The following is a 55877-nucleotide window of genomic DNA, read 5'->3' as shown; positions in this document are numbered from 1 at the left end:
CCCGCCCTACCGCATCACCGCCATCGGTGACATCGACCGGATGGAGCGGGGGCTCGACGCCGACCCCTCCGTCACGATCTACAAGCAGTACGTCGACGCCGTCGGTCTCGGCTACGGCCTGCACACCCTCAGCTCGATCGAGTTCCCGGCCTACTCCGGCACGGTCGACTTCCAGTACGCCTCGCCGATCCGCTGAGCGCCACCACCCCTCGACAGCCCCTCGACCGCCCCTCGAAGGCCCCTCCCGAAGGACTCGCATGACCCGCATCCTCGTCGTCGACAACTACGACAGCTTCGTCTACACGATCGTCGGCTACCTCGAGCAGCTGGGCGCCGACTGCACCGTCGTGCGCAACGACGCCGTCGAGGCCGCCGAGGTGACGGGCTACGACGGCGTGCTCGTCTCGCCGGGACCGGGGACGCCCGAGCACGCCGGCGTCTCGATGGACGTCATCCGGGAGTGTGGCCGCCTGGCCCGGCCGATGTTCGGCGTCTGCCTCGGCCACCAGGCGCTCGGCGTCGTCATGGGCGCGACCGTCGGCCGCGCGCCCGAGCTGCTCCACGGCAAGACCTCGCTCGTGCACCACGACGGGACGGGCGTGCTCGAGGGCCTGCCCAGCCCGTTCACCGCGACGCGCTACCACTCGCTGACGATCGACCCGCAGACCCTGCCGGACGAGCTCGTCGCCACCGGGCACACCGACTCGGGCCTCGTCATGGCCGTGCGGCACCGCGACCTGCCGCTGCACGGCGTGCAGTTCCACCCCGAGAGCGTGCTCACCGAGGGGGGTCACCGGATGCTCGCGAACTTCCTCGCGATGTGCGGTGACGTCCACGCCGTCGAGCGCTCCGCCGGCCTCAGCCCCCTCGTGACCGCGGCGGTCTGACCCCCCGGCGACCGGCATACGTCCAAGCACACGAGACGGCACCCGACCCGGTCGGAGCCCGCGACACGACGAAGGGCCCCTCTCGCTCGGGAGGGGCCCTTGGCCGTATGCCGTGTGCCCGTCAGGGCGTCGGCGGTGGCGTCGTCGTCGTCGTGGTCGGCGGCGCCGTCGTCGTGGTCGGGGGCGGCGTGACCGTCACCGTCGGGGTGGGCGCCCGGGCGACCTTGACCGTGATCTGGGTGCCGACCTTGACGACGTCGCCGGCGCGGTCGACCGAGAGCACCTCGTCGGGGGTCTTGGCGGAGTCGACGGTCTCCTTGCGGGGGTCGAGCCCGGCATTCTGCAGGGCCACGGCGGCCAGGGCCCAGTCCTGCCCGACGAGGTTGTCGGGCACCTTGACGTTGCCCGTGGCGTAGAAGATCTTGACCTTCGAGCCCTTGGCCACGACCGCCTGCGCGGCGGGCTCGGTCTTGGTGACCTTGTCCTTGTCCTGGGTCGAGACGTTCTCCTGCTGGAAGCCCGACACGACGAAGCCCTGCTTCTCCAGCTCTGCCCGCGCCGCGTCCTTGTCGAAGCCCGTGACGTCGGGGACGGTGAGGTTGTCGGGCCCGGTCGAGACGACGTACTTGACGATCGACTGCTCGGCGATTCGCGTGCCCGACTGGGGGTCCTGGCTGATGACGTCACCCTCGGCCACGGTCGTGCTGGCGGCGGGCGACTTCTCGCCGCGCAGGTTGTTGGTGGCCAGCGCTCGGGCCGCGGCGTCTTCCTTCATGCCCGTGAGGGTCGGGACGGTGACCATGGTCACCGCCGGCGTCTGGTTGCCGAACCACGTCACGGCGCCCCAGCCGACGAGGGCCAGCAGGGCGATGACGAGCGCGGTGATGAGGGCGGCCTTGCCCTTGCCGCCCTTCTTCTGCTCGCCGTCACCCTCGTCGTGGCCGACGGCGGGCAGACCGGCCGTGTTCTCGTAGCGCTCGCCGCGGGCGCCGACGGGGGCCTGCACGGCGGTGGGGGTGCCCGCGACGGCATACGCCTGCGGGAGGGTCTGCGTGGCCGCGGCCCCGACCGCGGCAGCCGTGCCGAGCGCGGCCGCGCTGATCTGGCGGCCGAGCCGGACGTTCTCGAGGTCGGCGCGGAAGGCGGTCGCGTTCTGGTAGCGCGCCTCGCGGTCCTTGGCCAGGGCGTGCAGCGTCACGGCGTCGAGGTCGCCGCCGACGGCGTCGTTGAAGACGCTCGGGGGCTGCGGCAGCTCGCCGACGTGCTGGTAGGCGATGGCGACGGGCGAGTCGCCGGTGAAGGGCGGTCGACCGGCGAGCAGCTCGAAGAGCAGGCAGCCGGTCGAGTAGAGGTCGGAGCGCTCGTCGACGGTCTGGCCCTGGGCCTGCTCCGGCGAGAGGTACTGCGCCGTGCCGACGACCGACTGGGTCTGGGTCATGGTGGCGGCGGTGTCGGCGATGGCCCGGGCGATGCCGAAGTCCATGACCTTGACGTGCCCGCCGCTCGTGATCATGACGTTGGCGGGCTTGATGTCGCGGTGGACGATGCCCATCCGGTGGCTGTAGGCGAGGGCGTCGAGGATGCCCTCGGTGACGCGGATCGCCTCGGCCGGGTCGAGCTGCTGGTGCTCGGTCAGCTGCTGGCGCAGGGTCTCGCCGTCGACGTACTCCATGATGATGTAGGGCAGGGTCGTCCGCGTGCCGTTGGGTCCCTCGACGGCGCTGTCGTCCTCGCCCGAGTCGAAGATCGCCACGATCGCGGGATGGTTGAGCCCGGCGGCCGACTGCGCCTCGCGCCGGAAGCGCATGAGGAAGTTCGCGTCGCGCGCGAGGTCCGAGCGCAGCATCTTGATGGCGACCTGGCGCCCGAGACGGGTGTCGTGACCGAGGTGCACGTCGGCCATCCCGCCACGTCCGATCAGCTCGCCGACCTCGTAGCGTCCGCCGAGGACACGGGGTGCGGTGCTCACGTCGTTGGCCTCTGCTCGTTCGGGTGCTGGGTCATCCTGGTCCGCTCGTCGGGCGCCTGGATCGCGCTGGTCGGGCTGGTCGGGCTGGTCGGGCTGCTCGAGCCGGTCGGTCATCTCACTTCGCCTTGCCCTTCCCGTGGCCCTTGCCGGGGTGGGCGGGCTGCTTGGCGGTCGTCGCGGCCTTGACGGCAGGGGCGGCGGCGCGCGTGGTCGGTGAGGCCGTCGCCGTGGTGGGCCGGGTGGTCGTGGGCGTGCTGCTGGGGACGGCGGTGGTGGCCGGGGCGCTCGACGCCGACGGCCGGGCGGCAGGGCTCGCGGCCGGGCCGTCGACGGTGCCGCCGAGGGCGAACGCGCCCCACACGACGAGACCGACCAGCGCGACGACGGGGACCGCCAGCCACGCGGCTCGACGACGGAGCGGCGGGCGACGCCGCTCCGTCCCGAGGACGGCGGGCCTCGCCGCGGGCAGGGGACGCGTGCCGGATCGGCCTGCGGAGGTGGACGGGCTCGCCGGCCGCAGCTCGTTCGGACCGGCGACCTGCGGCAGGAGGGCCGTCGCCTGCACCGGCGTCCCGACGGGCGCCCGCAGCGCGCCCACCGGCATACCGGCGGCCTCGGCGACGCTGCGGGCGTCGGCCGGGCGGTCGGACGCCGACTTGGCGAGGCACGCGTCGACGACCTCACGCAGGTCGAGCGGCACGGTGCCCGGCAGCTCGGGCGGGGCGTCGTTGACCTGGGCGATGGCCGTCGCGACCGGCGTGCCCATGTCGAACGGCTTGCGGCCGGTGATCATCTCGTGCGCCACGACACCGAGGGAGTAGAGGTCGCTCGAGGCTGTCGCGGGCTCGCCGAGCGCCTGCTCGGGGCTGATGTAGTCGGGGGTGCCGAGCACCTCGCCCGTGAGGGTGTGGCCCGACCCGTCGCCGAGCCGGGCGATGCCGAAGTCGGTGAGCTTGGCCTGGCCCTCGGGCGTCACGATGATGTTGGCGGGCTTGACGTCACGGTGCACGACGCCGGCCTCGTGGGCCGCCGACAGGGCCAGGGCCGCCTGGCCGAGCACCGAGCGCACCTCGTCGGCCGGCATGCCGCCGTCGCTGTCGCGGATGATGTCACCGAGCGTGCGGCCGGGCACGAGCTCCATGACGAGGTATGCCGTGCCGTGCTCCTCGCCGTAGTCGAAGACGGCCGCGATGTTGGGGTGGTGCAACGACGCGCTGCCGCGCGCCTCGTCCCGGAAGCGCTCGAGGAAGGACTCGTCGTCGGACCCCTGTGGGCGCATCACCTTGACGGCGACCGGGCGCTGCAGGACGTCGTCGGTCGCCTCCCAGACGTCGCCCATCCCGCCCGAGGCGATGGCGGCACCGAGGGTATAGCGGCCGCCGAGGGTGGCGCCGGTCCCGAGGCTCGTCGGCACGGTCATCGGCTCAGCACCGCCTGCATGACCGCGCGGGCGATGGGCGCCGCGACGCGGCCACCGCCGATCTCGCTGCCCGTGACGCCGCCGTCCTCGACGACGACGGCGACGGCGACCTTGGGGTCGACGGCGGGTGCGAAGGAGATGAACCACGCGTGCGGCGGCTTGCCCGGGTCGTGCTGGGCGGTGCCGGTCTTGCCTGCGACGTCGACCCCGCTGATGCGGGCACGGGCGCCACTGCCGTTGTTGACGACCGAGACCATCATCTTGGTCAGCGTGCTCGCGGTCTGCTCCGAGACGGCCTGCGACAGCTCGACCGGGTCGGGGGCCGACTGGATGATGTCGAGGTTGGCGCTGCGCACCGACTGGATGAGGTAGGGCGTCATGACGCTGCCCTTGTTGCCGATGCCGGCCGCGACCATCGCCATCTGCAGGGGCGTCGTGCGCACGTCGTACTGGCCGATCGCGGCCTGGGCGGCCTGCGGGGCGTTGAGGTCGGCCGGGACCGAGCTCGTCGCGACGCGCATCGGGATCTGGAGCGAGTCGCCGAAGCCGAACTTCGCGGCCTGGGCACGCAGCTTCTCGCCGCCGAGGTCGAGACCGAGCGAGCCGAAGGTCGTGTTGCACGAGATCTCGAGCGCGTGGATGAGCGTCGTCTCGTTGTTGGGACCGCAGGCGCGGCCGTCCTCGTTCGGCAGGTTGGTCGTGGTCAGCGGCAGGTCGAGCTGGGCCGGGCCGGGCACCTTCGAGTTCTCGTCGCTGACGACGCCGTCCTCGAGCGCGGCCGCGGCGGTGATGACCTTGAAAGTCGACCCGGGCGGGTAGATGCCGCTGATCGCGCGGTTGAGGTAGGGCTTGTCCTTGTCGGTCGAGAGGGACTGCCAGGCCTTGGCGGCCTTCGTCAGGTCGTGGCTCGCGAGCGGGTTCGGGTCGTAGGACGGGTGGCTGACCATGGCGAGGATCGCGCCGGTCTTGGGGTCGAGGGCGACGACCGCGCCCTTGCTGGCGCCGAGGGCCTGGTCGGCGGCCGCCTGGACCTTGGGGTCGATCGTCAGCTCGACCGTGGCCCCGGAGGTCTTGCGCCCGGTGATGAGGTCGGTGACGCGGCGCACGAACAGCTGGTCGGCGTTGCCCGAGAGCAGGTCGTCGGCGGCGTGCTCGAGACCGTAGGGAGCGCCGACGGAGTACGAGTAGAAGCCGGTCAGGTGGGCGTAGAGCTTGTCCTGGGGGTAGCTGCGCAGGAAGCGGTACTGGTCCTGCACCGGGACCGACTTGGCGACGGCCTGGCCGCCGACGATGATCGAGCCGCGCTCGCGGGCGTAGTTGTCGAGCAGGGTGCGCTTGTTGCTCGCCATCGCTCCGAGGCTCTTGGCCTGTGCGAACTGCACGATCGTCGACGCGACGAGCAGCGTGGTGAAGAGCGCCGCGATGAGGATCGACAGCCGGCGGATCGGGGTGTTCACGACAGCCTCACCACCTGGGTGACCTCGGCGGGCGACGGGTCGTCGGCGGCCACCCCCACGGGGATCTCGGGCATCGGCCGACGGGCCTGGTCGGAGATGCGCAGCAGCAGCGCCATGATGACCCAGTTCGCGAGGAGGGACGAGCCGCCGAGCGACATGAAGGGCGTCGTCAGGCCGGTCAGCGGGATGACGCGCGTGACGCCACCGATGACGATGAAGAGCTGGAAGGCGACCGAGAACGACAGGCCGATCGCGAGCAGCTTGCCGAACCCGTCACGGACGCCGAGGGCGGTGCGGATGCCGCGCTGGCAGAAGACGAGGTAGAGCAGGATGATCGCGACGGCCCCGAAGAGGCCCAGCTCCTCGCCGAGGCTGGGGAAGATGAAGTCGCTCTCGGCGAACGGGGTCAGGTAGGGCCGACCCGCGCCGAGACCGGTGCCCGTGAGGCCGCCGGAGGCCATGCCCCACAGGCCGTTGGCGAGCTGGTTGGACCGATCGAGGCTCTCGGGCGAGAACGGGTCGAGCCAGAGGTCGACGCGCTCGTGGAAGTGCGCGAAGGCCGTCAGGGCGAAGACGACCGCGGCGGCGAAGAGCAGCAGGCCGATGATGATCCACGAGACGCGCTCGGTGGCGACGTAGAGGACGGCGACGAACAGCCCGAAGTAGAGCAGGGACGTGCCGAGGTCGTTCTGGAAGACGAGCACGACGACGCACAGGGCCCAGGCGACGACGATCGGGCCGAGGTCGCGGCCGCGGGGGAAGGTGAAGCCGAGGATCTTCTTGCCGGCGAGGGAGAGCACGTCGCGCGTCTGCACGAGGTAGCCGGCGAAGAAGATCGCGAGGGCGATCTTGGCGAACTCGCCCGGCTGGAAGTTGAACGGGCCGAGGCTGATCCAGATCTGCGAGCCGTTGATGGAGCGGCCGAGGCCCGGAGCGAGCGGGAGCAGGAGCAGAACGAACGCGGCCGCCATGCTGACGAAGGTGTAGCGGCGCAGCAGCCGGTGGTCGCGCAGCACGATCAGCACGGCGATGGCCAGGACGACGGCCAGGGTGGTCCAGATCAGCTGGCGGTAGGCGTCGCCGTCGGTGCCGAGCTTGCCCCGAGCGAGGTCGAGCCGGTGGATCATCACCAGGCCCAGACCGTTGAGCACGGTGGTGACGGGCAGCAGGACGGGGTCGGCGTAGGCCGCCTTCCACCGCAGCACGAGGTGCACGGCGAGCACGAGGACGGTGAAGCCACCCGCGACGGGGAGGATGTTGGGCGGCACCGTGCCGTTGCGGTTGAGGTCGGTGGTCACCCACGCGAGCAGCACGATGCCGATGGCGAAGAGCAGCAGGAGCAGCTCGGCGCCGCGGCGGGTGCGCGGCGTCAGGGCCTCGACGGTCGTCGTCACGCGGCCACCCCCGCGATCCGGTCGGCCACGGGACGCTCACCGGCGGCGCTCGCCTTGGGCGTCGACGTGCTCGGCGAGGGCGTCGGCGACGTGGGGGCCGGTGAGGTGGGGGACGTCGGAGGCGTGGTCGGCAGGGGCGTCGGTGCCGGGCTCGTGCCGCACGGCGTGCCCGTGGCAGCCAGGTGCTGGCAGCGCAGGGCCTCGCCGCGCAGGGCCGCGATCTTGACCTCGGCGTCGGCGAGGTCGCGGGCAGGGATGGTGTTCTGCACCGAGGCCTGCACGTCGGTCGGCAGGTCGGAGACGAGCACGTCGGACATCGTCTCGACGTGGGAGAGCCGGATCGGGCCGAGGTCCTGCGAGACCCCGCGGAACAGGGCGATGTGGCCGCTGTCGGCCGCGACGAAGAACTGCCGCTGCGACCACGCCCACGCGCCGTAGCCCCCGCCGCCGAGGATGGCGGCCACGACGAGGACGGCGATGGTGCGCAGCAGGATCTTGGACCGGCGCGAGCGCTTGCCGTCCTCCGCGAGCTCGAGCGCGTCGTCCTCGGGCTCGGCACGGCCGGTGGCCTCGCGGGAGAGCGCCGCGGCCTTCTCGGCAGGGCTCGTCGGGATCGCACGGGTGCGGCCGCGCATGCGCTTGCCGGCGGCCCCCACGACCTGCGGCACCGTCGTGGGCAGGTCGTCCCCGTCGGCGTCGACGACCTCCGCGACGATGACGGTGACGTTGTCGCGGGTGCTGGCCTTGAGGGCGATCTCGATGCAGCGGTCGGCGGCCTCGTCGGGGGTGCGCGCCTCGCGGACGATCTCCTCGATGACGTCGGCGCCGACGAAGTCGGACAGCCCGTCGGAGCACAGCAGGAAGCGGTCGCCGATCTTCGCCTCGCGCAGCGAGGTGTCGGGCTCGTCGTCGGGCTGGCCCGTCATGACCCGCGTCACGACGGAGCGCTGCGGGTGGTGGCCGGCGTCCTCCTTGGAGATGCGGCCCTCGTCGATGAGCTGCTGGACGAAGGAGTGGTCCTTCGTGATCTGCGAGAACGTGTCGCCGCGGAGCATGAAGGCCCGCGAGTCGCCGATGTGCGCCATGGCGAGCTTGTTGCCCGTGCGGAGCATGACGATGGTCGTGCTGCCCATGCCGGCGAGCTCGGAGTTCTCGTGCATCGCCTTGGTGAGCTTGGCGTTCGCGGCGTGCAGCGCCTCCTCGAGCAGCGGGATCGCCTGGTCGGCGGTCACGTCCTCCTCGTCGAGCGGCGCGAGCTCACCGACGATCATCGAGCTCGCCACGTCGCCCGCGGCGTGCCCACCCATCCCGTCGGCGAGGACGAGCAGGTTGGGACCGGCATACCCCGAGTCCTCGTTGCGGGACTTCGGTCCCAGCCCGAGGTCGGAGCGCGCGGCATAGCGCAGGGCGATCGCCATCGGGTCAGCCTCGCAGTTCGAGGACGGTCTTGCCGATCCTCAGGGTGGTGCCGACCTCGACGGGCCGCGACCCGGTGAGGCGGTCACGACCGATGAAGGTGCCGTTGGTGGAGCCGAGGTCCTCGACGGCCCAGCCGTCGCGCCCCGACGGGTCGGGATAGATGCGGCAGTGCCGGCCCGAGGCGTAGTCGTCGTCGAGGACGAGCGCGCACTCGGGGTTGCGACCGATGAGGACGCCGCCGCTGCGCAGCGGGAGGGACGTGCCGGCCAGAGGGCCCTCGGTGACGACGAGCGTCGTCGGGACACCCTTGCCGCGGGTCTTGCGACCGGGAGCCTTGCGACCCGAGCCCTGCGCGGCGGCGACGCCGGCCGCGCCTGCCGCGGCACCCGCCCCGGCCGCCGCCGGAACGGGCGTGCGGGCAGGCCCGCGCTGCTGGTTCTGGGCCTCCTTGGCCGCCTTGCGCTTGCCGCGGCGGGTCACCGCCGTGCCGTAGATGTCGGTGCGGAGCACGCCGACGACGCTGAAGATGAAGAGCCACAGCAGCGCCAGCAGACCCAGCCGCAGCAGGGTCAGGGTGAGTTCACTCATGCGTCACCCGATGTCGTCGCCGGAGGAAGGGGCCCGCAGGTCACCGGGCTCGTGCTGGTCAGGCTGCTCATCGCGCTCACCGGCGCCCGGCACGGAACGTCGCGGACGTGCGGCCGATCGTCAGTCGGTCGCCGTCCTGGAGGCGCTGGCTCGAGATGCGGTCGCCGTTGACGAACGTGCCGTTGGTCGAGTTGAGGTCGCGGATCGAGGTGACGAGGTGCGGACCGTCGGTCGTGACCCGGATCTCGCTGTGCCGGCGGGACACGCCTGGGTCGTCGACGACGATGTCGGCGGTCTCGTCGCGGCCGAGCGTCGTGATGCTGCCGAGCAGGGGGTAGCGGTCCCCGGAGATGTCGAGCCACGGGCGGGCCGAGGGGTTCGAGCGCGGCGCGGGTCGCTGGACCGGGGCCTCGTCGATGACCGTGCCGGCGCTGGTCTGGGGCCGGGGGGCGGCCGGGGCCTGCTCGCGGGCGGGCTCGCGCCCTGCCTGCTTGGCCGTGGCGGGACGCACGCGGAAGACGCCGGTCTCGAGCCCCTCACCCTCGACGAGCTGCACCTCGAGCGGACCGCCGGGCTGGTAGCCCTGCGAGTCGGCGTGCTCCTGCGCCGCGGCGACGAGGTCGTCGGACAGGTCCTCCTCGTAGTCGCCGAGCCGGTCGTAGTCGGTCTGGCTGAGCTCGATCGTGTAGAGGTTGGGGACCATGGCGCGTCCGTGGCCGAGCAGGGCGGCGCGGTCGTCCATGGCGCGGCGGATCGCGGAGGCGATCTCGACGGGCTGGACCTCCGACTTGAAGGCCTTGGCGAAGGCACCGTGGACAGCCTTGGCGAGACCGTGCTCGACACGGTTGATGATTCCCACGCCGTCTCCTCCTCCGTGTTGAGCGCTCTGCTGGGCGCTTCATCGTAACCGGGTCACCCCCTACAGCCCCCAACCGACAGTCGGGGGCGACCTGTGGAAATGCCCCGTTCTGGCCGCTCCGGAGGCGGTCGGCGGGTTTGATGTGTGGCGCAGTCGTGGGACGATCACACGGATCCCGCAGCAGGATCCAGCACGTGATCACCCACGTGATCCCGCCGCGTCAGGCCAGCAAGGAGTGCTCGATGAGCAACAACGAGACCGGTAGCACCGAGAACCAGGGCATCCCTGGCTTCTCGGCGAACAACAGCATCCCGGGTGGTTTCGCTCTTCCCATCCCCGTGGCGGGCGCCGGTGCCGGCGAGCCCGAGCAGCCTCCGGCCGACCCGTGGAGCTCGACGTGGGACGACACGTCGTGGCAGTCCGGTGAGACGTCGGTCTCCGACGAGACCACCTCCTACAGCCTGTCCGAGCTGAACGGGCTGAACCGGCACGACGGGCTCAACGGCCACGACGACCACGTCGCGCTGAACGGCCACGACGGGCACGACACCGACCTGTCCTCGTCCTCCGGCTCGGCGAACACCTGGACCGAATGGCAGCCCTCCGACCCGGGCACGAGCGACTGGTCGGCGACCACCGACACCGAGGACGAGCCGTCCTACTCCGGCTGGACGCCGGCCGGCAGCACCGACGAGCACCGCTCCGACGGCGCCGCGGCGGCCGCCTCCCTGTCCACCGACCACAGCGCCGCCCAGCAGGCGTATGCCGCCCGCCCGGCCGTCGACCCCGACGTGGCCGCCGCGGCGGCCGAGGGTGGCTACGACCCCGAGCCCTCGGCATACGACCTCACCCCGGCCCCGCGCACCGGCAACTCCGACCGCCCGAGCGCCGAGGACCTCATCACCGCGCGCTCCAAGGGTGAGCGCCAGAAGGTCAAGGCCAACTCCGGCCTGCGCAAGGCCTTCGGCCTGGGCCCGAGCGTCAAGGAGATGCTCGAGCGCGACCGCATCGACCGCATCGCGCGGCCGCTCGGCGGGCGCAAGACGATCATGGTCATCAACACCAAGGGTGGTGGCGGCAAGACGCTCGTCACCCTCATGCTGGCCAGCTACCTCGGCCGCTACCGCTCGGGCTCGGTCCTCGCGTGGGACAACAACGAGACCGAGGGCACGCTCGGCATGCGCGCCCCGTCGCAGAGCCACCACCGCACGGTCGTCGACCTGCTCGGTGCCCTGCCGACGATCGCGGGCGACCCCAACGCCGGCACCTCCGAGCTCGAGCACTGGGTGCGCGAGCAGCGGGGCCTGTCCTTCGACGTGCTGGCCTCGGCCGACGACGACGAGGCGATGCGCATCATCGGCGAGCAGGAGTTCGAGGACCTCCACACCCAGCTGTCGCGCTTCTACCGGATGATCGTCGTCGACACCGGCAACAACCGCCTGTCGCCGAACTGGCTCGCCGCCGCGGCCCGCGCCGACATGCTCGTCTTCGCGACCTCGCTCAAGGACGACACCTCGGTCGTGGCCGCCAAGAACCTCGACGCGCTCGTCGCGATGGGCCGGGGCGACCTCGTGCGCAACGCCGTCTGCGTCATCTCGCACACCTCCGCCAAGGGCAACGACGTCGGTGCCGGCGTGCACACGCGCGAGCACTTCGAGCAGTGGGTGCGCGCGGTCGTCGACATCCCCTACGACCCGATGCTCGCGCCGGGCCTGCACCTCGACCCCCTGAAGATCAGCCGCAAGACCCACGAGTCGTGCATGGAGATGGCCGCCGTCGTCGTCGACGGCCTCTGACACCACGGCCCGAGGCGACGCGTCCCGCCCGGACCGGTATACCGCAGCCATGGCACTCATCGCGCTGACCGGGGCGTCCGGACGCATCGCCACGGCCCTGCGGCCCCGGCTGCGGGCAGCCGGGCACCGGCTCGTGCTCTGCGACGCGCCGGACGCCGTGGGAGACGCGCTGCGTGACGTCGACCCGGCGACCGAGCGGGTCGTCGAGGCCGACCTGCGCGACATCGACGCGCACGCCTCGGCCTTCGCGGGGGCCGACCTCGTCGTGCACCTCGGCGCCCACTCCGACGAGCGCCCCTGGGACGAGATCCTGGCGGTCAACATCGACGGCACCCGCGCGGTGTGCGAGGCGGCCCGGCTCGCCGGCGTCGGGCGGATGCTGCTCGCGAGCTCGGTCCACGCCGCGGGCTACGTGCCCGTGGACTCGCCGCGCGCCCGCGAGGGCATGCCGCTGCCGGCGCCCGACACGTACTACGGCGTCAGCAAGGCGGCGCTCGAGGCCATCGGGGGGTTGTATGCCGGCCGCTTCGCCATGACGGTGGTCAGCGCCCGCATCATGACCTTCGACGACCGGCCCGGCGGCCCGCGCTCGCTGCAGTCGTGGCTGTCGCCAGACGACATGACGCGGCTCGTGCTCGCCGCCCTGACCACCGGGGTGCCGGGGCACCACGTCGTCTGGGGCGTCTCACGCAACACGCGCCGGGTCGTCGACCTCGCTCCGGGGCTCGCCATCGGCTTCGACCCGCAGGACGATGCCGAGGCGCACGCGTCGGAGGTGGAGCGTCGTGACCCCAGCCGACCGCCCGGGGTGCTCGGGGGCAGCTTCGCCGACACGGCATACGTGCTCGGTGAGCCGCACGGCGGCACCCGGCCCGGCCCCTGACCGAGGGCAGGCGCCCCACGGCGGTCAGTCGTCGGTGGCGAACCGGTGGTAGACCTCGGTCGCGGCCTGCAGGTAGCGGTGGATCGCCTCACGCTCGGCGTCGGTGAACTCGCCGGTCAGGGCGTCGAGCCGGTCGAGGAGGCTGCGCAGCTGGCCGCGCACCTCGGTCGCGGCCGACTCGGTGGGCACAAGTCTCACCCGGCGCCGGTCGGTGGTGTCGCGCTCTCGCAGCAGGTGCCCGGCAGCCTCGAGGCGGTCGACGACGTCGGTCATCGCCGCGGGCGTGATGCCGAGGCGGGTGCTCAGCTCGCGCGGACCGAGCCGGCCGTCGGACGCAGCGACGTGGCTCATCGCCGACAGCTCCGTCGGGTGCATCCGCATGCGGCGGGCCAGGGCGCCGGACGCCTCGGCCGTGGCAGCCCCGAGCGCGCGCAGGGCCCAGGTCTCCGGCTCGTGGGCGCGGGGTGGGGTGCCGTCCGGGGCTGGGATTGCCATGCAGCGATGCCACTGCTTCCACATGTTCAGGGGATCTAAACATCTTGGAGGAACCATGGGTCAAGCAGCGGCTCAGGATGCCACCGTCGAGTCCGCCGCCCGAGGCGGCGACCGGCGACGGTGGTTCGGGCTCGTCGCGATCAGCGTCGCGGTCGCGCTCATCATCGTCGACTCGACCATCGTCAACGTCGCGGTGCCCTACATCGTCGACGACCTGGGGCTCACCTCGTCGCAGGTGCAGTGGGTGCAGGAGTCGTACACCCTCGTCTTCGCCGCGACCCTGCTCATCTGGGGCACCGTCGCCGACCGCATCGGCCGACGCCGCATGCTGCTCGTCGGGGTCGTCGTCTTCGTCGCCGCCTCGGTGCACGCGGCGGTCGTCGGGTCGGGCGAGGCGCTCATCGGGGCCCGGATCATCCAGGGCTTCGGCGGGGCGATGATCCTGCCGACGACGCTCTCGCTCATCAACGCCGGCTTCACCGGCCGGGAGCGCGGCATCGCCTTCGCCGTCTGGGGCTCGACCATCGGCGGCATGGTCGCCGTCGGCCCGCTCCTCGGCGGCTGGCTCACCACGTCGTTCTCGTGGCGCTGGGCCTTCGGGATCAACCTGCCCATCGGGCTGCTCATCGTCGCCGGCGTCCTGCTCTTCGTCGACGAGTCCCGCTCGCCGCGGGCCGGGCGCATCGACGTCGTCGGCGCGCTGCTGTCGGCCGTCACCTTCGCGACGCTCGCCTTCGGCCTCATCGAGGGCCGCACCTACGGCTGGTGGAGCGTGACGAAGCCCTTCCAGCTCGGCCCGTGGACGTGGTCGAGCGGGCTGTCGCCGGTCGCGGTGGCCTTCGCGGTGACGCTGTTGGCCGGCACGGTCTTCGTCGTGCGGACGCTGCGACGGACCGCGGCCGGTCGACCGACGCTCTTCCGCTTCGACCTCTTCGGGATCCGGTCGTTCCGCAACGGCAACATCGCCGCGATGATCGTCAGCCTCGGCGAGTTCGGCATCGTGCTGTCCCTGCCGCTCTGGCTGCAGAACGTCCTGGGCTACACCGCCTTCCAGACGGGCCTCGTGCTGCTGGCGCTCGCCATCGGCTCGTTCACGGCCAGCGGGCTCGTCACGGTGCTGAGCGCCCGGCTCACCGCTGCCGCGATCGTCCGGATCGGCATCGTCGCCGAGATCGTCGGTGTCGCCGGTCTCGGGCTCGTCATCGGGCCGTCGACGTCGTGGGCGGCCGTCGCCCCGTGCCTGTTCGTCTACGGCTTCGGCGTCGGGCTCGCGACGGCCCAGCTGACCGGGGTCGTGCTCGTCGACGTGCCGGTCGAGCGCAGCGGCGAGGGCTCCGGCCTGCAGTCGACCGCACGCCAGGTCGGCTCGGCCCTCGGCATCGCCATCCTCGGCACCGTCCTCTTCACCACCGCCGGCGCCCGGCTCGACTCGGGGCTGGCTGACCTCGGCGTGCCCGCGGCCGCCCGCACCGGCATCGTCTCCGCCGTCGTCGAGAGCGCCGGCGGTGCGATCCCAGGGCTGTCCAAGGACCCGCCCACCGCGGCCGCCGCGCCCGTCGCCGAGCAGGCCTTCTCCGACGCGACGCGGTATGCCGCGTTCACCGCTGCCGGCTTCCTCGTGCTCGGCCTGCTCGCCACCCTCTCGCTCGGCGACCCCCGCCGCGACGGGCAGGGCCCGGGCGGACGTCGTCGCGGTCGTCACCGCGAGGGGTATGCCGGGAGCCGCGACCCGTCGGACGGCCGCGGTGACGCGGTGGCCGAGGACGTCCCCGGGACCGACGCGCCGGCGGTCCCGTAGCCCGCCACGCGGCACACGCCATCGGTCCGGTGGCCCCGGTTTGGCGATACCGGGCCTGATACAGCACACTGTCTGCTTGTCACGCGCGAGTGGCGGAACGGCAGACGCGCTGGCTTCAGGTGCCAGTGTCCGAAAGGGCGTGGGGGTTCAAATCCCCCCTCGCGCACGCGATGACGAAGGGCCCCGGTTCTCAGGAACCGGGGCCCTTTCGCATGCCTCCCGGCAGGCGCGGTCAGGGCTGCTGTCGGACGGGGGCGGCGTCGGTGAGGACCGACAGGACGTTCTTCCACCCGTCGGCGCCCTGCTCGAGCACGCCGCCGTGGGCCTCCCAGAAGCGGAGCTCGTGCCCGTCGGCGGCGTCGTCGCCGGTGAGCCGCTCGACGCGGTCGAGGTCGGCGGGGTCCGCCCCGTGCCCGATGTCGGGCAGCGGCTGGACGGGCAGCCCCTGGACCAGACGGATGGGGTCGTGGACGGAGGTGATGGCGTAGCGGCGCGTGTCGCAGCGTGCGGGGCGCAGGTCGTCGACGTTCGCGACGTCGTGCCCCGCGCCGGCCGACTCGAGGTGCACGACGTTGTCGGCGTCGAGGCCGTACTGCTCGCTCGTGCCGACGACGGCGCCGCCGTAGGAGTGGCCGATGACCGTGAGGGCCGGACCGACCCGGTCGCCGTCCGCACCGTGGACCCGGGTGCCCGCGGCAGCCGAGTGGTCGATCTCCTGGCGCAGGTCGTGGCTGAAGGAGGCCAGGGCGGGTGCGAGGCGGTCGGCGTAGTCGCGGAAGGGCGCGTCGGTGGGGATGTCGTCGGGCAGGTCGCCACCCATCCACGTCACCATCGCGACGCTGCCCTGCGCGGCGTCCACCCACGACTGCGACCGCCGGGCGTTGGTGTCGTGGCCGCCGAGCTCGGCCGTCGTGCCGGGCACTAAGACGCCGACCCCGACCGTCCGGGCGGTGAGCCGGCCGTGCAGCTCCACGACCGACCCGTCGTCGGCGTTGTCGAACCACACGATCTGGCGGGTCGGGTCCGCGGCGAGCCGCTGCAGCTGCGACAGGTGCTTCTCGTTGTTGCCCACCTCGGTCCAGTCGGCGCCGGACCCGGTGCCCGACTGCTCGCCGACGGCGGCGGCGTCGAGGAGGTCGCGCGTCAGGGCGGCGTTGCGTCGCCGCTGCTCGTCCACGGCCGCCACGACGCGCACGTGGTTCGCCGTCGCCCGGGCGGTGAAGGGTGCGCCGGACAGGTTGCCCACCACGCCCGGCCAGAGCAGCGCCGCCAGCTGCTGCTCGGACGGCGAGAGCGCCTCGAACGCGTCCCGGACGGCGATCCGGCGTGGCCAGCCGGGGTCGCCGACGGAGGTGAGCGTCGGCTGGGGCGCCGGCCCGAGCGTCGCGAGGAACGTCTCGAGGGACACCAGCGGCGCCACCGTGCCACCCGACACGACGGACGCCCCGGTGACGAACGGGTCGACGAGGGCCCCGGTGTCCGCGCCCGCGACGGGGCGGCGCGCGACGAGCCGCGCGGCGAGCTCCGGGTGGGCCTGGACGTAGGTCGCGAAGGCCGCCGCGTCCCACCCGGCCGCCTCGGCGGGCAGCACGCCCGAGCCGACGAGCCGGGCGACCTGCGGGGCCAGCCGCCCCTGCGCCCGCGCACCCGCGGCCAGCAGCCCCAGCTCGGTGCGCAGTCGCGACACCCCGCTGCGACCCGCGCCCGTCCCCGGGACCGGCGCCGACCCCTGGGCCGTGAGGCGGTCCAGCCGACGGGCCACGTCGGAGACCTGCTCGCGGACGTGCCGTTCCAGGCGGGCGTATGCCGTGTCGACCGACGCCGTGTCCGGGTGACCCGTGCGGGCGCGAACCAGGGCGAGCTGCCGCTCCGCCTGCACGATGCGCGCGCGGGAGTGCGGGTCGCCGAGGTCGGCCCGGACCGCGGCGGCCAGCTCGAGCTCCGCCCGGTGGAGCAGCTGCCACGCCTCCTCGAGCTCGACGACCTGACGTCTCCACCGCTCCAGCGGGTCGACGAGACCGGTGAGGATCCCCGCCGCGAGCCCGTGCGCGTGGGCCACTTCGGCGGTCGCGTCGGCGCACCGCCTCGCCTCGGCCAGGGCGGCCGCGCCGGCACCACCCTCGGGCCAGGCTGCTGCCACCGCGGAGACCTGTGCCTCGACCTCGCGCGCCACACCGTCCATCCGGCGCGCGACGCGGAGCCACGCCCCCGCCCGGTCCGCGACCGCCCGGGGGTCGTCACCGACGAGCGCGAACCGCACGGTCACGCCTCGCCCCTCCCGACACCGGGGGCGTGCGACAGCAGCCGGGCCGTCACCCGTTCGAGGTCCTGCCGCGCCCACGCCGCCCGATGCAGGTTCGAGGCCAGCAGCCCGAGCTCCGCGCGCACGGCGAGCAGCCCGTCGCCCCACACCTCGTCGAACCGCGCCACCTGGGCGCCGACCGAGCACTCGCCCCCTCGGGGCGACAGGGCTGCGCCGCCTCCCGGCCCGGACGGGGTCGACGGGACCGCGTCCCCGGCCAGACGCAGGCGGGAAGCGGCCGCGGCGACGGCTCCGACGTCCACCACCTCGCGGCTCACCTCGGCCACCCCGGCCACCCGGCGCCTGCCGCGCGCGCAGGGCCGACGGTCCACCCGGCATACGCGGCACGTCGAGCACCCACTGCGTGCACGGCGTGCGCGCAACTTCGGCCCGACGTGCCGTCTCCCCTGTCCATGGGCCGACGCTAGAACGGGGACGAGACCGGCGTCGGTCGTCGTCCACAGGCTCGCTCCAGCGCACCCCGCGCGGCCCGACGGCGGGCGACAACTGGGTCGAAATCGGCTGTTCGAGGCGGTCGAGGGAGGGGTATGTAGGCGGGAGCCGTGAACGCGGGGGACGGTTCAGCAGAGACCAGAAGCGTGAATTCTCAATCTTCGCGCCCTCCCGTAACATGACCGCTGACGAAGGCCCCTAGAGATGTCAACTGACGCGCACCTTCAGTCCGAAAGCCGCAGGTGCCCCTGACATGAACCGTCTGGAAGAAGGGTTCGTGCTGGGCGAGCGCTACCGCCTGGACCGCCGCATCGCCTCCGGCGGGATGGCTGACGTCTGGGCCGGCACCGACTCGGTGCTCCAGCGTGAGGTCGCCGTCAAGATCATGCGCCCGGACGCCGACCACGAGCGGCTCTTCGCCCTGCGCTTCCGCGACGAGGCCGTGCACTCGGCGGCGCTGCTGCACACCAACATCGCCACGGTCTTCGACTACGGCGAGGACCAGGGCCTCGCCTTCCTCGTCATGGAGCTCGTGTCCGGCGAGCCGCTCTCCGCGGTGCTCAGGGAGCGCGGGCCGCTCCCGCCGAGCGAGGTCCGCTCGATCATGGGTCAGGCGGCGCTCGCCCTCGGCGTGGCGCACGAGGCCCGGGTCGTGCACCGCGACATCAAGCCGGCCAACATCATGGTCCGCGACGACGGCCTCGTGAAGCTCACCGACTTCGGCATCGCCCGCGCCCTCGACGCCTCGGGCCACACGCAGCACGGCGAGATGCTCGGCACCCCCAACTACATCAGCCCGGAGCAGGCCCTCGGGCACGCGGCCACCGGCGCGAGCGACCTCTACGCTCTCGGCGTCGTGGCGCACGAGATGCTCGTCGGACAGCGCCCGTTCGACCGGGGCACCCCCATCGCGACGGCGCTCAGCCACGTCAACGAGCCGCCCCCGCCGCTGCCCGACGACATCCCCGAGGACCTGCGCGACCTCATCGCCGAGTGCCTCGAGAAGGACCCCGAGAAGCGGCCCGTCAACGCGGCCGCGGTCGCGGTCCGGCTCGGCCTCGGCGACCAGGAGCTGCGCGGTCTCGCCCTCGGGCTGGCGACCGCCATCAACGGCTCGCCGGCCGAGATGCTCGACGAGGTCGAGGAGCTGCACGGCGAGGTCCGCGAGGGTTCGATCACCGGCTCGCGTCCCGCGGTCGTCGACCCCGACGAGCTCGGCGCGACGCAGGCCATGCCGTCCGGCGTGCCCGACTGACGGCACCCCACTGACGGCGCTCCACTGACCGCTCGGCCGACCTCTCGACGGACTTCTCGACGGGCGGGGCCGAGGTTGGACGGCGTCACTGGCGCATCGGCCGATCCGACCTAGTCTGGACGCATGGCGACCTTGCCACTCTTCCCGCTCGGCACCGTGCTCATGCCCGGTGCGCGACTGCCGCTGCAGATCTTCGAGCCGCGCTACGTCCAGCTCCTGAGGGACCTGCTCGACGGCCAGGACGAGCGCTCGCCCGTCTTCGGCGTCGTGGCGATCCGTGAGGGCTTCGAGGTCGGCGAGGACGGCGTGCGCGCGCTGCACCCGGTGGGCTGCGGCGCCCTGCTGACGCAGGCGGCCGCCCTGGAGGGCGAGCGCTTCCTCGTGGTGTCGGAGGGCACCGACCGCTTCCGGCTCGACGACATCGACGAGTCTGCCGGCACGCCCTACACGACGGCCCGCATCACCTGGCTCACCGAGCCCGACGGCGACGCCACCACCGTCGTCGAGCTGGCCGCGCGGCTGCGCGCCGAGCTCTCCGCCTTCGCCGCCGCGACCGGGGGCGAGGCCGAGATCCCCATCGACGACCGCCTGCTCGCGTATGCCGTGCCGGAGACCGTGAGCCTCGACGTGGCCGACCGCCAGCGCCTCCTCTCGAGCAGCGACACGGAGTCACGCCTGCGGCTGGCGCTCCAGCTCGTCCGGCGCGAGCGGGAGTTCGCGGACGCCCTAGGTGCGGTCGGCAGCGCCCCGCTCCCGCCCTTCAGCCCCAACTGACGCCCGGCCGACCAGGACCCGGGCCGGGCACGTCTGACGCCCCGGACGGGGCGCTGGTTCTCCGCCGGTCCGACCTGCGCGGAGGCCCGCTGACGCGGAGCCCGTTCCGGCGGGCCGGTGCGACGCTGCCGTCGTAGGGTCGGGCCTGTGTTCTCCACGCCCCAGGTCAACATCTACGCCCGTGACGTCGAGACCTCGCTCGGCTTCTGGTCGGCGCTGGGTTTCACCGAGACGTTCCGCACGCCCGCCGACGGGCCGCCCGACCACGTCGAGCTGACGCTGCAGGGCCTCAAGATCGGCATGGGCTCGGCCGAGCTCGGGGTCACCGAGCACGGTCTCGACATCCACCTCGACGAGCGCGGACGCGGCATGGAGGTCGTGCTGTGGACCGACGACGTGGACGCCGCGCACGCGCTGGCGACCGGCCGAGGGGCGCGCAGCCTGCAGGAGCCGCACGACGTCCGGGCGCTGCGGGTGGCCTACGTGCTCGACCCCGACGACAACCCCGTCGAGTTCGTCGCGCACCGCGACGACGCCGGTTAGTCCACCGGGCCGGCGTCGGGCGCCCGAACCCGACGGCACGCCCTGTCAGTCCCCTGCGTGTCGTCGGGCCTGGTCCCGCCCGTGCGGCCGGGACCTCCCTCGAGGTGCGTGGGTGGCTCCCCCTAACGAACCACCCGGGGCTCGCTTACCCATCCGGCGGCGGGTTGCACACGAGCGCCCGGGCCGTGGGCACGGGCCACGACCCGGCATACGCGGTCAGGCGGGTGGGGCCCGGCCTACGGGTCGGCGGGGGGACGACCCGCGTGCGCGGTCGGTCAGCGCAGCGTGGCCACGACCTCGGCCCCCACGACCCACGTCGAGAGGGCGCACACAACGGCGAAGGAGAGGTTCCACAGGGCACGGGGCACCGGCGTCAGCGACGCGAGCACCCCCGGGTCGCTGCCGCGGCTGCGGTCACGCAGCACGGCGGACAGGTGGCGCCACGCGCCGACGAGCAGCACGACCCCGAAACCGACGAGCACCTGCGTCTGCAGCGCGTCGTCGCGCCACCACCACAGGGCGGCCGAGGCGGCGATGGAGACGACCATGACGACGACCGTCAGTGCCGACCGGACCCGGACGAGGGCGAAGAGCAGCACGGCGAGCCCGGCGGTGATGACCGGAGCGGCCCACCCACGTCCGGCGGTCCAGACGAGCGCGGCCCCGAGGAGCGCCGGCATGGGGTAGCCCGCCCACGTGGAGGCGACCCGACCGGGGCCCCGCACCGGGCCTCGGGTGACGGCGTGGCCGGACATGTCGCCGCGGAGCACGAACCCGGTGAACTGGCGCCCGACGAGGACGCCGACGACGGCGTGCCCGAGCTCGTGCACGAGGGTGACGGCGAGGCGCACGACGCGCCAGAGCGGCTCGACCGCGACGAGCACCAGGGCGACGCCCAGGACGATGAGCAGCCGCGGCGCCGTCAGCGCGACGTCGGTGGTGGCCGGGACCACCCGGTCGCGTACCGCCTCGATCCAGGTCACGGACGCAGAACCTAGCCGACGTCCTTGTGGACGCGTGCGCGCACCTGCGGGTCAGGGTCGGGCACGAGCCGGGCCAGCACCCGGAGGGTCGCGGCGGGTGCACCGTCGGCCGCGGCGGGTATGACGGGACGTGGTCCCGCACGAGGCGACGGCCTCGATGCGACAGGACGGACGGATCACGGCACGATGCTGAGCATGCGTCAGGGGACCAGCGCGCGTCTGCCCGGCCGGCACCGAGCGGCAGCCGGGGATGACTCGGAGGCCACGGAGGCCAGCGGGCATCGCCCGTCCGGGGTGGCGGGCGCGGTCGCGACGACGCGGAGGCTGTGGTCACAGCTCCGCCTTCCCCACGGCGTCCGGTCCGCCGTGGCCCTCCTGCTCGTGGCGGTGACGCTCGGCGTCTGGCTGTGGCAGGTGCGGCCCTTCGACTCGAGGCACGGCTTCGGCGTCGACGCCCCGTCGGCCGGCATCGGCGCGGCCCGTGCGCCGCTCGGCGCTCCCCCGTCGATGCCCGGTGGGCAGGGCGGCTACACGTTCATGCGGATGCAGGGCAACGGCGCCGACCCTGTGGCCTACGACCCGTGCCGGCCGATCCACTTCGTGACGAGCAGCGTCGGGCTCCCGGACGGAGGCGACGCGCTCGTGCGCGAGGCCGTCGCGGCGATGTCGGAGGCGAGTGGCCTGCGCTTCGTCGACGACGGGCTCACCGACGAGGCGCCGACGCCCGAGCGCGACCCGTTCCAGCCGGACCGCTACGGCGACCGGTGGGCGCCGGTCTACATCGCCTTCGCGACGCCGCAGCAGATCCCGCGGCTCGCCGGTGCCACCGTCGGGCTGGGTGGGAGCACGCCGCGAGCGGCCGCCGACGGCGTCCTCGTCTACGTCACCGGGTCGGTCTGGCTCGACGTCGCCGCGATGGACGACCTGCTCGCTGCAGGGCGCCGGGACTCCGCCCGCGCCGTCGTCGAGCACGAGATCGGGCACGTGCTGGGTCTCGACCACGTGTCCGACGCGACGCAGCTGATGTCCGAGACGGGCGGCTCGGGCGCCGGCCCGGCCGACGGTGACCGTCGCGGGCTCGCGATCCTCGGCCGCGGGGTGTGCCGGCCCGACCTCTGACCGACGCGTCGACGCGGAGGTGGCGTCACGGCATACGCCCCCTGACGGGCCTCAGCCGATGACGGAGCCCGGGTGCCGCGCGGTGAGCACCTCGAGGAGGAGCCGGTGCAGCGGGACGTCCACGTCCGACCCGCTCGCCAGGCGAACCACGGCGCCCGTCCACGCGTCGAGCTCGGACGGCCGGCCCTCGAGCAGGTCCCGCTGGAGGGTCGTCGTGCCGTCGGCGGGCTGGTCGTCGACGAACGCCATCGTGCCCGCGACGACGCGGTCAGGCAGGCGTATGCCGCGTGCCCGGGCGAGCGCCTCCACCTCGCGCATCGCGTCCTCGAGCAGCGCACGGCGGGGCGGCTGCGTGCGCAGCTCGCCGATCGTGGCGTCGAGGGCCGCGCCGAGGCTGCCGAACGGGACGACGAAGAGCATCTTGGACCACAGCTCGGCCCAGATGTCCTCGGGCGCCGGCGACGCGGCGCCGGAGTCGACGAGTGCCTGGCGCAACCGGGTGACCCGCTCGGAGGGGACCCCCGGCGTGGCCGACCACTCGTCGACGACGAGCGAACCGGGCCCGCCTACGTGGGTGATGCGGCCGGGGGCCTCGATGTGGACGAACAGCTTGGCGATGCCGGGCAGCACGGCCGCGCGCCCGACCGCGGCGGCGACCTGGTCGGGCGCCTCGACGCCGTTCTGCGTCGTGACCACCGCCGTGTCGGGGCCGACGAGGGTGGGCAGCGCCGCCAGCACCGGCGGGAGCTGCCACGTCTTGACGGCGAGCAGCACGACGTCGACCGGTCCGATCGAGCCGATGTCGTCGGTGGCCTGCGCCGGCTGCACCGTGAAGTCGCCGGCGACGCTCGTGACGACGAGCCCGTGCTCGCGGATGGCCTCGAGGTGGGCGCCCCGCGCCAGGAAGGTGACGTCGTGCCCCGCCATCGCGAGCCGGCCGCCGAAGTAGCCGCCGATCCCACCCGTGCCCAGCACCGCGATGCGCATGACCGTCTCCTCGTGTCGAAGCTCTAGCCCTCGACACCATCATCGCGCCCGAGGTGCTCACGGAGGTAGCGTCGGTGAGCACCGTCTCGTCGAGACCCAGACGCAGCCGCAGGAGACCTCATGGAGCTCACCACCACGGTCAACGACGAGACGCGCGTCGTCGAGGTCGACGGCACGGCGTCGGCGGTGGAGCTCGTCCGCGACGGGCTCGGCCTGACCGGCACCAAGCTCGTCTGCGGCAGCGGCGTCTGCGGGGCCTGCACGATGCTCGTCGACGGCGAGCCGGTGCTCGGCTGCCTGACGCCGGCGACGCGGCTGCGCGACGCACGCGTGACGACGGTCGAGGGCATCGCCGGTCGTGGCGGCAGTGCTGCCGGTGAGGTCGGCGGGGACGACGACCTGCACCCGGTGCAGCGAGCCTTCGCCCACCACGACGGGCTCCAGTGCGGCTACTGCACCCCCGGGTTCGTCGTCAGCGCCGTCGCCTTCCACGACCGGTGGCGTGCCGAGCACGGCACGGACACCCCGGACCGTGAGGCCATCGCCGAGGCGCTCGCCGGGCACCTGTGCCGGTGCGGCTCCTACGAAGGCGTCTACCGCGCGGTCACGGCTGCGTGCCGCGGGGAGCACGACGCCGGCGGGGGCACGGTCGAGCGTGTCGAGGCACCGGCGAAGGTGACGGGCGCCGCCGTCTACACGACCGACGTCACGCTGCCCGGCATGCTGCACGCCGTCATCCGCCGGTCCGACCACGCGGCCGGGTTCGTCGGCCCGATCGCCTTCCCCGACGGCGTCGTCGGGATCGAGGTCCTGGACGAGGACCGCCGCGTGCGCTGGGCCGGTCAGCCGATCGCCGTCGTCGCGGCGGAGTCCCTCGCCGCCGCCCGTCGCGCGGCCGCCGGGCTGGCGGTGCCGTTCACGCCGCAGCCGTTCGTCATCGACCCTGCCGAGGCGGTGCGTCCCGGGGCCCCGCTGGTCTACGCGACGCGCGCCGACCGCAAGGAGGCGCCCACGGCCGGCGAGGGCGGTGCGATGCCGGCGCCCTGGGACGGCAACAGCCACGGTCCGTCGCGGGCGCCCTACCTCGGCACGGTCGCCAAGCGCCGCATCCGGTCGGCCCGCGCCGACGGGCGCCGGGGTCTCGTCGACCTCGAGTTCCACACGGCCTCCCAGCTGCACACCGCCTTCGAGCCGCATGCCTGCGTCGCCGACTGGAGCGACCCGCAGTACCTCCGGGTGTGGCTGAGCACGCAGGGCGTCGGGGCGATGCGCCTCGAGATCGCCGACCACTTCGACCTCGACCCGACCCACGTCGAGGTCGTCGCCGAGCACGTCGGCGGCGGGTTCGGCGCCAAGCTCGGCCTGACGGTGGAGGCCGTCGCCGCGATCGAGCTGAGCCGGCTCAGCCGCCGCCCGGTGCGCCTCGTGCTCGACCGGCACGAGGAGCTGACCGGCACCGGCAACCGGCCCGGCAGCCGCTCGCGCGTCGCCCTGCTCCTCGACGACGAGACGCAGGCCGTCCGCGCCCTCACGGTCGACACCGACAGCCACGCCGGCATCGCCGTCGGCAACAGCGTCGCGGCGCTCGCCATGCTCGTCTACGACCGCACGCCCCGGCTGGCCCGCGACGTCGACGTCGTCACGAACGCCCCGCCCGGTGCGCCGTTCCGCGGTCCGGGTGGGCCGACGATCGCCTGGGCCCTCGAGCAGACCGTCGACGAGGCGGCCCACCGCTTCGGCCGCGACCCGATCGACCTGCGGGCCCAGTGGGACGGCAACCCGAAGCGCCAGGCGCTCTACCGCTGGGCGGCGGACCTCCCGACGTGGCAGGGGCGCCCGGCGACCGGGAGCCAGACGGGCCGCTTCCGGCGCGGCGTCGGTGTGGCCGCTGCGAACTGGATGTACTTCGTCGACCCCGACTGCGATGTCGTCGTCCGGGTCGAGGCCGGACGCCTTGTCGTCTCGACCGCCGTGCAGGACATGGGGACCGGCAGCCGCACCGTGCTGGCCCGTGCCGTCGCCGGTGTCTTCGGCGTCGACCCGACCACCGTGGACGTCCGCCTGGGGCACGCCCACAGCGGAGCCACGCACGGCCCGGCCTCCGGCGGCAGCCGCACGACGGTGTCGCTGTGGTCGACCGCCGTCGAGGCGGCCACGAGCCTGCGCGCCCGCGTCGGCAACGACCTCGCCGGTGCCCCCGACGGGGTCTCGGCGACGGCCAAGCGTGGCGGCGACCGCGGCATGCGCGCCGTGCCCGTCACCATGGGCGGCATCCAGGTCGGTCGCGGCTTCTCGGCGGCCGTGCACGTCAGCGAGGTCGAGGTCGACACCCGCACCGGCAGGACGCGGGTGCTCCGCGTCCACGGCGGCATCGCCGTCGGCCGCATCCACGCCCCGGTCCTCGCCAGGAGCCAGTGCGAGGGATCGGTCATCCAGGGCATCGGCCTCGCGCTCTACGAGAACCAGGTGCTCGACCCGCACACCGGGCTCACCCTGACGGCGAACCTCGAGGACTACCGCATCCCCCAGCTCGGCGACACCCCCGAGATCGACATCCACTTCCACGAGGAGGGCTGGGACCGGGTGCCCGGCGGCGGCGTCGGCCTCGGCGAGGTCGCGACGATCAGCCCCGCCGCCTCGGTCGGCAACGCGATCTTCAACGCCACCGGCTGGAGACCACTGACGCTGCCCGTCAGACCGGACCGCCTGCTCTCGGGGCTGTCGCGACGCCGCGTTGAGGTCACCCGATGAGCGTCACGATCCTGACGGCATACGACGAGCGCCCCGAGGGGACAGGCGACTTCGTCTACCGTGCTGGCGGCACCGACCTGCAGGAGCGGCTGCGCACGACCGGGGCGACCCCCCACGTCCTCGACCTGACCGGCGTGCCCGGCTTCGCGGCGATCGAGCGCACCGACGCCGGCACGACCCTCGGCGCGGGCGTGACCGTGGCCGCCGTCGCGCGCGAGCTGGCCGACGACTACCCGGCGCTCGCGCTGACCGCGGCCGGGCTCGCCACGCCGCAGGTGCGCACGACCGCGACCGTCGGCGGCAACCTGCTCCAGCGCACGCGCTGCTGGTACTTCCGCCACCCGCACACGTCGTGCCTCAAGTCCGGCGGCGACGGCTGTCCAGCCCGCGACGGGCGCCACCTCTACGGCGTCGCCTTCGACACCGCGCCGTGCGTCCACCCGCACCCGTCGTCCCTCGCCATGGCCCTGCTGACGTATGCCGCCACCGTCGACACGACGCGACGCTCGGGTCTCTCGGTGGGTGACGTCCTCGGCGACGGGTCCGACCCCACCCGGGACCACCTGCTCGCCGACGACGAGGTGCTGACCCGCATCACGCTGCCGGCCTCGGCGACGGGCGAGCGGGCGGCCTACTTCCGCTCGATCAGCCGCTTCGAGGCGGAGTGGCCGCTCGTCGAGGCGGTCGTCCGCGTGGTCCGGGACGGTGCCGGCACCGTGACGTCGTGCGGGCTCGCGATCGGCGGAGTCGCGCCGGTTCCATTGCGGCTCGGCGCGGTCGAGACCCTGCTCACCGGGTCGACGCTCGACGACGACACCGTGGCGGCGGCCGCCGAGGCCGCGACGGAGGGTGCCCGACCGCTCCCCGAGACCGGCTACAAGGTGCAGCTCGTCGAGGCCACCGTGCGCGAGGTCCTGGAGCGCGTGCGGTCGTGAGGGTGCTCGTGCTCTCCGACACCCACGCGCCCCGGCACTGGAAGGCCTGCCCGCCGGCCCTGCTGCCACATCTCGACGCGGCCGACGTGATCCTGCACGCCGGCGACGTGTGCACCCCCGACGTGCTCGACCTGCTCGCCGGCTTCGCGCCGGTGCACGTGGTCATGGGCAACAACGACGTGCCCGAGGTCGCCGCCTGGGGCGCCCCCGAGACGCTCGAGGTCGAGCTCGAGGGGGTGCGCATCGGCATGGTCCACGACAGCGGGCCGAAGCAGGGCCGCACCGGCCGGCTGAGGCGCCGTTTCCCGACCGCAGACCTCGTCGTCTTCGGGCACTCGCACATCCCGCTCGACGAGAGCGGCGACGGCCTGCGCATCGTCAACCCCGGCTCGCCCACCGACAGGCGGCGTCAGCCGGTCGGCACGGTCGCGGTGCTGGACCTCCGGGACGGCGAGCTCGTCGAGGCGCGCCTGGAGCCGGTGCCGCGCTGACGGCTCGCCGCCGGCCACGGTCGCTCAGGACCGACGCGGTGGCGCCGTCACCAGCCCCAGGAGCCGGGGATGCCCTTGAACGGCCCGACCACCCGGTCGGTGATCCACCCTCCGTAGAAGCCGCCGTCCTGCGCCCGCACGCGCTCGCCGTCGACGAAGCAGGCGTCCACGAGCCCGGGCATGACGGCGACGTGACCGGCCAGGACGGCATACGTGGGCACGGGCTCTGGATACGTCCACGCGGCCCGCGCCGCGCGACGGCCACCGCCGACGACGTCGAAGTAGGCGGCGCGACCCTTCCACTCGCAGACGGTGCTGCCCTCGACGGGCACGAGCGCGCCGTCGACGAAGGCGTCGACTGGCAGGTAGTAGGTCGGCGGGTGGCTCGTCTCGAGCACCCGCAGCGACGCGCGGGTGCGGGCCACGACCTCGCCACCGAGGTGGACCTCGACGAGCTCGCCGCTCGGGTCGACGGCCGGCGGCCGGGGGTAGTCCCAGACGGACTCCTGGCCGGGACCCGCGGGCAGCGGCACCGGGCGGCTCACCGGGCGCCCCCACAGATCTGCTCGAGGCCGGTCACGAGACGGTCGACGTCGTCGGCGTTCGTGTAGGGCGCCAGCCCCATCCGCAGGCCGCCGGTGGCGCCGAGCCCGAGGTGGTGGCTGCACTCCCACGCGTAGAAGTGGCCGGCGGGCGCGTTGACGCCGCGCTCGGCCAGGCCCGCGCGCAGGTCCTGCGGGTCGCGGCCCTCGACGGTGACGAGCAGCGTCGGCGTGCGGCGCTTCGCGTTGCTGTATGCCGTGAGGCCGGGGATCGCGCGCAGCCGCTCCTCCAGCGTGGCGAGGAGCGAGTCCTCGTGCTCCTCGAGCGCCGCGAAGGAGCTGACCAGCCGGTCGCGACGCGAGTGGGACGGGTCGGTCAGGGCGAGGTCGGCGAGGAAGTCGACGGCGGCCGTCGTGCCGGCGAGCAGCTCGTAGGGCAGCGTGCCGAGCTCGAAGCGCTCGGGCACCGCGTCGGACGACGGCAGCAGCTTGGCGGGGTGCAGCGTCTCGAGCAGCTCGGGGGCGGCTGCGAGCACGCCGTGGTGCGGGCCGAGGAACTTGTAGGGCGAGCAGACCCAGAAGTCGGCGCCGCTCGCCGGAGCGTCGGTGAGCACGTGGGCGGTGGCGTGCACGCCGTCGACCCAGAGCCGGGCCCCCACGGCGTGGGCCACGTCGGCGATGGCCGGGATGTCGGGTCGGGTGCCGATGAGGTTGGACGCGGCGGTCACCGCGACGAGCCGCGTGCGGTCGCCGACGACGGCCTCGACGGCCTCCGCGGGCAGCTCTCCGGTGGCCGGGTCGAAGTCGGCCCAGCGCACCGTGGCACCGGCCGACTCGGCGGCGATGACCCAGGGCCGGATGTTGGCGTCGTGGTCGAGGCGGCTGACGACGACCTCGTCGCCGGGGCCCCAGCCCTGCGCCAGGGTGCGGGCGAGGTGGAAGGTCAGCTCGGTCGCGGACCGCCCGAAGACGACGCCGCGCGGGTCGACCGCGAGCAGGTCGCCCATCGCCTCACGGGCCTCGACGACGATCCGGTCGGCGCGGCGCTCGGCCGGCGTCACCGTGCCGCGGTTGGAGATGGCCGCCGTGAGCGTCTCGACGACCGCCGTCGCGACGGTGTCGGGCACCTGGGACCCGCCGGGCCCGTCGAAGTGTGCGGCGCCCTCGCGCAGGGCCGGGAAGTGCCACCGGATCCGGTCGACGTCGTAGCCGGGATGTGTCATGCCCTGATTCTCACCCACGCCTGCGGGTGGAGGTGATCCCGGCACCGTCGTCGGTGCCGGGACCACCTCGAACCGTGGTGTGCCGGGTCAGGCGGTGACCTTGCCGTCCTCGAAGAGACGGGGCACGCGGTGGTTGGCGACGAACCGGTCGTCCGGGTCGTAGGCCGACCGGATCCCCTTGAGCTGCAACCACGCCGACTCGGTGTAGCCCGTGCGGGCGTCCACCTCGTTCTCGGCGAAGTTGAGGTAGCTGCGGCCCGTCGACCACGGCTCGAGCGCCGACGTCAGCTGGGTCGCGTCGAGCTGCCCCTGCATCGCCATCTCCGGGGTGGTCGCGATCGCGACGGCGAACGCTGCGTATGCCGCGTCTATCGTCGCGAGGGCACCGTGGCCCTCGGGGGCCCGGCGGAGCGCACCGCCGAGCTGCCGGAGCTCGGCCGCCAGCAGGGACGAGGTGGACCCCGGTCCGACCTGCTCGAGGATCGTGTCGATCGTCGGGTCGCCGAGCTCACCTAGGAGGGTCCCGTCCGACACGGCGGGCGACGGGCCCTCGGGGTCCATGTGCAGGCGGGTCAGCGACCGTGCCGGCACGCGGCCGAAGGTGTCGATCTCGGGGTCGAGCCCGCGCAGCAGCCGGAGCATCGAGCAGGCCTCGTCGTCGGAGCCGAGCACGGCACCGTCGATGACGACGAGAGAGCGCCCGCGCAGGGGCTCCGGGATCATCGGCAGCGGCGGCAGGTTGAGGAAGCGGAACGACGTCGTGACGGCGTCGGGCGCCTCGGGTGCCCAGTCGGCCCAGCGACGCAGCACGCGCTCGGCCTCGTCGCGGTCCCAGACGAGCATGCCGGCATACGCCGTCTCGATGGGGTGGAGGCGGAGCTCGAGCGCCGTGACGACGCCGAAGTTGCCGCCGCCTCCGCGCAGGGCCCAGAAGAGCTCGACGTTCTGCGTCGCGTCGGCGCGCACGTGCTCGCCGTCGGCCGTGACGAGCTCGACGGCGGTGAGGCTGTTGGAGGCGAGCCCGAGCTGCCTGGCGTACCAGCCGATCCCGCCGCCGAGGCTGTAGCCGGCGATGCCGACGTCGGGCGAGCTGCCGTGCAGCGCGGCGAGCCCGTGGTCGGCGGCCGGCTCGGTCGCGTCGATTCACAGGGCGCCGCCCTCGACGCGGGCGATGCGGCGGGTCGGGTCGATGGTGACGCCCCGCATCCGCTCGGTGCGCACGAGGACGACGTCGTCGAGGCCCTGCGCGACGAGCGGGCCGGCGTTGTGGCCGGTGCTCTGCGGCGCGATGCGCAGGCCCGCAGCGGCCGCGGCGCGCACGACGGCCTGCACGTCCGCGACGGTGCGCGGCAGGGCGACGGCGGCGGGGCGCTGGTCGATGGCGACGTTCCACGGCAGGCGCGTCGCGTCGTAGCCGTCGTCGCCGGGGAGGTGGACCGCACCGTCGCAGAGTCCGGCGAGGCTCGTGGCCCGTCGGGCGGTGGGGGTGAGGTTGAGGGTCATGCGTCTCTCCTGTGTCTGGGCACCCTGCGTCGTTGCGTGTGTGGTGGGCGCGGCGGTCAGAGGCGGGGAGGTGCTCCCAGATACGTCGGGGGCGAAAGGTCCGGTTCGTCCGGCTGGTCTGCGGTGCAAGGGCTTCCGCACGACGGGCGGGGACGGGTCGGCCGCTCCCGCCCGTCTCGGGCGCCGCTCGGGTGCATGCTGGGTAGGTGGACGACATGACGACGACCGACACCGCCCGTGACCTCCTGCTCGACGGCTTCGGCCGCATCCGCGACGGCGTCCCGGAGGTCGTCGACGGGCTCTCCGTCGACGAGCTGCTGTGGCGGCCGGACGCCGAGGCGAACCACATCGCGTGGCTCGTCTGGCACCTGGCCCGCCAGCAGGACGACCAGGTGGCGCACCTCGTCGGCGAGCAGTCGGCGTGGCTCGGCGACGGCTGGGTCGACCGCTTCGGCCTGCCCTACCCGCCGGACGCGCACGGCTGGAGCATGACCTCCGCTGACGTCGGGAAGTTCACCGTCGCCGACCCGGGCCTCTTCGGCGACTACCACGCCGCCGTCCACGACCGCACGGCCGCGCTCGTCCAGGGGCTCGACGCCGAGGGCTACGAGCGGGTCGTCGACGCGCACTGGGACCCGCCCGTGACGGTGGCCGTCCGGATCGTGTCGGTGCTCGACGACGCGGCCAAGCACCTCGGTCAGGCGGAGTACGTCAAGGGGCTCGTCGAGCGTCGCCGCTGACGTCTGGGGCGGCTGTGGCGGGCGGGGTGAACGTGGTCACGCCGCCGCCGGAGCATAGGTGCTCCACAGGAAGACCTGCGAAAATGGAGGGGATGAGCATCCCCGTCCTGCGCCCCGCTGCCGCCGTCGAGTCCACGCCCGACGGCGTCGCCACGTCCCTGCCGGGCCGGGCGCACGACGCTCGAATCGAGGCTCGACACGACGCTCGACACGACGCAGCGCACGACCGCGTACGCCGTCACCGCCTCGCGCTCATCGCCCGCGGCCGACGTGCCCGCCTGGCCGCCACGGTCGCCGTCGTCTTCGCCCTCGTCGGGCTCAACGTCGCCGACCACGTGCTCGAGTGGGACACCATGTGGCTCGGCCCGCTCGGCGCCGTCGCGCTGCTCGCCTTCGCTCGCTGGCAGGGCCTGACCTGGCACCAGCTGGGGCTCGCCCGCCACACCCACGCCCGCGGCATCCGCTGGGGCCTGGGCGTCATCGCCGTCGTCGGCGCCGTCTACCTCGTCGGGATCCTGCTGCCCTCGACCCGCACCGCGTTCCTCGACGTGCGCTACCACCTGCCCCCGGCGGGTGCGCTGCTCACGGCGTTCGTCATGATCCCGGTCGGCACGATCCTGCTCGAGGAGGTCGCCTTCCGCTCGGTGCTGTGGGGGTTCCTCTCGCGGCACGCACGGATGTGGCAGGTCGTGCTCGGCTCGTCGCTGCTCTTCGGCCTGTGGCACGTCCTGCCCGCCATGGCGTCGGCCACGGGCAACGCCGCGATCGGCTCCGCGGTCGCCGGGCTGGGCCCGTTCGCCAAGGTCGCCGTCGTCGGTGGCACCGTGATCTTCACGGCCCTCGGTGGCGTCCTCGCCGGCGAGCTGCGCCGCCGCAGCGGCAGCCTGTTCGCCAGCGTCGGCATGCACTGGGCGACCAACGCCCTCGGCGTGCTCTTCGGCGTCCTCGCCTGGCGCCTCGCGGCCTGACGCGCTCTGCCTGGCGCCCTCACCCGCCCGGCGTCCCTCTGGCTGGAGCCGCCTCACCGCTCTGCCGCCTTGGGACGGCTCGAGACCGGCCGACGCGCGGTTGCCTACGGCCCGCTGGTCGAGGACGCCGTCTCGACGACGTCCTGGACGACCTCGTTGCGGCGCAGGAACCACGGCATGAAGGGCGGGTCGAAGCGGGCCCAGCGAGGCGCGCCCACCGGGGTCAGGCCCGCCGCGCGGACCGCCGCCTCCAGCGCCCGCCGGTGCTCCTCGAACGAGGACTCGGTCCACCGGCCGCGGTAGCGCCGCGCCGCCCCCAGGGCCGCGGGGCGCTCGTGCAGCCGGACCTCGGGACTCGTCGGCGTGGGGGCGTCCGCGAGGGTGACCGACGAGGGCAGGACGAACGCCACGGCATACGACCCCTCACCGGTGGGTGTCTGCTCGACGGGCTCGGTCATCGGCAACCTCGTCGACCCGCTCTGGATGACGGGGGCGGTCATGGCGACCTTGCTCGCCGAGCGGTTCTGCCCGGAGATGTAGCCCAGGAGCGTGCGGAAGGCCCGGTTGCCGGCGTCCTCGAAGGGCGCGTCCACGACGACCTGCGCCACGACGTGCGGGGCGTAGCGGCGCAGCTCGAACTCCGGGTAGCGCCGGACGACCTCATAGGCCTGCTGCTCGGTCACCCCACCGACGCTACGCCGTCCGCGCGAGCCCAGCGACCTTGCTCAGGCCTGCTCAAGACGACTCCGACGGGGTCAGACGGCGACGGCCTCGCGGCTGCCCTGCAGGTGAGCCGCGTGGGCCGGGTGGCGGATCTCGTCACCGCAGTGCGAGCAGCACCAGCCGGTGGCGTCCTTGAGGTAGTGGTGCCCGGCCGACCGGCAGGTGCGGCTCAGGCCGGCATCCGCCCGCGTCACGGTGGTGGCCGGCCGGCCGGCCCGGACGAAGGCCGTCCCGACGAGCGAGCCGATGACGAGCGCGAGGAGCACGAGAGGCCAGGCCGCCACCAGGGCGGCTGCGTCGAACGTCGTCGAGTTCATGTCCTCGACTGTGCAGTGTCCCGCTCAAGAGATCGTGTCGCGAAACGGCAAGAACTCCGCAAGAACCGCACAAGCCGCAAACCCACCCCGGACCCCCGATCGCGCGCGAACCGCCACCAACCGTCCGTGGAAAGCCCGTGGACGCGGGCGTGGCCACCCAGCGAGGTGCTGGGTGGCCACGCCACGGCACACGTCCTGTCAGTGGACCAGCTGGCCCACCAGGCCCGACACGTCCGGCGAACCGAGCCCCGTCGGGTCGTCGTAGCCGGCCTTGGCGTCGAGGCCCGGGCCGTGCCAGGCGTTGTTGCCCGACGTCACGTCGTGGAAGGCCAGCGCGTGCGTCGAACCGGCACCGATCGCGTAGAGCGCCGGGTTGAGCGTGCCCAGACGGTGCCCGGCCTGCTGGTCGGCGAGGGCGCCGATCGCGGCCCACTGCGGCGAGCCCGAGCTCGTGCCGCCGTAGAAGTAGAAGCCGTTGTCGGCCGGGTTGGCGTTGAAGCCGACGTAGACGAAGACCGAGGTGTAGACCGACGCGTTGTAGGACACGTCCGACGTCGTGCGCATCGGGTTGCCGTTGACGGCCGCCTGGTAGGAGGGCGCGGCGAAGATGGTGCTCGGGGCGCCGCCAGTCGCACCGATCGGGCCGAGCCTGCACCCGAAGGGCTGGTGCACCGCGCACGAGGCCTGGTCACCCCACACCGTCTCGCCCTCGTAGGCGCCGGTGTCGCTCGTGAAGAGGTTCGTGCCGCCGACCGCCGTCACGAGCGGGTCGGACGCCGGGTAGCCGGCCGCGAGGGCCGGGCCGCCGTTCGAGGCGCCGTCGTCACCGGAGGAGGCGAAGAGCGAGATGCCCTTGGCCGCCGCCGCGACGAAGTTCTCGTGCGACTGCTTGAGCTGCAGGTTGTTGCCCTTGCCCTTGATCGCGGCCTCGTCGGAGCCGTAGCTCATCGACAGGACGTCGCCGAGGTCGTGGTCGACGGCGTAGCGCACCGCGCCGTTGAGCGCGTTGCCGTAGTTGTTCGGGGCGACGACGAGGTTGATGGTGGCGTCCGGGGCGATGGCGTGGGCCCACTGGACGTCGAGGCTGGTCTCGCCGGCCCAGCCGAGCGGCTGGCCCTTGTGGGCCGTGCTCGTCTGGGGCGCGCCGCCGGGGTAGTAGACGTTGAGGTCGGCCTTGGGCAGGCCGAAGGTCTGGCTGAAGACGTCGAGGTCCTGGCGCACCGTCGGGCTGCCGTAGGCGTCGACGACGACGATCCGCTGCCCCTTGCCCGTCCAGCCGTCCGGGATGTCGTAGGCCTTGCGGATGAGCGCCGGCGTGTAGCAGGCGAGCCCGATGCGGGCCACGCACTGCGACGGCGTCGGCAGCGCGCCCGGCCGGGTGCCCGTCGAGAACTGCTTCGTCAGTGGGTGCACGGTGTAGACGATGTCGCCGTCCGAGCCCGCCGCCGTCGCAGCGGATCCCGCCGCGAAGCTCGTCCCGAGCGCGAGGGCCGTCGCGGCGAGCCCCACCCCTGCATATGTCCGCCTGCGCCTGTTGTGGGTGCGCATGGTGCCCCTCTCCCTGTTCGCCCCGAGATGGCCCGCTCGGGCCGTTTCGGAACGTAGGTGCGATTTCTGCGAGCCCGCTGGGTGGAGTCTGCCGACTCCATGGGAAGGACCCCGGGTGGGTCGCCGGGTCCGCACGGCCTGTCGGGTGCGCCCGGCTCGGCGGCTGCGCGGGTCTGTTCAGGGTGCGGCTGCGAACCTGGCGCGCATGGACGGCTTCACGATCCGCGCGGTGCGCCCCGAGGACCACGAGCGGCTCGGTGAGCTGACGGCCGCCGCCTACCTCGACGACGGCCTGCTCGACTTCGGTGCCGAGGACCCCTACCTCGAGGTGCTGCGCGACGTCGCCCACCGGGCCGAGCACGCCGAGGTGCTCGTCGCCGTGGACCCCGACGGGCTCGTGCTCGGCGGGGTCGCGTTCGTCGGGGCGCCGGGACCGTTCGCGGACGTCGCCCGCGAGGGTGAGGCGGAGTTCCGGACCCTGGCCGTCGCACCCGCCGGTCGGGGCCGCGGCGTCGGCACGGCGCTCGTGCGCGAGTGCATCGACCGGGCCCGGGGCCTCGGTCGCCGCCGCGTCGTGCTGTCGACCCAGCCGACGATGCACGCGGCCCACCGTGTCTACGAGCGGTTCGGCTTCACCCGCGCCCCCGAGCGCGACTGGTCGCCCATCGACACGCTCACGCTGCTCGTCTACGAGCTCGAGCTGCCCCCCGCCGGGGAAGGCCGTGACGCCGGTGCCTCCGACTCGACAGCCCCCGACTCGGCTGCTCCCGACTCGCCTGCGAGCGACTCGGTAGCGCGGGACTGAGCACCGGTGGCCGCGCGGCCGATGAGGTCGCGCACCGCTGCCACGATCGTCGGGTCGAGCTCGACGTGCTCCTCGAGCAGGGCCAGCAGGGTGGCCGCCGCGTGCGCGTTGCGCTCGTAGCCCGGCACGAGGTCGGCCAGCGGCAGCAGCTCCGGTCCGAACCGCCGCTCGACGCCGCGGTCGACGACGAAGACGTCCTGTCGGTCCCCCCGGCCGAGGCCCAGGTTGCCGAGGATCGTGACCCAGCGGTCCACGGCATACCCCTGGATGAAACGGGAGGCCGTGAGGCGCTCGCCGCGCAGGTCGCGGTGCAGCCCGACGTAGAGGTTCGTGATCGCCTCGCCCACCTCGTGTGCGAGCGAGGGCGGCTGCGGCACAGGCACTTTCGGCTCGTCCAGTCCCGCGGGTGCATCGGCGCGGCTCCAGTGGAGCCGGCCCGGCGGGTAGCCCGCGGTGTCCATCTCGGCGAGGGTGAAGACGGCGTACTCCGCGAAGAGGTCGCCCTCGAGCAGCGCCTTGCGGCCGGCGTCGCTGTTCTCGAACGACCACACGACCGGCTGCGCGGCCTCGAGCCAGTCGATGTCGGCGAGGTAGCGGTCGCGCGCCGCCGTGTCGTCGACGACGACGAAGAAGTCCGCGTCGGAGTGCTCGTCGAGGCGGTGCAGGTCGCGACCGACCGAGCCGAGGCCGAGCAGCGCGACGGCGTCGCCGCGACGGTCGAGCTCGGCGCCGAGGCGGTCGAGGAAGGCGAGCAGGCGCTGAGGGACGGTGGACTGGGACGGTGCGGACGGCATACGTCGTCTCCTTCGATGAAGGTCGACGTGTCATCCCGCCCAGCCTGCTGCCGTCGGGGTCGCGACACCGGGAGCGTATGCCGGGTGGCCCCGTTCGTGGAAGGGGTGACCTCAGGTGCCTTGGTCGCCTCGGATCCAGAGGTATCGCACGGTGTGTCGGCAGCGCCCGCGTGGCAGGGTGGAGGGGTGCCCGTGACCATCGAGGACGTGCGGCGCGTGGCCGAGCAGCTGCCCCGCTCCTACGAGGTGCTCGTGCGTGACCGCGTCAAGTTCCGCGTCGGCAAGATCGTGTGGCTCGCGTTCTCGGCGGACGAGACGCAGATGGGCTTCGCGTTCCCCAAGGAGGAGCGTGACGTGCTCGTCGCGAGCGAGCCCGAGGTCTTCCTCCTGCCCCGGCGGTCGGACCTGCGGTTCAACTGGGTCGAGGTGCGCCTCGACGCGATCGACGTGGCGCGCATGCGCGAGATCGTCGTCGACGCCTGGCGGCTCGTCGTGCCCAGGAGCGTGGCCCTGGCGCAGGGCGACTGAGGCGCTCGCCGGATTTCGTCGCGTCTGACTGGGGTGGGGTCAGGGGCCCGACAGCCGCACGTGCCGCGCCGTCACGTGCCGATGCGGTAGGCGCGTGAGGGCCGGGGGCCCGTCTCGGTGGCGCCGCGTTCGATGCAGAACTCGTTGCCCTCGGGGTCGGCCATGGTGACCCAGCCGGTGCCCTCGGGCGTGCGGTGGTCGCCGACGAGTGTGGCGCCGAGGCCGAGTGCGCGCTCGACCCACTCGTCGCGGGTGCCCTCGTCGGGGGCGAGGTCGAGGTGCTGGCGGTTCTTGGCCGTCTTGCCCTCGGGGACGGGGATGAAGAGCAGCCCGAGGCCGGAGCTCGGGAACGACGCCGCGACGACGACCTCGGGGTCGTCGTCGTAGTAGACGTTCCAGCCGAGCAGCGCGGCCCGGAAGGTGCCGAGGGCGCGGGCGTCGGCGCAGTCGAAGGTCACGTTGTGGATGTGCATCGTCATGCTCGCAAGCGTGCTGGCGCGTCTCCTTGCGGGGCAAGCGGATTCCGGGACCTCTGACGTCCACACCTCTGCCTGGGACTCCGGGATGTGTGCAGAGTGTGGGGGCAGGACCCCGACATCTGCACACGCGGCGGGCGTCGCGGTCCTGGCGCGGCGGGCTAGATTCGGGCCTCGACGACCGGACGGCGACACGGGGGTGGCGTGGACACGGCGCAAGCCATCGCGCGACGAGGCGGCATCACGTTCCTGGCGGCCACGGTGACGCTCGTCGTGTCTTCCGTCGCCTGGCCGGCGGTTCTCGTCCTCGGCGAGGACGTGACCAGCGCCGGCGACGCCGCCGTGGTCCTCTTCTGGGGCGGCGTGGCCCTGCTGGTCCTCGGCCGCGTGCTCGGCCGCGTCCACCGCCGGCCGACCCCCGGCCGGCGACTGACCGTGGGGCTGCTCGTCGTCGGCGCCGGCGCCGCGACCGCCTTCTCTTGGGCCTTCGACAGCGGCTCGACCTCTGTGGTGGACCCGTCGAGCGCCGGTGGGTGCCGGGTCGTGGTGCAGGAGCAGTCGTTCCTCATGGGCGGCAGCGGCGCCGTCTTCGTCCTGCCCGCCCACGGGGTCGTGGCGCGACGCGTGAGCCGGTACAGCACGGACGACGGATATCGGCCCGTCGAGGCCGGGTCCTCCGCCCTGACCTGGACCGGTGAACGGGGTCACCTCGAGGTTCTTGGGTCCGGGGCCGACCCGGTATGGCCGAGGAACCACGAGGTGGACTGCCCCGGCAGCTGAACCCTCTGGCCGCGCCATGCCAGCGATGCATGCCGTCGTCATCGGGTGGGCACAGCGAGCCCACAGTGGCGCTCGCGACGGTGGAGCCATCACCACCGAAGGAGTCCCCATGAGCACCGTCCCCCGCGCCCTGCGCCGAGCCCGACTCTGGACCGCCGGTCTCATGACCGCCGCCACCGTCCTCGTGGGCGCCGTCGGCATCCACCTCGCCGACGCCCAGAACCAGACCGTCGCGACCCAGACGACGAGCCAGACCTCGAGCCAGACGACGAGCCAGAACTCGTCGGACGACTCCAGCTCGTCCACCTCGTCCGGGTCGTCCGACGACTCGGCCTCCACCTCCGGCTTCAGCGCCGTGGCCCCCGTGAGCGGGAGCAACGCCCAGGCGCAGACGAACTCGGGCGGTTCGTGATGGACATCCTGTCAGGGCCGCGAGTCGCGAAGAGCACCTTCGAGGCCATCGGCACGACGAACTCGGTCCTCGTCACCCGCCCCGAGGTGCTGCCCGAGGCGGTCGAGATCGCCCGGCGCCACCTGCGCGAGGTGGACCGTGCCGTCAGCCGCTTCCGGCCCGACTCGGAGGTGAGTCTCCTTGCGGCGCGGGCTCGCCGGGCACCCGCCGAGGCGTTCGTGTCACCGACCTTCGCGGCATACCTCCAGGCGGCGCTGCGCGTCGCCCGGCTCACGGGCGGCCTCGTCGACCCGACCGTGGGGTCGGTGCTCGTGGCCGAGGGCTACGACGCCGACCTCGACGTCGTGCGCGCCCGGCCCGGCTTCCACCAGGTGCGCGTCGCCGGGGTGCCGCAGTGGCACACAGTCCACCTCAACGTCTCGGGTCGCCGGGTCGCTGTCGCGCCCGGCACCCTGCTCGACCTCGGCGCCTCCGCGAAGGCGTATGCCGCGGACTGCATCGCCGCGCTGCTCGCCGAGTCGCTGCCGGGCGGGTTCGCCGTCAACCTCGGCGGTGACGTCGCGGTGTCGGGCGACCTCCCGCCGCAGGGGTGGTCGGTCGGCATCGAGTCCGCGTCCGGCTCGGTCCGGCAGGTCGTGACGAGCACGGGACAGGCCATCGCGACGTCGTCGACGCAGCTGCGGGTCTGGGACACCGACGACGGCCCACGGCACCACATCGTCGACCCCCGGACGGGCCACACCGCGCTGGCCGTCTGGGCGCAGGTGTCGTGTGCCGCCGCGTCGTGCCTCAAGGCCAACGCCGCGTCGACGGCCGCGGTCGTGCTCGGTGCCGACGCACCCGAGTGGCTCACCGACCACGGCATCCCGGCGCGTCTCGAGCACCGCGACGGACGGGTGCTGACGACGCCGGGCTGGCCCGACGGGGCGGGCAGGGCCGCCTGATGAACGAGCTGCTCTGGTACGTCTCTCGCGCCACGGGTGTCGTCAGCATCGTGCTGCTCACGGTCGTCGTCGTGCTCGGGCTCGTGACGAGCGGGCGGCGCCGGCCCACCGGCGACTCCGCGACCATCGTCATGGCCGTGCACCGGTGGCTGTCCCTCGGCACGAGCGTCTTCCTGCTGGCCCACATCGCGACGGCCGTCGCCGAGACCTACGTGTCGATCGACCTCATGTCGGCGGTCCTGCCGTTCACCTCGGGCTACGAGACGCTGTGGGTGGGCCTCGGGACGCTCGCCTTCGACGTGCTCCTCGCCGTCGTCGTCACCTCGCTCCTGCGCCACCGCCTCGCCGAGCGCACCTGGCGCCGGGTGCACCTGCTCTCCCACGCGCTGTGGCCGATGGCGATCGTCCACGGGCTCGCGCTCGGCACGAGCGGCGAGCTGCTGCTGCGCGGCACGACCATCGCCTGCGCGGTCGTCGGTGTCGGCGCCATTGCCTGGCGCTACACCTCCACCCACCTCGACCGAGAGCGACGCGTCGCCGTCGCAGCCCAGGAGTGGTCATGACCATCGTGTCCCTGCTCGCCGAGGCCGGGCTGACCGGTCGCGGCGGCGCCGCCTTCAGCACCGCGACCAAGGTCGCCGCCGCGCACGCCCACGACGCGCAGCTCGTCGTCAACGCCTGCGACGGCGAGCTGGGCGCCACGAAGGACGCCTGGGTCGTCGCCAACCGGCTCGGCGAGCTCATCGACGGTGCGAGCGAGATCGCCGACGGGGCCAAGGTCACGTATGCCGCCCACCGCGGCTCCGAGACCGCGCACCTGCTGCACGCGGCCGGGCTGCGACTGCTCGCGGTGCCTCCGCGCTACGTCTCCTCGGAGGAGTCGTCGATCATCTCCCTCGCCCAGGGCGGCCTGGCCCGTCCCATGACGAAGCGGCAGCCGTTCGTGCGGGGTGGCCGCGACTCCGAGGGTCGGCGGATCCGCCCGATGGTCGTGCTCAACGCCGAGACCGTCTGGCGCGCCGCGCAGATCTCCCGGCACGGCGCCTCCTGGTTCCGGTCGTACGGCACCCCGGACCAGCCCGGCCCGCGGCTCGTCTCGGTCAGCACCCCGACCGCGCGCGCCGTGGTGCTCGAGACGGCTGCCGGCGCGCGGGTCACCGACCTGCTCGACCTCGCCGGAGGCCTGCCCGAGGCATCGTCGGCGGTCCTCGTCGGCGGCCTCGGCGGCACCTTCGTCCGTGCCGCCGACGTGCCCGGTCTGCACTGGTCCGATGCCGACCTCTCGCGGGTCGGCGCCCGCACCGGCCCCGGAGTGCTCGAGGTCCTCGACCCGCGCGACTGCCCGCTCGGCTTCGTCGACCGCTGCCTCACCTGGGCCGCGGGCGAGTCCGCCGGCCAGTGCGGACCGTGCATGTTCGGTCTACCCACCCTCGCCGCCGACTGGCGAGCCCTGGTCTCGGGAGGCGACGACACGGCATACGACCGCGTGCGATCACGGGTCGCGCTCCTGCCGGGGCGCGGCGCGTGCCGCTTCCCCGACGGCGTGGCCGGCTTCGCGTGGTCCGCGCTGCGCGTCTTCGCCGACCACCTGGAGCAGCACCGCACCGGCCTCTGCGCCGCGGCGGAGCTCCGCACGACACCGAGGAGGAGCGATGTCCACGCCCACTGACCGGAACGGGTCCCGCCCGCGGCGTCCCGCCGACGAGACCCGGCGCCGGGTCGGGCTCGCCCACGACCCGCGCGTCGCCGTCGACCGCGTCGCCTGCACGGGACACGGCGTGTGCGCCCAGCTGCTCGCCGGGGTCACCCTCGACGAGTGGGGCTATCCCGTCGTCGGCGACGACACGGTCGTCGGCGAGGACGGGCGCGAGCTCGCCGAGACGGCGGTGCGGCTCTGCCCGGCGCGCGCGCTCTACCTGCGCTGACGACGGCTCCCCGCGCGGTTGGGCGCGTCTGGTGGCAGGCTTGGCGCAGCAGGATGAGGTGCCTGTCCGAATGTGATTGATCGGGTGTTCAACCGTGCACGATTGCTCATAGACTGCGCAGCGTGATGCGCGAAGCAGTGGTCGGGATCGACGTCGGGGGCACCCGGATCAAGTCGGCCCTCGTGACCCCCGACGGCCAGGTGCTCGCCGAGACGGTGCGCCCGACCCCCGACCGGGTCGGCGACCAGCTCGGCGAGGTCGCCGCCAAGGCCGTCGTCGAGCTGACTGCGCAGGCAGGTGACGGCGTCGAGCTGCTCGCCGTCGGCGTCGTGGTGCCGGGCCTCGTCGACGACGTCGCCGGCATCGGCGTCTGGTCGGCCAACCTCGGCTGGCGTGACCTCGACCTGCGCGGGGGCGTCGCCTCCCACGTCGACGTCCCGGTCGCCGTCGGTCACGACGTCCGCTCGGGACTGCTCGCCGAGCACCGCCTCGGCGCCGCGCGCGAGGCCGACAACGTGCTCTTCGTGCCGCTCGGCACGGGCCTGGCCAGCGCGATCCTCTGCCGCGGGCAGCTCGTCACCGGGTCGCTGTGGACCGGCGAGATCGGCCACATCGTCGTCGTGCCCGACGGGCCGCTCTGCGGCTGCGGGCAGCGCGGCTGCCTCGAGGCGCTGTCGAGCGCCGGCGCCATCGGCCGTCGCTGGTCCGAGGCGACCGGTCTCGTCGGCGACGCCGAGGAGGTGGCCCGCCGCGCCGAGGCCGGTGAGGCCGAGGCGAGCCGCATCTGGCAGGAGGCCATCGACGCGCTCGCGATCATGGTCGCCCCCGTCGTGGCCGCCGCTGGCACCGAGCTCGTCCTCATCGGGGGCGGTCTCGTGCATGCCGGCGACACCCTGCTCGAGCCGCTGCGCACCGCACTCCGGGCGCGCCTCGGTGGACGCGACGACGTCGTCGTCGAGGCCGCTGCGCTCGGCTCGCGCGCTGGCTCGCTCGGCGCCGCGACGATCGCGCTGGACCTCGTCGGTCGATGATCGTCACCGTCACCCCCAACCCCGCGCTCGACATCACGTATGCCGTGCCCGTCGTCGCCCTCGGGGAGTCCCACCGCGTCGCCTCGGTGAGCGAGCGCGCCGGCGGCAAGGGCCTCAACGTCGCGGCGGTGCTGACCGCGATGCGGCACCAGGCCGTGGCCGTGGCGCCGGCCGGCGAGACCGACATCGACCTCTTCCGCTCCGACCTGTCCGCGCGCCGGGTGCCGCACCGGCTCGTGCCCTCGCCGTGCCCGACGCGGCGGTCGGTGGCGGTCGTCGAGGCGGGCGGCCGGGCAACGCTCTTCAACGAGCCGGGCGTCGGCCAGTCGCAGCGGGTCTGGGACCGCGTCGTCGACGAGGTGTCGGCGCTCGCGCCGCAGGCCTCGGTGCTGACCGTGTCGGGCAGCTTCCCTCCGGGCACCGATGCCGAGCTCGTCCGCCGCCTGGTGCGGCTGGCGCAGGACGCAGACCTGCGGGTCGTGCTCGACGTCAGCGGTGTCCACCTCTCGCGCGTGCTCGGGCTCGGCCCCGACCTCGTCAAGCCCAACCGTGTCGAGGCCGCGCAGACCGTGACCGGCCTCGGCCGGGGCGAGGTGCCGTCGGTGCCCGTGGCGGCGCGAGCGCTCGTCGCCGCGGGCGCCCGTGCGGCGCTCATCAGCGACGGCACCAACGGCCTCGTCCTGGCGCACGAGGACGTCCTGCTGCGCGCCTACCTGCCCCGCCCGCTCTCCGGCAACCCGACGGGTGCCGGTGACGCGTTGACGGCGGCGCTGGCCGCGGACCTGGACGGTATCGGTGACCTGCCGCAGGGCGTCGACGCGTGGTCGGCTGTGCTGCGGCGCGGTGTCGCGTGGTCGGCTGCGGCGGTGCTGCAGCCGGTCGCGGGGGCCGTCGACCCGGCCGACGTCGACCGCCTGCTCGCCGCCGTCGAGATCGAGGAGCTCCGCCCGTGACCCGTTCCGCACTGACGCCCGTGCTCGCCGAGGCGTCGGCTGCCGGCCGCGGCGTCGCGGCCTTCAACGTCATCCAGCTCGAGCACGCCGAGGCGTATGCCGCGGCAGCCGAGCGCGTGAGTCTGCCTGTCGTCATGCAGATCTCGGAGAACTGCGTGCGCTACCACGGGTCCCTCGCGCCGATCGCGGCCGCGACGCTCGCCATCGCCGACGCGTGCAGGCAGCCGGTGGTCGTGCACCTCGACCACGCCGAGGACGTCGCCCTCGTCGAGCAGGCGGTGCGGCTGGGGCTGACGTCGGTGATGTTCGACGGGTCGACGCTGCCCGACGACGAGAACCGCGCGGTGACGAGGCGGGTCGTCGAGCTGTGCCGTGCTGCGGGGGTCTCGGTCGAGGCCGAGCTGGGCGAGGTCGGCGGCAAGGACGGCGTGCACGCCCCCGGGGTGCGCACCGACCCGGCCGACGCGGCACGCTTCGTGGCCGACACGGGCGTGGACGCGTTGGCCGTTGCGGTCGGGAGCAGCCATGCGATGACAGACCGCACGGCCGAGCTCGACACGGATCTCATTGCGGCACTGAGGGACTCGGTGCCGGTGCCCCTGGTGCTGCACGGCTCGTCCGGCGTGCCTGATGCGGGGCTCGTCGCCGCCGTGCGGGCCGGGATGACCAAGGTCAACATCGCGACCCATCTCAACCAGGTGTTCACGCGCGCGATGACGGCCCGGCTCGAGGCGTCGCCGACCGTCGACACGAGGAAGTACCTCGGCGCCGCCCGCGACGCCGTCACCGACGAGGCCGCCCGCCTGATGCGCCTCCTCGCCCACCCCTGAACCGTCGAAAGGCCAAAGTTCGCGGGTCTCCCACCGTCGAAAGGCCAAAGTTCGCGAGTGTCCCAACGTCGAGGGGCCACGTCTGGCCCCCAGGTGATCGTCGAGAGGCCAGGAGTTGCCCGGCCATTCGTGGCCTTTCGACGTTCCGGGGTGGGCCGAACGTGGCCTTTCGACGGTTCAGGACCCGCGAACTCAGGCCTCTCGACTGGGGCACACCCGCAGGGTTTGGCCTTTCGACGGTTGGGTTGAGTTGAGCGGGGTGGAGTGGTGTGGGTGGGGTGGGTCAGGTGAGGACGATGCTTCTCGTCAGGTTGCGGGGGGCGTCGGGGTCGAGACCCGCCGCGTCGGCCTTGCCGAGGCAGAGCCGGTGCAGCCGGACGAGGTCGGCGAGCGGGTCGATGTCGCGGTGCTCGAACCGCGCTCCCGTCGCCTCCACCTGCTCGCGCAGCCCCTCCGGCACCTCGCCGAACGCCCACACGGCGCGCCCCGGCGCGGCGATGCTGATCGGGCCGTGGCGGTACTCCATCGCCGGGTAGGACTCGGACCAGAACTGCGCCGACTCGCGCAGCTTGAGCGCGGCCTCGTTCGCGATGCCGTTGGTCCACCCGCGCCCGAGGAAGGTCACCTGCTCCGCGCCGACGAGGGGGCCGTATGCCGTGTCGGCGTCCTCCGCGAGCACCGCGCGGGCCTGCGCTGCCGCCGCCGTGAGGTCCTCACCGAGGGAGGCGCGCAGCAGGGCGAGGGTCGTCGTGGCGAACCGCGTCTGTACGACGCTCTGCTCGTCGACGTCGGCGAGCAGCACTGTGGCGCTTGAGCGCTCGGCGACCGGCGTGCCGGCCGTGGCGACGAAGGAGACGTGCGGGGTGCCGGCTGCGCGCAGCTCCTCGACGACCGCCATGACCTCGGTCGTCGTGCCCGACCGGGAGATCAGCACGACGCGGTCGTAGCCGCGGGCGAGGCGGTGCTCGGAGGCGGCATACGCGTCGGTGGTGCCCTGTCCGAGGGACTCGCGGCGGGCGGCATACGCCTGCCCCATGAACCACGACGTGCCGCACCCGATGGTGGCGACCCGCTCGCCGGGCTGCGGCAGGTGGCCCGCGACCTCGTCGAGGCGGCCGACGACGCGCTCCCAGTCGTCGGGCTGGGTGGCGATCTCCTGGGCGAGGTGGGTGGACTGCGGCATGGGCTCTCCCGGCGAGTGGTGACGGGCGACGGTCGCCCGACAGTGGTGCTTGTGTGTGCGCGAAACCAACCCTAAACGCGCAGAGATGCACATGTCCATTGCTCGAAGTGCGCGGTATCGTCAGCGCGTGACCGAAGAGATCGATCCCGCACGCAACCGCGCCAGCCGCTGGTCGGTCATGCTCGACCGGCTCGCGACGACGGGGCGCCTCGGGGTCGGTGAGGCCGCCGAGCTGCTGAACGTCAGCGAGGCGACGATCCGACGGGACTTCTCCGAGCTCGCCAAGCGCCAGCTCGTCGCGCGCAACCACGGGGGTGTCGTCGCGACGTCGGTCGCCTACGAGCTGCCCTACCGCTACCGCAGCAGCATGGCCGACGACGACCGGACCCGGGTCGCCGAGGCGGCCGCCGCGCTCGTCGAGCCCGGCCAGGTCATCGGCCTCAACGGCGGCACGACGACGACCGCGACGGCGCGGGCCATCACGGCGCGCGACGACCTCGCCGCCGACGGCGAGATCACCATCGTCACCAACGCGCTCAACATCGCGACCGAGGCGGTGCTGCGCCCGCACGTGCAGTGCGTCTCGCTCGGCGGCGTCGCCCGCCCCGAGTCCTACGAGGTGACCGGACCCCTCGCGACCCTCGTGCTTCAGCAGCTGTGGATCGACGTCGCCATCGTCGGCGTCAACGCCCTCAGCGCGCGCGAGGGGGCGACGTGCCGGCACGAGGAGGAGGCGGCGATCATCCGCACGATGATCGAGCGCTCCAAGCAGGTCATCTGCGTCGCGACCGGTGAGAAGCTCGGGATGCGCACCTTCGCCTCGATCTGTCCCGCCGAGCGCATCGACCACCTCGTCACTACCGTGGGCGCAGACCGCGACGAGGTGGAGGCCCTGCGCGCCGCCGGCGTCGAGGTCCACGAGGTGTGACGCCGAGCGCGCCTTTGCGTGATTGTGATCGGATTGCCGAAGTTTCAGTCATCATTGCTCTTGCAACCGCCCAGATGCCGCTCTAGGTTGGGCGTCACCGTGGCCGGGTCGGCGCGTCACCGCGCCGCCAGCACCCCGGCACCGAACCAAGGAGAGACATGACGTCGACGAAGAAGTCTGCGGTCGTCGCGGGCCTGGCCATCGCGGGCCTCGCCCTCGGCGCGTGCGGTGGGGGCACCGGGGCCGGCACGAGCGCAGGCGCCAGCGGGGGGAGCGGCCAGGAGGTCAAGACGATCAAGCTCGTCGCGGCCGAGTACTCCAAGGACCACACCAAGGCGTTCTGGGACGCGTTCGCCAAGACGTACAAGGACAAGACCGGCTACACGCTCGACGTGCAGGTCGTCAGCTGGGACAACATCGACCAGCAGTCCTCGACGATGATCCAGAACAACCAGGCGCCGGACATCCTCAACCTCAACGCCTACGCGAGCTATGCCAAGGACGGCCTGCTCTACGACTCGGACGCCGTGCTGCCCGCCGCCGTCAAGAGCGACATCCTCGACACCTTCGTCAAGTACGGCACCTACCAGGGCAAGTTCTACGGCTTCCCCGACCTGTCCTCGGCGCGCGCCTTCTTCTACAACAAGACGCTCTTCAAGCAGGCCGGCATCGCCAACCCGCCCAAGACCTGGGCCGAGCTCGAGGACGACGCGAAGAAGATCACCGCGCTCGGCAACGGCAACGTCGGCTACGCCCTCCCGCTCGGCCCCGAGGAGTCGCAGGGCGAGTTCTCCATGTGGCTGTTCAACAACGGCGGCACGTGGAAGGACGGCGGCAAGTGGACGATCAACTCCGACAAGAACGTCGAGACGCTGACCTTCCTCAAGAAGCTCGCTGACGAGAAGGTCACGCAGAACAACCCGGCCCGCACCAACCGTGCCGACGCCTTCGACCTCTTCAAGTCCGGCAAGGCCGGCATGGTCATCGGCTTCAGCCCGCTGGCCGGCGCGCTCGACCAGGACAAGAAGGTCGACTACGGCGTGGCGCCCTTCCCGTCCAACGACGGCTCGCCGAGCAAGACCTTCGGTGTCACCGACTACCTCATGGCCTTCAAGAAGCCGGGCAACGAGAAGGCGGTCAAGGCCTTCTACGACCTCTACTACCAGCCCGACCAGGTCAACACCTTCATCAAGGCCGAGGGCTTCCTGCCGGTCACGAAGACGGGCGTCCAGCAGTTCCAGAGCGACCCGAAGCTCAAGGTCTACCTCGACACGCTGCCCAACGCCCAGCTGACCCCGACCGACGACCCGACGTGGGACAAGGTCAAGCTCGCCGTCCAGCAGAACCTCGGCGGCGGCATCAGCGGGTCCCCCAAGGCCACCCTCGACGGTCTGCAGAAGACCGCCGAGAACGGCGGCTGAGGCATACGCCCCCGATGACCGAGAGCACCACGGTGAGCCCCGACCCCGCCACGTCGGCGGGGTCGGGGCAGGGCCGTTCCCGTATGCCGTCACGCACGGGCCGTCGCCACGGAACCAGGCGAGCCGGCCGCATCGGCCAGGTCCACCCCCTCGTGGCGCTGCTGTGGCTCGCGCCGGCGCTCGCGCTGATCCTCGGCGTCGTGCTCTACCCGGCGATCAAGCTCTTCGACGCCTCGCGCGGGGAGTACTCCATCACCGGGCTGCGCAAGGGTGACGCCGGCTGGAGCAACTACACCAAGGTGCTCGAGCACCCCGACCTCGGCACGGTCCTGCGCAACACCGTCGTGTGGGTCGTCGCGGTCGTGGCCATCACCATCGTGCTCAGCCTCGCGCTGGCCCAGTTCCTCAGCAAGAGCTTCCCGGGCCGGCGCTTCGTGCGGTGGGCCGTCATCATCCCGTGGGCCGCCTCGCTCGTCATCACGAGCCAGCTGTTCGTGCTCCTCTACGACTACAACTACGGGATCATCAACCACGTCCTGCTCTCGCTGCACCTCATCGGGCAGCCGATCGACTTCCTCGGCGACGACAGCTGGACGATGTTCTCGATGGTCGTCGTCGGCGTCTTCGTGTCGCTGCCGTTCACGATCTTCGTCTTCATCGCGGGGCTCGGCGCGATCCCCGACGACGTCATGGAGGCGGCGACGGTCGACGGCGCGAGCCCGTGGCAGCGCTACTGGAACATCACGCTGCCGCTCATGCGCCCGGCGCTGATGATCGCGACGGTGCTCAACGTCATCTACGTCTTCAACAGCTTCCCGATCATCTACACCCTCAACGACCGCAACCCGGGCTACCTGCACGACACGACGATCACGTTCATGTACAAGCTGGCCTTCAAGAGCCAGGAGAAGGACGTGGGCATGTCGGCGGCGGCGGGCATCTTCAACGTCGTGCTGATCCTCGTCGTCGTGGGGATCTACCTCAAGATCATCAACTGGCGCGAGGAGACGAGCCGATGAGCACGACCACGGCTGCCGCACCGGTCAGGCCGGGCGCCCCTGAGCCGCAGGGCAACCGGTCCCACACGACGGACCCGCGCCGACGCCGGCGCACGCTCATGGCAATCGGCGGCGCGCTCGTCGCCCTCGTCTTCCTCGCGCCCTACCTCGTCATGGTGCTCGACTCGCTGCGCACGAGCACCGACGTCAAGAGCACGCCGCCGACCTTCCTGCCGAAGGTCTGGCAGTGGGACACTTACGCCCAGATCCTCGGCGACGACCGCTTCCTCAACTGGCTCAAGACCTCGCTCATCGTCGCGGCCGGCTCGACGGTCATCGTCATCATCGTCGCGATCCCCGCCGCCTTCATGACGGCCCGCCACCGCTTCCCGGGCCGCGGCGCGTTCCTGCTGCTCGTGCTCGTGACGCAGATGTTCGCGCCGACCTCGCTCGTCGTGGGCCTCTACCGGCAGTTCTTCGAGCTCAACATGATCAACACCTACGGGGCGCTGATCCTGACGAACGCGGCGTTCAACCTGGCGTTTGCGATCTGGATCCTGCACGGCTTCTTCTCCTCGATCCCGCTCGAGGTCGAGGAGGCCGCGGCGCTCGACGGCGCGACACGCTTCCAGATCCTGCGCCGGGTCATGCTGCCGCTGACGCTGCCCGGTCTCGTCACGGCGACGATCTTCACCTTCATCGCGGCGTGGAACGAGTACGTCGTGGCGCTGACGCTCATGATCGACGACGACCGCAAACCGCTGACGGTGGGCATGCGCGCCTACATCACCGGCTACGAGCAGCACTGGGACCAGCTCTTCGCGGCGTCGGTCATCGCCGTCGTGCCGGTCGTGATCCTCTTCGCCGTCATCGAGAAGCACCTCGTCGGCGGCCTCACCGCCGGCTCGGTCAAGTAGCGCGACGAGTCGCGCGTCGGGTGGCGCTCAGTAGTCGCCCTTGATGACGAAGTAGGAGCCGCGGATCGTCCCGGCGAGCTTGGACCTCTGCCGAGCGAACTTGAACGCCGCGAGCTCGTCGGGGACCTCCATGCCGTCCGAGAGCTTGAAGCCAACGGCGCGCTTGCCGCCGTCGGCGATCGTCCACAGCACGTTGACCGACAGGCCGGACTCGTAGAAGACGTAGGACCAGCGCACGCCGTCGACCTCGAACTGCGTCGCCTCGAGGGCGGGTGAGGCGATGACGATGTCGCGCTCCTCCTTGAGGATGCGGGCCACGTGGTCGACGACGCCGCCCGCGTCGCGGGCCGGCTCCGTGCTGAAGGTGTGGTCGTACTTGTTCTTGAAGTAGCGGGCCTCGTTGGCGCGCAGACCGGCAAGGGCCTCCGCGACGGGCGAGGACTCGAGCCCGACCGTGCTGACCTGCGTGAAGTCGACGTCGTAGGCCATGACCATCCTCCTGCTCTGCTCCGGCTCGCGCTGACGCGTGCGCTGCTCCGGCAAGGCTAGCCGCGGACCTACCCGACGGGGGGCGCCGTGACCCAGTGGGGCGGGGTCGGGATGAGGATGCCCATGACGTGGCTGAAGCCCGCGGGGCTGTCGAGCCGGACGACCGGCCCGGAGGCCGCTCGCGCGGCGAGCTCGGTGCACTCGTCGCCGCGGCACCAGCGCGGCAGGATGCCGCCGGTCTGCTGGCGCACGGCCATGACCATGGTGCTGGCGATGAGTCGCCCGTCGCGCGTGTGCCGCAGCGCCGGGTCCTGCCACATGACGACGGTGGCCATGGTGGTGCCGGGCGCGTGGGCCGTGGCCTGCTCGGCGATCGCGGCGAACTGCATGCGGGTGGCCTGGTGGGCGCCGATGTCGGCACGCCACGAGAGCAGGCCGGCGACGGCGAGGACCGCGAGCAGGGCGGTCGCGACGTGCTCGGTGGTCAGACGGCGTATGCCGGGTGCGTCCTCCCGGGGGTGACGCTCGCCCCGCCGGTCGAGCAGGAGCAGGGCGGCGGGCACGACGGCGAGCAGCCACGTCCACAGCTGTCCGCGGGCCTCGGTGACGATGCCGGTCGCGAGGGTCTGCGCCGCGTCGAGCCCGCAGGCGACGGCGAAGGCGAGCAGGGCCCGCTGCAGCCGGGGTCGCACCATGGCGTCGCGCCAGCCGAGCACGACGGCGACGACCGCGACGGCGGCCACCCACCACTGCGCCGCCCACATGGCGCCGACCGCGGAGAGCCACCGCCCGGTGTTGGTGACGAGGGCGCCCACGGACGTCAGGGGGTTGGACTGGCGCCAGGCCGGGAAGTCGAGCCCGAAGTGGCCGTTGAGGACGAGGTTCAGGGTGTAGCTGATGCCGACGCCGATCGCGAACGCGGCGACCCACGCCGCGACGACGCCGAGCACCCGGCGCCACGGCGCGTTGCGCAGGCAGACGACGGTGACGACGAGCAGCACGACACCGACCGGCGGATAGGTCATGACGGCGGCCGACTCGGCGACGAGCAGCCAGAGGCCGAGCCGCCGGCGGCTCCGGACCGCCCACGGCAGCACCCAGACGGCGGCCGCACCGACGAGCACCGACGGCGTCAGCGCGCCGGGCCAGTAGACGAGCTGCACCCAGACGCTCGAAGAGAAGAGCGCGACGCCGAGGAGCACGTCGGCGACGGGACGGGGGCGGACGCCTGCGAGGTGCAGCACCCGCCAGACGCCGGCGACGAGCGCGAGGTACCCCACGGCATACGTGATCGCGGCGGTCGTCGGGGTGCCGTGTTGGCCGACGAGCTGCCACCAGAGGGTGTTGAGCCAGCGGCCCTCGCTGCTGTTGTAGTAGGCGGGGGGGAGCACGCCCTGGGTGCCGTCGGGGAGCAGGAAGGGCCAGTCGTCCTGGCGGATGAACGGTGTGACCGCCTGGGCGATGCCCGTCGAGAGGACGAACGCGACGGCGAGGGTCGCGGGCACGAGGTAGCGACGGGGCGGCGCGGCGGGCAGCAGGCGCGGGCGCGCGGGCGCGTCGGCGAGGGTCTGCGTCGTCATGCGGTGGCCCCGTTCATGCACAGGAGGATGCCACGGGCGCCTGACTCGCGTCCGAATGCAAGCGGGGAGCGTCCTCAGGGAGCGCCCAGAATTCGTTACTAGCCTTGAACTAATGACTTCGCCAGCCGCTCCCGCCGCCCTCGGGCCCCGCTACAAGTGGGTCGCCCTGTCCACCACGACGCTCGGGGTGCTGATCGCCACGATCAACTCCTCGATCCTGCTCATCGCGCTGCCCGACATCTTCCGCGGGCTCGACATCAACCCGCTCGCCTCGGGCAACTCGAGCTACCTGCTCTGGCTGATCATGGGCTACCTCGTGGTCACCGCCGTCCTCGTCGTCACCTTCGGGCGGCTCGGCGACATGTACGGGCGCGTCAAGATGTTCAACGCCGGCTTCGCGATCTTCACCCTCTTCTCCATCGCGCTGTCGGTCACGTGGCTGACGGGGACGCCCGGCGTGCTGTGGCTCATCGTCATGCGCGTGCTCCAGGGCGTCGGCGGCGCCCTGCTCATGGCGAACTCGTCGGCGATCATCACCGACGCCTTCCCCGCCCAGCAGCGCGGGCTGGCCCTCGGCCTCAACATGGTCTCCGGCATCGCCGGCTCGTTCCTCGGCCTCGTCATCGGCGGCGTGCTCGCGCCGGTGCACTGGCGCTACGTCTTCCTCGTGTCGGTGCCGTTCAGCGTCTTCGGCACGCTGTGGGGCTACCTCAAGCTGCGCGACCTCAGCCCGCGCCGCCACCACGTCATGGACTGGTGGGGCAACGTCACCTTCGCGCTCGGCCTCGTCGGCGTGCTCGTCGCCATCACGTACGGCATCCAGCCCTACGGCGACCACGTCATGGGCTGGACCAACCCGTGGGTGCTCGCCTCGACGATCGGCGGCCTCGTGCTGCTCGGCATCTTCTGCGTCATCGAGACCCGGGTGGCGCACCCGATGTTCCACCTCGACCTCTTCCGCGTCCGGGCCTTCACGTTCGGCAACGTCGCGAGCCTGCTGTCAGGCCTTGGGCGAGGCGGCCTGATGTTCATCCTCATCATCTGGCTGCAGGGCATCTGGCTGCCGCGTCACGGCTACTCGTTCGAGTCGACGCCGCTGTGGGCCGGCATCTTCATGCTGCCGATGACGGTCGGCTTCCTCGTCGCCGGGCCGCTGTCGGGCTGGCTGTCGGACCGTTATGGCGCACGGCCGTTCGCCACGGGCGGCATGGTCATCGCGGCGCTCAGCTTCGTGTGGCTGGCCCTGCTGCCGGTCGACTTCGGCTACTGGACCTTCGCCGCGGCGCTCTTCCTCAACGGTTTCGGCATGGGGCTGTTCGCCTCGCCCAACCGCGCAGCCGTCATGAACGCCGTGCCGGCCAACCGCCGCGGAGTCGGCAGCGGCATGAGCACGACCTTCCAGAACGCGTCGATGGTGCTGTCGATCGGGATCTTCTTCTCCCTCATGATCATCGGCCTCGCCGGCTCGCTGCCGGCGACGATGCAGTCCGGTCTGGCGGCCCACGGCGTGCCCGTCCAGCAGGCCCACGCCATCGCCGCGCTGCCTCCGGTCGCCGTGCTCTTCGCTTCGCTGCTCGGCTACAACCCGGTCCAGCAGCTGCTCGGACCGCAGGCACTGAGCCAGCTGAAGCCGACCGATGCGCAGTACCTCACCGGCCACTCGTTTTTCCCGTCGCTGATCTCCGGGCCGTTCCACGAGGGCCTCATCGTCGCCTTCGGCTTCGCGATCGTCGCGTGCCTCGTCGCGGCTGTGGCGTCCTGGTTCATGGGTGAGAAGTTCGTGCACGCCGACGACTCGCACGAGGCGCCGGCCGAGGTCGCCGTGGCGGCGGGTGCGGGTGCCTCGGCGCCGCGCGACGTCGCCCGGGACGGCGCGGACGCGCTGGAGCCGGAGGGGGCCCGGTCGTGAGCGGGAGCGCGTCGGGTCCGGTCGTCGCGGCGGCTCCGGCTGACGGGACGGCGCCGGGCGGCACGGGGTCGCACGACGTGGACCGGCTCGCCGGAGAGCTGCGCACCGAGGTCGGCCGGCTCGCCTACCACCTGCGTATGCCGGCCACCCGCTCCGGCGTCACGCCCACGCGTCTCGCGGCGCTCGCCGCCCTGACCCGCTACCCCGACGGGGTGCGGCAGGGCGACCTCGCCGAGCTGATGAACGTCTCGGCGCCGAGCATGACGCGCCTCGTCGAGATCCTCCTCGACGCCGGTTGGGTCGAGCGGCACCGCGACCCGAGCGACCAGCGGTGCCTCCTGCTGGCCCTCTCGCCGGCCGGTCACGCCACGCTCGACACGCTCCGCGACGAGGCCGCCACCCAGCTGAGCACCGAGATGGCCGACCTCACCGACGACGAGCGGGCGGTCCTGGCCGCAGCGGTTCCCGTGCTGCGCAAGCTCGCCGACCGCCACCTCGACGCCTAGTTCCCGGGAGTCGGTCGTTGTGCCGATTTCGAAGCGGTGTCCGGAGCGATCGTCGATACTCATGACTCGACAACAGGGGACCTGAGCTTCGGGGGCGTCATGCAGGCACGCGTGGAGATGGTTCACGTCGGGCGACCGGTTCGCTGCGCGTGTGGAGAGGATCTGCGACCCGGCGAACGTGCAGGGCAGCTGGACGGGAGCGCGGAGCTGCTGTGCCTGTGGTGCCTCGCCGATCTCCAGGCCGGACGCGAGCGACCGCGCAAGCGACGCGTCGAGACCCCTTGGCCCGAACCGCTCGCCACTCCTCGACCCACGCGGCGTCGGAGCCGCGCTGCCAGGAGACGACGGCGTCGCGCTGACACGGCCGTGCCCCTGGTGATCGCCCTGCTCGTCGTGGCGGTCACCCTCTACGTCCACCTCGCCGTCCTCGGCAGGTCTGCGACCAGCTCGGTGGCGGGCGGGGTGCCGATCTCGGGGGGCGACGTGCCCAGCTGGCTCAACGGCATACCCGGGACCGGCGGTGGTGCCCGCGACACCAGCGCCATCTGGCCTCCGGCGCCTCCGGACGCGCGCGCTCAGCCGATCGGCATGCCGGGTGCGAGCCGCTCCTCGTCCACCGACTACGTCTTCATGCACACCGTGACGGGGGTCGGGGGTCCGCCTGTCGCCTGGGACCCGTGCCGTCCCATCCACCTGCTCGTGAACAACGCCGAGGCCCCTCCCGGGGCCGACCAGCTCGTCCGCGAAGCCGTCGCTTCGGTGAGCTCGGCCACCGGCCTGAAGTTCGTGATCGAGGGGATCACGACGGAGGCGCCGACCGAGAGACGGGCGCCGCTCGACCGGTCGCGGTACGGCGACCGGTGGTCGCCGGTGCTCGTGGCGTGGACCGACCCGTCAGCGGTCCCCGACCTGCAGGGTCGGGTGGCGGGTCTCGCGGGGCCATCCGGTGCGCCGTACTACACGGCGGATCAGCAGCACTGGGTCAGTGGGACCGTCAGTCTCGACGGACCCCAGTTCCGCGAGATCCTCCAGCGTCCCGGCGGCTGGGCGTCGGCGCGCGCGATCGTCATGCACGAGTTCGCCCATCTCGTCGGTCTGAACCACGTCCCGGCGCCGTCTCAGCTCATGTACGAGGACAACGTCGGCCAGACCGGATTCGGGCCCGGCGACCTCGAGGGCCTGAGGCAGCTGGGCCTCGGCCGTTGCTTCACCGCCTAGGTGTACCCGGCCACCACGTTGGTAGCGGCGTGCCTGGTTGAACGAACGAGAACCTCCGAATGGGATGTGGCTTGTCTAAGGCCCACTCCAACCCGGAGGTTCTCGTGTCCCACGGTAGTGCCCGGCTG

Annotated in this window: 55 protein-coding genes, 1 tRNA gene and 1 pseudogene (1 of these 57 running past the window's edge); 33 read left to right on the top strand and 24 right to left on the bottom strand. The window is 72.9% G+C overall.

What is annotated here, in order from left to right; all coding sequences use genetic code 11:
• Together ABD297_RS20465 and ABD297_RS20460 are read left to right on the top strand one after the other, a co-directional pair.
• A protein-coding gene (locus ABD297_RS20465) for a DUF881 domain-containing protein (RefSeq protein WP_344256966.1) crosses the window boundary here: on the top strand, positions 1-196 show its 3' end. It extends 713 nt beyond the left edge of the window; 196 of the gene's 909 nt are visible here — the last part of the coding sequence; its start codon lies beyond the left edge, outside the window; its stop codon occupies positions 194-196.
• A gap of 61 nt (positions 197-257) precedes the next feature.
• Complete coding sequence (locus ABD297_RS20460; RefSeq protein ID WP_344256965.1) at positions 258-887, top strand: aminodeoxychorismate/anthranilate synthase component II; 630 nt, start codon at positions 258-260, stop codon at positions 885-887.
• A 121-nt stretch (positions 888-1008) separates the two neighbouring features.
• Here the strand turns inward: ABD297_RS20460 and pknB are convergent, their stop codons facing one another.
• The 7 genes from pknB to ABD297_RS20425 all read right to left on the bottom strand — a co-directional run bounded on the left by pknB (position 1009) and on the right by ABD297_RS20425 (position 9993).
• Positions 1009-2970: a Stk1 family PASTA domain-containing Ser/Thr kinase gene (gene pknB, locus ABD297_RS20455; protein ID WP_344256964.1), complete on the bottom strand. Its 1962-nt coding sequence runs from the start codon at positions 2968-2970 to the stop codon at positions 1009-1011.
• A 1-nt stretch (position 2971) separates the two neighbouring features.
• Positions 2972-4276 (bottom strand): serine/threonine-protein kinase, encoded by a 1305-nt coding sequence (locus ABD297_RS20450; protein ID WP_344256963.1) that lies wholly within the window; start codon positions 4274-4276, stop codon positions 2972-2974.
• Entirely contained in the window at positions 4273-5733 is a 1461-nt protein-coding gene (locus ABD297_RS20445; RefSeq protein ID WP_344256962.1) for a peptidoglycan D,D-transpeptidase FtsI family protein, read from the bottom strand. The genes ABD297_RS20450 and ABD297_RS20445 overlap by 4 nt, the downstream gene beginning before the upstream one ends.
• Positions 5730-7127 (bottom strand): FtsW/RodA/SpoVE family cell cycle protein, encoded by a 1398-nt coding sequence (locus tag ABD297_RS20440; protein ID WP_344256961.1) that lies wholly within the window; start codon positions 7125-7127, stop codon positions 5730-5732. The genes ABD297_RS20445 and ABD297_RS20440 overlap by 4 nt, the downstream gene beginning before the upstream one ends.
• Complete coding sequence (locus ABD297_RS20435) at positions 7124-8545, bottom strand: PP2C family protein-serine/threonine phosphatase (protein WP_344256958.1); 1422 nt, start codon at positions 8543-8545, stop codon at positions 7124-7126. The genes ABD297_RS20440 and ABD297_RS20435 overlap by 4 nt, the downstream gene beginning before the upstream one ends.
• Before the next feature lie 4 nt (positions 8546-8549).
• Positions 8550-9134: an FHA domain-containing protein FhaB/FipA gene (locus ABD297_RS20430; RefSeq protein ID WP_344256957.1), complete on the bottom strand. Its 585-nt coding sequence runs from the start codon at positions 9132-9134 to the stop codon at positions 8550-8552.
• Positions 9135-9210: 76 nt separating this feature from the next.
• Positions 9211-9993 (bottom strand): FHA domain-containing protein, encoded by a 783-nt coding sequence (locus ABD297_RS20425; RefSeq protein WP_344256955.1) that lies wholly within the window; start codon positions 9991-9993, stop codon positions 9211-9213.
• Between the two features lie 194 nt (positions 9994-10187).
• On the opposite strand from ABD297_RS20425, the gene ABD297_RS20420 reads away from it, so the two are divergent.
• The gene (locus ABD297_RS20420; RefSeq protein ID WP_344256953.1) at positions 10188-11789 is read left to right on the top strand and encodes a hypothetical protein; all 1602 of its coding nucleotides are present in this window, start codon (positions 10188-10190) and stop codon (positions 11787-11789) included.
• Between the two features lie 49 nt (positions 11790-11838).
• Positions 11839-12672 carry an NAD-dependent epimerase/dehydratase family protein gene (locus ABD297_RS20415; RefSeq protein ID WP_344256952.1) on the top strand — a complete coding sequence of 278 codons (834 nt, stop codon included), beginning with the start codon at positions 11839-11841 and terminating at the stop codon, positions 12670-12672.
• A gap of 24 nt (positions 12673-12696) precedes the next feature.
• On the opposite strand, the gene ABD297_RS20410 is transcribed toward ABD297_RS20415, so the two are convergent.
• Positions 12697-13167, bottom strand: coding sequence for a MarR family winged helix-turn-helix transcriptional regulator (locus ABD297_RS20410; RefSeq protein WP_344256951.1), 471 nt, complete (start codon positions 13165-13167; stop codon positions 12697-12699).
• A 55-nt stretch (positions 13168-13222) separates the two neighbouring features.
• Between ABD297_RS20410 and ABD297_RS20405 the strand changes: the two genes are divergently transcribed.
• Both ABD297_RS20405 and ABD297_RS20400 read left to right on the top strand, forming a co-directional pair.
• Positions 13223-14965, top strand: a complete 1743-nt coding sequence (locus ABD297_RS20405) for a DHA2 family efflux MFS transporter permease subunit (RefSeq protein ID WP_344256950.1) — start codon at positions 13223-13225, stop codon at positions 14963-14965.
• Between the two features lie 83 nt (positions 14966-15048).
• Positions 15049-15131, top strand: a tRNA-Leu gene (locus ABD297_RS20400).
• A gap of 66 nt (positions 15132-15197) precedes the next feature.
• On the opposite strand, the gene ABD297_RS20395 is transcribed toward ABD297_RS20400, so the two are convergent.
• On the bottom strand, positions 15198-17231 hold the full coding sequence (locus ABD297_RS20395) for an alpha/beta hydrolase (protein ID WP_344256949.1): 2034 nt from the start codon (positions 17229-17231) through the stop codon (positions 15198-15200).
• Positions 17228-17554 (bottom strand): hypothetical protein, encoded by a 327-nt coding sequence (locus ABD297_RS20390; RefSeq protein WP_344256948.1) that lies wholly within the window; start codon positions 17552-17554, stop codon positions 17228-17230. Before ABD297_RS20390 ends, ABD297_RS20395 begins: the two co-directional genes overlap by 4 nt.
• A gap of 419 nt (positions 17555-17973) precedes the next feature.
• On the opposite strand from ABD297_RS20390, the gene ABD297_RS20385 reads away from it, so the two are divergent.
• The 3 genes from ABD297_RS20385 to ABD297_RS20375 all read left to right on the top strand — a co-directional run bounded on the left by ABD297_RS20385 (position 17974) and on the right by ABD297_RS20375 (position 20292).
• Complete coding sequence (locus tag ABD297_RS20385; protein WP_344256947.1) at positions 17974-18975, top strand: serine/threonine-protein kinase; 1002 nt, start codon at positions 17974-17976, stop codon at positions 18973-18975.
• Between the two features lie 123 nt (positions 18976-19098).
• On the top strand, positions 19099-19749 hold the full coding sequence (locus ABD297_RS20380) for an LON peptidase substrate-binding domain-containing protein (RefSeq protein WP_344256945.1): 651 nt from the start codon (positions 19099-19101) through the stop codon (positions 19747-19749).
• Positions 19750-19896: 147 nt separating this feature from the next.
• Positions 19897-20292, top strand: coding sequence for a VOC family protein (locus tag ABD297_RS20375; protein ID WP_344256943.1), 396 nt, complete (start codon positions 19897-19899; stop codon positions 20290-20292).
• Between the two features lie 275 nt (positions 20293-20567).
• On the opposite strand, the gene ABD297_RS20370 is transcribed toward ABD297_RS20375, so the two are convergent.
• Positions 20568-21275 carry a M50 family metallopeptidase gene (locus ABD297_RS20370; protein ID WP_344256942.1) on the bottom strand — a complete coding sequence of 236 codons (708 nt, stop codon included), beginning with the start codon at positions 21273-21275 and terminating at the stop codon, positions 20568-20570.
• A gap of 195 nt (positions 21276-21470) precedes the next feature.
• On the opposite strand from ABD297_RS20370, the gene ABD297_RS20365 reads away from it, so the two are divergent.
• Positions 21471-22394, top strand: coding sequence for a matrixin family metalloprotease (locus ABD297_RS20365; RefSeq protein ID WP_344256941.1), 924 nt, complete (start codon positions 21471-21473; stop codon positions 22392-22394).
• Between the two features lie 51 nt (positions 22395-22445).
• Here ABD297_RS20365 and ABD297_RS20360 read toward each other — a convergent pair whose 3' ends face one another.
• On the bottom strand, positions 22446-23381 hold the full coding sequence (locus ABD297_RS20360) for a 2-dehydropantoate 2-reductase (protein WP_344256940.1): 936 nt from the start codon (positions 23379-23381) through the stop codon (positions 22446-22448).
• A 120-nt stretch (positions 23382-23501) separates the two neighbouring features.
• Here ABD297_RS20360 and ABD297_RS20355 point away from each other — a divergent pair, with 120 nt between their 5' ends.
• Genes ABD297_RS20355 through ABD297_RS20345 form a run of 3 tightly spaced genes read left to right on the top strand, consistent with a single transcriptional unit; the run spans position 23502 to position 27558 of the window.
• Positions 23502-26132, top strand: a complete 2631-nt coding sequence (locus ABD297_RS20355; protein ID WP_344256939.1) for a molybdopterin-dependent oxidoreductase — start codon at positions 23502-23504, stop codon at positions 26130-26132.
• Complete coding sequence (locus tag ABD297_RS20350) at positions 26129-27067, top strand: FAD binding domain-containing protein (RefSeq protein WP_344256938.1); 939 nt, start codon at positions 26129-26131, stop codon at positions 27065-27067. The genes ABD297_RS20355 and ABD297_RS20350 overlap by 4 nt, the downstream gene beginning before the upstream one ends.
• An 8-nt stretch (positions 27068-27075) precedes the next feature.
• A complete protein-coding gene (locus ABD297_RS20345) occupies positions 27076-27558 on the top strand; it encodes a metallophosphoesterase family protein (protein ID WP_344256937.1) in 483 nt (160 codons plus the stop codon).
• Between the two features lie 47 nt (positions 27559-27605).
• On the opposite strand, the gene ABD297_RS20340 is transcribed toward ABD297_RS20345, so the two are convergent.
• From ABD297_RS20340 to ABD297_RS20325, 4 genes and pseudogenes are all read right to left on the bottom strand, one after another.
• A complete protein-coding gene (locus ABD297_RS20340) occupies positions 27606-28103 on the bottom strand; it encodes a DUF427 domain-containing protein (protein WP_344256936.1) in 498 nt (165 codons plus the stop codon).
• On the bottom strand, positions 28100-29323 hold the full coding sequence (locus tag ABD297_RS20335) for a cysteine desulfurase-like protein (protein WP_344256935.1): 1224 nt from the start codon (positions 29321-29323) through the stop codon (positions 28100-28102). The genes ABD297_RS20340 and ABD297_RS20335 overlap by 4 nt, the downstream gene beginning before the upstream one ends.
• A gap of 87 nt (positions 29324-29410) precedes the next feature.
• A complete protein-coding gene (locus tag ABD297_RS20330; RefSeq protein ID WP_344256934.1) occupies positions 29411-30289 on the bottom strand; it encodes an FAD-binding oxidoreductase in 879 nt (292 codons plus the stop codon).
• Positions 30290-30292: 3 nt separating this feature from the next.
• Positions 30293-30826, bottom strand: a pseudogene (locus ABD297_RS20325) (FAD-binding oxidoreductase); the annotation flags it as partial.
• Between the two features lie 215 nt (positions 30827-31041).
• On the opposite strand from ABD297_RS20325, the gene ABD297_RS20320 reads away from it, so the two are divergent.
• Both ABD297_RS20320 and ABD297_RS20315 read left to right on the top strand, forming a co-directional pair.
• Positions 31042-31566, top strand: coding sequence for a mycothiol transferase (locus ABD297_RS20320; protein ID WP_344256932.1), 525 nt, complete (start codon positions 31042-31044; stop codon positions 31564-31566).
• 92 nt (positions 31567-31658) lie between these two features.
• Entirely contained in the window at positions 31659-32534 is an 876-nt protein-coding gene (locus ABD297_RS20315; protein ID WP_344256931.1) for a CPBP family intramembrane glutamic endopeptidase, read from the top strand.
• Positions 32535-32638: 104 nt separating this feature from the next.
• Here ABD297_RS20315 and ABD297_RS20310 read toward each other — a convergent pair whose 3' ends face one another.
• From ABD297_RS20310 to ABD297_RS20300, 3 genes are all read right to left on the bottom strand, one after another.
• Positions 32639-33217, bottom strand: a complete 579-nt coding sequence (locus ABD297_RS20310) for an SOUL family heme-binding protein (protein ID WP_344256930.1) — start codon at positions 33215-33217, stop codon at positions 32639-32641.
• Positions 33218-33289: 72 nt separating this feature from the next.
• Positions 33290-33574 (bottom strand): hypothetical protein, encoded by a 285-nt coding sequence (locus ABD297_RS20305; RefSeq protein WP_344256928.1) that lies wholly within the window; start codon positions 33572-33574, stop codon positions 33290-33292.
• 198 nt (positions 33575-33772) lie between these two features.
• Positions 33773-35122: a S53 family peptidase gene (locus ABD297_RS20300; RefSeq protein ID WP_344256927.1), complete on the bottom strand. Its 1350-nt coding sequence runs from the start codon at positions 35120-35122 to the stop codon at positions 33773-33775.
• A gap of 205 nt (positions 35123-35327) precedes the next feature.
• On the opposite strand from ABD297_RS20300, the gene ABD297_RS20295 reads away from it, so the two are divergent.
• Entirely contained in the window at positions 35328-35927 is a 600-nt protein-coding gene (locus ABD297_RS20295) for a GNAT family N-acetyltransferase (RefSeq protein ID WP_344256926.1), read from the top strand.
• Here the strand turns inward: ABD297_RS20295 and ABD297_RS20290 are convergent.
• Positions 35810-36721 carry a hypothetical protein gene (locus tag ABD297_RS20290; protein ID WP_344256925.1) on the bottom strand — a complete coding sequence of 304 codons (912 nt, stop codon included), beginning with the start codon at positions 36719-36721 and terminating at the stop codon, positions 35810-35812. The genes ABD297_RS20295 and ABD297_RS20290 overlap by 118 nt on opposite strands.
• Before the next feature lie 192 nt (positions 36722-36913).
• Here ABD297_RS20290 and ABD297_RS20285 point away from each other — a divergent pair, with 192 nt between their 5' ends.
• The gene (locus ABD297_RS20285; protein ID WP_344256923.1) at positions 36914-37249 is read left to right on the top strand and encodes an MmcQ/YjbR family DNA-binding protein; all 336 of its coding nucleotides are present in this window, start codon (positions 36914-36916) and stop codon (positions 37247-37249) included.
• Between the two features lie 71 nt (positions 37250-37320).
• Here the strand turns inward: ABD297_RS20285 and ABD297_RS20280 are convergent, their stop codons facing one another.
• Complete coding sequence (locus ABD297_RS20280; protein WP_344256922.1) at positions 37321-37728, bottom strand: VOC family protein; 408 nt, start codon at positions 37726-37728, stop codon at positions 37321-37323.
• A 201-nt stretch (positions 37729-37929) separates the two neighbouring features.
• On the opposite strand from ABD297_RS20280, the gene ABD297_RS20275 reads away from it, so the two are divergent.
• The 9 genes from ABD297_RS20275 (at position 37930) to ABD297_RS20235 (ending at position 44600) form a co-directional block, all read left to right on the top strand.
• Entirely contained in the window at positions 37930-38505 is a 576-nt protein-coding gene (locus ABD297_RS20275; RefSeq protein WP_344256921.1) for a hypothetical protein, read from the top strand.
• A gap of 109 nt (positions 38506-38614) precedes the next feature.
• Positions 38615-38917, top strand: a complete 303-nt coding sequence (locus ABD297_RS20270) for a hypothetical protein (RefSeq protein WP_344256920.1) — start codon at positions 38615-38617, stop codon at positions 38915-38917.
• Positions 38917-39861: an FAD:protein FMN transferase gene (locus ABD297_RS20265; protein WP_344256919.1), complete on the top strand. Its 945-nt coding sequence runs from the start codon at positions 38917-38919 to the stop codon at positions 39859-39861. Before ABD297_RS20270 ends, ABD297_RS20265 begins: the two co-directional genes overlap by 1 nt.
• Complete coding sequence (locus tag ABD297_RS20260) at positions 39861-40424, top strand: ferric reductase-like transmembrane domain-containing protein (RefSeq protein WP_344256917.1); 564 nt, start codon at positions 39861-39863, stop codon at positions 40422-40424. The genes ABD297_RS20265 and ABD297_RS20260 overlap by 1 nt, the downstream gene beginning before the upstream one ends.
• The gene (locus tag ABD297_RS20255) at positions 40421-41530 is read left to right on the top strand and encodes an NADH-ubiquinone oxidoreductase-F iron-sulfur binding region domain-containing protein (protein ID WP_344256916.1); all 1110 of its coding nucleotides are present in this window, start codon (positions 40421-40423) and stop codon (positions 41528-41530) included. Before ABD297_RS20260 ends, ABD297_RS20255 begins: the two co-directional genes overlap by 4 nt.
• Positions 41514-41786 carry a ferredoxin gene (locus tag ABD297_RS20250; protein WP_344256915.1) on the top strand — a complete coding sequence of 91 codons (273 nt, stop codon included), beginning with the start codon at positions 41514-41516 and terminating at the stop codon, positions 41784-41786. The genes ABD297_RS20255 and ABD297_RS20250 overlap by 17 nt, the downstream gene beginning before the upstream one ends.
• A 125-nt stretch (positions 41787-41911) precedes the next feature.
• On the top strand, positions 41912-42817 hold the full coding sequence (locus ABD297_RS20245) for an ROK family protein (protein WP_344256976.1): 906 nt from the start codon (positions 41912-41914) through the stop codon (positions 42815-42817).
• Positions 42814-43770, top strand: coding sequence for a 1-phosphofructokinase family hexose kinase (locus ABD297_RS20240; protein ID WP_344256914.1), 957 nt, complete (start codon positions 42814-42816; stop codon positions 43768-43770). Before ABD297_RS20245 ends, ABD297_RS20240 begins: the two co-directional genes overlap by 4 nt.
• Positions 43767-44600 (top strand): class II fructose-bisphosphate aldolase, encoded by an 834-nt coding sequence (locus tag ABD297_RS20235; RefSeq protein WP_344256913.1) that lies wholly within the window; start codon positions 43767-43769, stop codon positions 44598-44600. Before ABD297_RS20240 ends, ABD297_RS20235 begins: the two co-directional genes overlap by 4 nt.
• Before the next feature lie 283 nt (positions 44601-44883).
• Here ABD297_RS20235 and ABD297_RS20230 read toward each other — a convergent pair whose 3' ends face one another.
• Positions 44884-45783, bottom strand: coding sequence for an SIS domain-containing protein (locus tag ABD297_RS20230; RefSeq protein WP_344256912.1), 900 nt, complete (start codon positions 45781-45783; stop codon positions 44884-44886).
• Positions 45784-45910: 127 nt separating this feature from the next.
• Here ABD297_RS20230 and ABD297_RS20225 point away from each other — a divergent pair, with 127 nt between their 5' ends.
• The 4 genes from ABD297_RS20225 (at position 45911) to ABD297_RS20210 (ending at position 50047) form a co-directional block, all read left to right on the top strand.
• Positions 45911-46711, top strand: a complete 801-nt coding sequence (locus tag ABD297_RS20225; RefSeq protein WP_344256911.1) for a DeoR/GlpR family DNA-binding transcription regulator — start codon at positions 45911-45913, stop codon at positions 46709-46711.
• Positions 46712-46869: 158 nt separating this feature from the next.
• Positions 46870-48132: an extracellular solute-binding protein gene (locus ABD297_RS20220; protein ID WP_344256910.1), complete on the top strand. Its 1263-nt coding sequence runs from the start codon at positions 46870-46872 to the stop codon at positions 48130-48132.
• Between the two features lie 14 nt (positions 48133-48146).
• Positions 48147-49151 (top strand): carbohydrate ABC transporter permease, encoded by a 1005-nt coding sequence (locus ABD297_RS20215; protein WP_344256909.1) that lies wholly within the window; start codon positions 48147-48149, stop codon positions 49149-49151.
• Positions 49148-50047, top strand: coding sequence for a carbohydrate ABC transporter permease (locus ABD297_RS20210; protein WP_344256908.1), 900 nt, complete (start codon positions 49148-49150; stop codon positions 50045-50047). The genes ABD297_RS20215 and ABD297_RS20210 overlap by 4 nt, the downstream gene beginning before the upstream one ends.
• A 27-nt stretch (positions 50048-50074) precedes the next feature.
• Here ABD297_RS20210 and ABD297_RS20205 read toward each other — a convergent pair whose 3' ends face one another.
• Both ABD297_RS20205 and ABD297_RS20200 read right to left on the bottom strand, forming a co-directional pair.
• Positions 50075-50536, bottom strand: a complete 462-nt coding sequence (locus ABD297_RS20205; protein WP_344256907.1) for a phage tail protein — start codon at positions 50534-50536, stop codon at positions 50075-50077.
• Positions 50537-50604: 68 nt separating this feature from the next.
• Entirely contained in the window at positions 50605-52116 is a 1512-nt protein-coding gene (locus ABD297_RS20200; RefSeq protein ID WP_344256906.1) for a hypothetical protein, read from the bottom strand.
• Between the two features lie 112 nt (positions 52117-52228).
• Here ABD297_RS20200 and ABD297_RS20195 point away from each other — a divergent pair, with 112 nt between their 5' ends.
• The 3 genes from ABD297_RS20195 (at position 52229) to ABD297_RS20185 (ending at position 55749) form a co-directional block, all read left to right on the top strand.
• The gene (locus ABD297_RS20195; protein ID WP_344256905.1) at positions 52229-54025 is read left to right on the top strand and encodes an MFS transporter; all 1797 of its coding nucleotides are present in this window, start codon (positions 52229-52231) and stop codon (positions 54023-54025) included.
• Positions 54022-54531, top strand: a complete 510-nt coding sequence (locus ABD297_RS20190) for a MarR family winged helix-turn-helix transcriptional regulator (protein ID WP_344256904.1) — start codon at positions 54022-54024, stop codon at positions 54529-54531. The genes ABD297_RS20195 and ABD297_RS20190 overlap by 4 nt, the downstream gene beginning before the upstream one ends.
• 366 nt (positions 54532-54897) lie before the next feature.
• Entirely contained in the window at positions 54898-55749 is an 852-nt protein-coding gene (locus ABD297_RS20185; RefSeq protein WP_344256903.1) for a M10 family metallopeptidase domain-containing protein, read from the top strand.
• The last annotated feature ends 128 nt before the right edge of the window (positions 55750-55877 follow it).

Source organism: Terrabacter carboxydivorans, assembly GCF_039532035.1.
GTDB classification, from domain to species: domain Bacteria; phylum Actinomycetota; class Actinomycetes; order Actinomycetales; family Dermatophilaceae; genus Terrabacter; species Terrabacter carboxydivorans.
This window is presented reverse-complemented; position numbering and strand designations above follow the sequence as displayed.

Bases quoted from the DNA above. Each gene is read 5' to 3' on its own strand.
- ABD297_RS20460 (WP_344256965.1), top strand. From the start codon at position 258: ATGACCCGCATCCTCGTCGTCGACAACTACGACAGCTTCGTCTACACG.
- pknB (WP_344256964.1), bottom strand. From the start codon at position 2,970: ATGACCGACCGGCTCGAGCAGCCCGACCAGCCCGACCAGCCCGACCAG.
- ABD297_RS20450 (WP_344256963.1), bottom strand. From the start codon at position 4,276: ATGACCGTGCCGACGAGCCTCGGGACCGGCGCCACCCTCGGCGGCCGC.
- ABD297_RS20435 (WP_344256958.1), bottom strand. From the start codon at position 8,545: ATGGCGATCGCCCTGCGCTATGCCGCGCGCTCCGACCTCGGGCTGGGA.
- ABD297_RS20430 (WP_344256957.1), bottom strand. From the start codon at position 9,134: ATGAGTGAACTCACCCTGACCCTGCTGCGGCTGGGTCTGCTGGCGCTG.
- ABD297_RS20415 (WP_344256952.1), top strand. From the start codon at position 11,839: ATGGCACTCATCGCGCTGACCGGGGCGTCCGGACGCATCGCCACGGCC.
- ABD297_RS20410 (WP_344256951.1), bottom strand. From the start codon at position 13,167: ATGGCAATCCCAGCCCCGGACGGCACCCCACCCCGCGCCCACGAGCCG.
- ABD297_RS20405 (WP_344256950.1), top strand. From the start codon at position 13,223: ATGGGTCAAGCAGCGGCTCAGGATGCCACCGTCGAGTCCGCCGCCCGA.
- ABD297_RS20385 (WP_344256947.1), top strand. From the start codon at position 17,974: ATGAACCGTCTGGAAGAAGGGTTCGTGCTGGGCGAGCGCTACCGCCTG.
- ABD297_RS20380 (WP_344256945.1), top strand. From the start codon at position 19,099: ATGGCGACCTTGCCACTCTTCCCGCTCGGCACCGTGCTCATGCCCGGT.
- ABD297_RS20365 (WP_344256941.1), top strand. From the start codon at position 21,471: ATGCGTCAGGGGACCAGCGCGCGTCTGCCCGGCCGGCACCGAGCGGCA.
- ABD297_RS20360 (WP_344256940.1), bottom strand. From the start codon at position 23,381: ATGCGCATCGCGGTGCTGGGCACGGGTGGGATCGGCGGCTACTTCGGC.
- ABD297_RS20355 (WP_344256939.1), top strand. From the start codon at position 23,502: ATGGAGCTCACCACCACGGTCAACGACGAGACGCGCGTCGTCGAGGTC.
- ABD297_RS20350 (WP_344256938.1), top strand. From the start codon at position 26,129: ATGAGCGTCACGATCCTGACGGCATACGACGAGCGCCCCGAGGGGACA.
- ABD297_RS20335 (WP_344256935.1), bottom strand. From the start codon at position 29,323: ATGACACATCCCGGCTACGACGTCGACCGGATCCGGTGGCACTTCCCG.
- ABD297_RS20320 (WP_344256932.1), top strand. From the start codon at position 31,042: ATGACGACGACCGACACCGCCCGTGACCTCCTGCTCGACGGCTTCGGC.
- ABD297_RS20315 (WP_344256931.1), top strand. From the start codon at position 31,659: ATGAGCATCCCCGTCCTGCGCCCCGCTGCCGCCGTCGAGTCCACGCCC.
- ABD297_RS20305 (WP_344256928.1), bottom strand. From the start codon at position 33,574: ATGAACTCGACGACGTTCGACGCAGCCGCCCTGGTGGCGGCCTGGCCT.
- ABD297_RS20300 (WP_344256927.1), bottom strand. From the start codon at position 35,122: ATGCGCACCCACAACAGGCGCAGGCGGACATATGCAGGGGTGGGGCTC.
- ABD297_RS20295 (WP_344256926.1), top strand. From the start codon at position 35,328: ATGGACGGCTTCACGATCCGCGCGGTGCGCCCCGAGGACCACGAGCGG.
- ABD297_RS20290 (WP_344256925.1), bottom strand. From the start codon at position 36,721: ATGCCGTCCGCACCGTCCCAGTCCACCGTCCCTCAGCGCCTGCTCGCC.
- ABD297_RS20280 (WP_344256922.1), bottom strand. From the start codon at position 37,728: ATGACGATGCACATCCACAACGTGACCTTCGACTGCGCCGACGCCCGC.
- ABD297_RS20270 (WP_344256920.1), top strand. From the start codon at position 38,615: ATGAGCACCGTCCCCCGCGCCCTGCGCCGAGCCCGACTCTGGACCGCC.
- ABD297_RS20265 (WP_344256919.1), top strand. From the start codon at position 38,917: ATGGACATCCTGTCAGGGCCGCGAGTCGCGAAGAGCACCTTCGAGGCC.
- ABD297_RS20260 (WP_344256917.1), top strand. From the start codon at position 39,861: ATGAACGAGCTGCTCTGGTACGTCTCTCGCGCCACGGGTGTCGTCAGC.
- ABD297_RS20255 (WP_344256916.1), top strand. From the start codon at position 40,421: ATGACCATCGTGTCCCTGCTCGCCGAGGCCGGGCTGACCGGTCGCGGC.
- ABD297_RS20250 (WP_344256915.1), top strand. From the start codon at position 41,514: ATGTCCACGCCCACTGACCGGAACGGGTCCCGCCCGCGGCGTCCCGCC.
- ABD297_RS20245 (WP_344256976.1), top strand. From the start codon at position 41,912: ATGCGCGAAGCAGTGGTCGGGATCGACGTCGGGGGCACCCGGATCAAG.
- ABD297_RS20240 (WP_344256914.1), top strand. From the start codon at position 42,814: ATGATCGTCACCGTCACCCCCAACCCCGCGCTCGACATCACGTATGCC.
- ABD297_RS20230 (WP_344256912.1), bottom strand. From the start codon at position 45,783: ATGCCGCAGTCCACCCACCTCGCCCAGGAGATCGCCACCCAGCCCGAC.
- ABD297_RS20220 (WP_344256910.1), top strand. From the start codon at position 46,870: ATGACGTCGACGAAGAAGTCTGCGGTCGTCGCGGGCCTGGCCATCGCG.
- ABD297_RS20215 (WP_344256909.1), top strand. From the start codon at position 48,147: ATGACCGAGAGCACCACGGTGAGCCCCGACCCCGCCACGTCGGCGGGG.
- ABD297_RS20210 (WP_344256908.1), top strand. From the start codon at position 49,148: ATGAGCACGACCACGGCTGCCGCACCGGTCAGGCCGGGCGCCCCTGAG.
- ABD297_RS20205 (WP_344256907.1), bottom strand. From the start codon at position 50,536: ATGGCCTACGACGTCGACTTCACGCAGGTCAGCACGGTCGGGCTCGAG.
- ABD297_RS20200 (WP_344256906.1), bottom strand. From the start codon at position 52,116: ATGACGACGCAGACCCTCGCCGACGCGCCCGCGCGCCCGCGCCTGCTG.
- ABD297_RS20195 (WP_344256905.1), top strand. From the start codon at position 52,229: ATGACTTCGCCAGCCGCTCCCGCCGCCCTCGGGCCCCGCTACAAGTGG.